This is a genomic window from Komarekiella delphini-convector SJRDD-AB1 (assembly GCF_014831675.1).
In the GTDB taxonomy this organism is placed as follows: Bacteria; Cyanobacteriota; Cyanobacteriia; order Cyanobacteriales; family Nostocaceae; genus Komarekiella.
In genome coordinates this window covers 115,344-159,365 of the sequence record NZ_VJXY01000017.1, presented here as the reverse complement: position 1 = coordinate 159,365, position 44,022 = coordinate 115,344, and the positions used below count along the sequence as shown (strand labels likewise).

Genomic DNA, 44,022 nt, shown 5'->3' with positions numbered 1-44,022 from the left:
CCTCTACATACTTTACGGGCTGATATTGACTACTCTTATTGCACGGCAAAAACAGTTTACGGCATTCTAGGCATCAAAGTTTGGGTGTTTAAGGGAGAAATTATCCCCGGACAGGAAGAAACTCCGCACCCACTCAGCACACGTGAACCTCGTCGCCGTCAAGAACAACGCCGCCGCCAGCAATTTGAAGACCGTCGTCAAAAATTTGGAACGCATCCTGACACTGGAGAAACCGTAACTTCTAAGCCAAAAACAAAAAAGGAAAGGGATATACTGTTTCCAAATCCTTACCAACCGCCAGTAAAGCAAGATTTCATGGATAAGATCGATGCTTACATAATATATACATTCCAGTTGATAAGTAAGGGAATTAAACCGGAAATTGAAATAGTCACAGAAAGCCAAACAAATATTATTCGTATCCCCATGCTGATATATGTAAATAGCATTGATTGGGATTCTAGAGATACACCAGATTTTCAAAGTACATTCCGAATGGGTCAAATTGTGGGATGTTTTGGTAGCTGGGATACAGTCGAAGCATTACAAGCTGATCCATCTGTTATATCTGTTGAAGCTAGCAAACCAGGATTAGACTGGGAAAGTAATTCACAAAACTTTTCTTTAGATAGCAATACTGATTCATCAACTTATTCAACTATTTCTTCTATTAAAGCTGACACAATACATCAAATCCCTGAAAAGGGAGACAAAGCGTTGATTGCCATCATTGACAGTGGTATTGATTTGCTTCATAAAGCATTTCTTGGCTCAACTGAAAATAGCACAAGAATTTTAGCAATTTGGGATCAAACTGATGATACTGGCCCAAGCCCTAATATCCCTGCAATGTTTAGAAAAGGCACTGAGTATAAGCAAGGTCAAATTAATCAGTATATTCGAGATAACATAGTACCTGATCAACTTGGGAGAGATCCTAATGGACATGGAACTCATGTGGCAAGCATTGCTGCCGGAAAACCTGTTGGTGAATTTTGTGGTGGAGTTGCACCCGAAGCAAAAATTATTGTGGTCAAAATAGATCCAAAAGATGCCATAGGAGAACCAATGGCGCATGGAGCTGCGCTTCAATATATCAAGTATGTTGCAGCCCAAGAGAAGCTACCCGTTGTTGTTAACATAAGCCAAGGTATTAATGCCGCGGCTCATGATGGTAAATCGATATTTGAATGTTTGTATGAAAGCTTCTTGCATAATGAAGGAATTTCCATTCCCCAACCTGGACATTTAGTGGTTAAGTCTGCTGGAAATGAGCGTAATACCAAACTACATACAAGAATCAATGTATTACCTAGACAACGCCATTTTTTTCGATGGCAATCAACACCCATTCGCAGAAATGAAGATTTGATTCAGTTTTGGTTTGATTCAAGTATGAATTTAGAATTCTGCTTAAAAACTCCATCAGGTGATTTTAACGAAAGTATTTGTTCAGATAATTTAACAGAAATACCTGAACCTATAAAGTTACCAGAAGGTAACACTTGCCATATTTCATACAAAAGATTGCATCGCACTAATGGAAAAAGTTTGCTCCAAATAATTATTAATAAAGGAGAAGGGCAGTATATTCAACGAGGTTGGTGGCAGCTTGAAGTCTGGAATATTTCCAAAAATGCTAAAAATAATGTTATCCATGCTTGGATTGAAATTGGTGTTCGTGGCACAGTACTTTTTGAAGAAGCAGAGCAAGAAATTACATTAACTATTCCTGGTACAGCAGAAAATGTAATTACTGTAAGTTCAGTAGATATAGATAATAAAAACAGTTTTTTTAATCCATCTCAAGATTCATCTTATGGGCCAACTCTTGACAATAGAGAAAAGCCAGATATAGCTGCTCCTGGAGTTAATATTTTAGGAGCTATGTCTGGTACAAACAACGAATTTGTAAAAAAGAGTGGGACTAGTTATGCAGCTCCTCATGTAACAGGTGCAATAGCTCTTTTGCTATCAGCAATTGCTAAGCAGCACTCAGTCAATACAAATTTGGAAATGCCAAATGTAATGCAAATTCAATCTTTATTGATAAAAACAACACAGTACAGTAGTGGTAATTGGGATAAGTGTGTTGGATATGGTGTTTTAGATGTTCAAAAATTTTTTCAAGAAGGGATTAATGAGATGTTGTGAAGTACTGGATAGTAGTACCTGATATGCTTATTTTGGTATTGCATAGTTGATCGCAGTTTGATTTTGCATTACTCCTTACTATTAGCTATTGCACTAGTTTTAGATAATTAGCTCCAAGTCATAATTGTTTATTTAGGAGGGATTTTGCTAAATGACAAAAAAGGAAAAAACCAATTATTTCGTAGAGACGTTGCATTGCAACGTTTCTACAGTCAACGATAATTGGTCGTTTTACCGAAAATAAATCGGATTTTTGCTATTGCTAAATCGATGCTCTAGTGGTGTTAGAGCGAGTGCTTTTGGGTTAATTAGAGAATGACTTTAGTAATAGCTGCCCGATTTACGATGTTCTAGAGCAGTGACGCCCTCATTTTCTAATACTTCTCCTTTATCTACTACGGCATAAATTAACCACCTGTCACCACATTCGAGTTGATTTGTTACCGTACATTCTAAATAAGCTAATGCCTCATTCAAAATTAGACAACCATTAAGAGCAGTTTGTGTGGAAAGATTAGCAAACGGATTATCTCCTAAAGTACTTTGACGAGAAAAATAGCGCCGGATATTTCTGCCTTCTTTGAGGATATTCAGCACAAATTTATCACCGGGATGACGCATTAAATCTGCATTCTGTTCTTGAGCCACAGCAATCATGATTCCTGGTGGGTTAAAAGTTGCTTGAGATACCCAAGAAGTTAAAACCCCTTTGTGGGTTTCTTCGTCACGAGTTGTTACAACACACAAAGAACCAATGATCCGCCCTACTGCTTGTTCGGTACGATCTACTTGGGTTTCTGTCAAAACTTGGCGGGGAGTACGCAGTTTCTTTGTTTTCTTCAAGTTTTGGGCAAATGAAGCACCTGCTTGTTGACACTGTTGTAGAATCTCAGGAGTAGGGCTAAAGCGGACTCGGATTGTTTCAAACCCTAAACGGTAATTGGCATCTTTGAGCTTGCCTTCTAATACATCAATTGCCTCTCCACTCCAACCGTAGGAACCAAACACACCTGCTAACTTAGTTTTAGCTGCTGATGAGAGGGCTATTCCTAAAGCAGTTTGAATTTGAGTTGGTGCATGACCGCCTAAAGTAGGTGAGCCGATAATAAATCCATCGCAAGCTTCTACAATGCGGGTTATCTCTGTAGAATCTGCTAGTTCACAGTTTATCGATTCTACATTGACTCCATTTTCAATCAAACCTTGAGCGATCGCATTAGCCAAAGTTGCAGTATTTCCATAAGCAGAGGCATAGAGTAAAGCAACACTCAACTCTTGAGATTTTTGCCCTTGACACCATTGACGGTAATCATAAGTAAAACGACTCAGGCTGTAACGCACAACCGGGCCATGAGCCGGAGCATAACATTTTGCTCCAAAAACTGAAAATTTCTCTAAAGCAACTTCGACTTGTTTCGCTTGAGGCGCATGAAGACAATCAAAATAATAGTGACGTTCCGCATCTAATCCCTTCCAATCTTCATCAAACAGGGAATCTTCACAAATATGAGCGCCAAAAAACTTGTCTGTGTAAAGAATTTTGGTAATGGGATCGTAGGTACAAAGTCCATCCGCCCAACGAGGAGTCGGTACAGTAATAAATGACAGATAATGTCCCTGTCCTAAATCCAGAGTATCCTCGGAACGCACTGATTGAATGCGTGATTCCCATTCAGGAAATGCTGTTTTTATGGCATTAGCTGCGGGACGAGAACAAATTAAAGTAGCTTGAGTAGCTTGAGAAAGCAACACTTTTAAGGTTGCTCTGCGGTTGGGGTTGACATGACCGAGAATGATGTAATCTAAGGTATTGAAATCTAGATGTTGTGCGAGTTGCTCAAGGTAAATTTCGGTAAAAGATTCACCGGGAGGGTCAATTAAAGCTTTTTTATCACCTTGGATTAAATAAGAATTTGCTGTAGTTCCGCGTTGACGAGAATACTCAACTTCAAATTTTAGTCGTTCCCAAGTTCGCGATCGCAAGATTAGGGTATCTTTACCAATTTCAACAACTTGCACATCTCTTTTACGGTTGGGCGTTAAAGTAGCAACAGACATAGTAAACCTCTTTGGGGACTGGGGATTGGGGGTTGGGGGTTGGGGTTAGAGGAGAGATAATAGGGAATAATCGGCGTTGCATAAACAAGATATAAAATTTATGTATTGAGATCTAAAACTCCTCATTCTCTCTGCGCCTCTGTCTTGGAAAGTTCTGTTCGCCGGAAACCGGCGCACCCTGCGGGATCTTGCTACAGACTTTCCGCTGCGTGTTAGCGTAGCGGGGCGTAGCCCAATAAATCATCCTGCAAATATGCAACGCCGAATAATCTGTACCCTATTCCCGGCCATTGGTTTGGGCTAATTCTGATTTGACGCGATTTTTATAGCGTTTAGATACTTCTTGTTCAGGATCTATGCCATCAAAGGTGGGGGGTAGCCAAACTCGGAGTATCAGTAGTACTCCCAGAACTAATAAGAAAGCACAAGTTGCTAAAACTTGACTCCAACTTGTTTCTAGAACACCTTTAACGATGACTTCTCGCAAGGCGGAAACGATGGAAACTTCAACAGCTACCCCAATAGATACTCGATGTTCTTGTAGGTAAATAATCAGCAGTCGGAATAACTCAACCAAGATGAGTAAAAACAGAATATCGGCGGTAACAGCATGAAAATCTAGAGGAGGAAGCAGGGAGAGAAACATATCTCTCACCTGAAGCACCATGAAGCTAAATAAACCGATACACAAGGAAATTACAATTACATCTTGAATAAATTCCAAGGTTCGCACGACGCGCCCTCGATTGATTTCGTACATAGTAATTGGGGTATTTTCACCAGTCTTGTACATAGGAAGAAGGGGGAAGGGGAGCAGAGGGGCGGAGGGGCAGGGGGGCAGAGGGAGAATAAATACTGACTCTTGACCCTTGTACAGACGCGATTAATCGCGTCTCTACTCTTGACAGACGCGATTAATCACGTCTCTACTCTTGACAAATGACTCTTTAGTAATGATTGCCAATTTTGCGGTGATGGACAGCAGTAAGTGCGTTTACTTTGGCAATTCGTCCGGTTTGGACTGTGCTGTAAATTACCCAATGATCACCGCAATCCATGCGGCTAGTAATTTCACATTCCATATAAGCTAGAGCTTCAGCTAAGATGGGAGATTCATTAGTAGCAGGGTATGTTTTCACACCAGCAAAACGATCTGCGCCAGGAGCAAAACGCTTGAGGAAATGTTTCATTAATCCTTGATAGTTTCCTTCTTCTAAAACGTTTAAAACAAAGCGATCGCCAACATGCATAAAAGATTCAATTGCCCGCTCTTTAGCTACTGCGATCGCTACTCCTAAAGGATTAAGACTTGCTTGTGTCACCCAAGAAGCGAACATTGCACTTTGAATCTCTCCTTTTTTAGCGGTGATAATATACAATCCTGTGCTGATCCGTCCTAAAGATTTTTCCAGATCTGTATTGATAGATTTGATTTCTTTAATTGTGCGATCGCGGGTCAACCATTGACCCATATCTGTTCCCGCTTCATCACAAAGTTGTTCGGTTGCTTGTGTCGGATTTTCTTTGACTAAGATAGGAGGAAAAGCTTCAATTAATCCTAGTTCTTGAAACTTATTACGTAAGGGATAAAGCGGTTCATCTTCTCCCCCTCCCGACTCTAATAAACCAACTGCTTGCTTATTATGAACAGCAGCTAAGATGGTACTCAAAGCAGCTTGAGCCGTTACTGAAAATTGAGAAGGCATTGCAATGATTAAACCAGAAGCTTGTGCGACTAACTCTCGAATTTCTTGAGGCTCGGTGCTATTTAAATCTACTAATTCTACTGCTACGCCTGTTTTCGCGCATCCATGTGCTGTGGTACGCACTAAATGCTCACTAAATCCGTAATCTTCAACGTAAAATAAGGCTACTAATGTCTCTGTTTTCGCTTGTTCTAAGCTCCAGCTTTGATACCGTCCGAGCCAATCTGAAATATAGTGTTGCAGTAAAGGGCCATGTCCCGTTGCAACAGTTGCGATTTCTAACTTTTCAATTCGCTTTAAAGCAGCCAATACAGACCGTGCATTGGGCCCCATGAGACAATCATAATAATATGCAAAATCTTCTTCTATTGAAGTGAGATTTTCATCGTATGTATGGTCATCACAGTAGTGCATCCCAAACACATCACAGGTGTAGAGAGTGCAAGTTTTGTGGTCATAAGTAAAAATTGTGTCAGGCCAGTGTAAGTTCGGTGCAGAGATAAATTCTAATACGTGTCCGTTACCTAAATCTAAGCGTTCTCCACTTTTTACCTGTATAGATTTAAAGGGCTGGTGAACCATATTTTCTAAAAATTGAATAGCTACCTTAGCACCAACAACGGTAATCGAGGGAGCTAATTGTAAAATATTTTTCACTAAGCCACTGTGATCGGGTTCTGTGTGACTAATAATCAAGTAGTCTATTGTAGTCGGATCAATTAATCCCGCCAGTATCTCAAGGTATAACTGCTCAAACTTGCGGTGAGAAGTGTCAATTAAAGCAATTTTTTCTCCCTTAATTAAGAAAGAATTATAAGTTGTCCCATTCCTTAAACCAAATTCGATATCAAAACGCTCTCTATCCCAATCGAGGCAACGAATAGCAGTAGTTTGGGGAGCAATTTCGACAGTTTCAATCGTCAAACGTCCTGGATTAGGAAGAACTTGAGTAGGCTGTGTGAGTGCAACCATTTGTTTTTTCCAAAAAGATATGATCTAGAGCAAGTGTTGTTCTTCTTATAGTTACCTGAAATACTCGATTAGTAAAATGCCAATTTCTAAGGCTATTCATTAGAAATATTTATTATTCATTCTGATAGAATCACCATTGAAATTACTCAATGTTTATCATTACTTTTATCCTTAAGAAGGAACGCGAGAGAGAATAACTTTCAAGTTAGATTGTTTACCCATGTCGTCTATGTTTCTTCCTCCTCCCATACAGCAGATTAACAGCGCGATCGCCGACCATGCTAATGTTGATTTGTATGTGCTGCGCCTCGACCTCATACATCCGTGGGTTAACGGCAACAAGTGGTTTAAGCTGAAGTACAACCTATTGGAAGCCAAACAAAAAAATTGTCCAACGCTGCTGACTTTCGGAGGTGCTTATTCTAACCACATCTATGCAACTGCGGCGGCTGGGAATCTTTTCGGTTTTCGCACCGTTGGCGTAATTCGTGGGGAGGAAAGGCTACCGCTGAACCCCACACTAAGTTTTGCAGTACAACAGGGTATGCAGCTTGTGTATCTCAACCGCGAGACGTATCGACAGCGGCACACAATAGCGGTATGTGAAGACTTACGGCAATGTTTTGGTGAAGTGTTTATCATCCCCGAAGGTGGCTGCAATTTGAACGGTGTGCGCGGCTGCACAGAGATAATTGACACAGCGGCGTTTGATACTATATGCGTGGCTTGTGGTACTGCTACTACATTGGCTGGGATTACGCTTTCGTTGCATCAAGGACAAAGAGTGATCGCTTTCCCCGTACTCAAAAATGGGTCATTTCTTGCACAAGAAATCGACAGCCTGTTGAGGAATTATCTCGCCTCTGGTTTACCTGCGCCAACGGAGCCAGGAGCTTGGGAAATGGTATGTGATTACCACTTCGGCGGCTATGCAAAGGTGAACGACGAACTGCTAAGGTTTAGCCAACAGTTTAGACAAGCACATGGCATACCCCTTGATTACGTATATACTGCCAAAATGTTTTATGGAGTGATGGATTTGCTACAGCAGGGATTTTTTGCTCAAAGCGATCGCCAAAGGCATCGTCTGCTGCTGGTACACACTGGTGGTTTGCAAGGCAATGTCGGCATGGAAGCGCGGCTATAAGAGGTTTAGAATCTTGTTCAAAAACAAAGTTGAGGTAGTGTAGCAATGCTTTTCAAGTTTTTAGCGCTCACTTAAGTATAGAAGGATTTAAAGAGGCTTCGCTTGGATCCTAGCTTGCACAAATACTTTGTTATTGTAAATTTATAGTGATATTATTGACTATGTGTTTATGTAAATACAACTAGTTTAATAATTACAACTTAGGATTAATTTTTATGATCATTAAAAGTGTTGAAATAGAAGGTTTTTGGGGTAAGTATAAGGCAAGATCAGATTTTTATCAAGATGTAACAATTTTTATTGGGTTCAACGGTACAGGTAAAACGACATTTATTAACTTGATTGTCGCAGTTTTATCAATAGATATTCAACAACTAGAAAACTTACAATTTAATTCAATTAATATAATTTTGATTGATCCTAAAAATAAAAACAGTCGTAGAACTATTAATGTTTTACGAGAACAAAATGAACAATCTTCACTTATAAGTATTTTTAAATACAAAATTGGAAATAAAGTATATCGCATATTTGGTGAAGTCCGTTATCGAAGAGTTGGTTCAGATAAAGAAGTAATGTATCGAATGCCTTCCTCCGTTCGTGAACAATATATGGATTTAAAGCAAGAGCTTTCTAGTTTAGTAGAAATTTCTCAAATATCAGTTTATAGACAGTCTACTAGTGAAACTATGGATATAGATCCTCGGCAAAGGACTACCGCCGTTGATGATCGATTACAACAACTTCTCCATAAGTTTGCCATCTATCAATTAAAGCTAGAAGCACAACTTAATGAAGAGTCAAAGTTGTTTCAAAAGGAAACAATCGCTTCACTACTTTATAACGAAGAATTTGATAAATTTGATGAAAACAACCTAGATAATATTGCAGAAATAGACCTCAACACTGAAGAAAATAAACTTTCTCGAGCGTTTGAAGAACTAGGTATTAAGGGTAAAACAAATCAAATTAAAAATCATATAAATAAATTGAGAGATGCAATACAGGGGCTTAAAGAAGCGCTGAGTGAAGGTAAGAAAGATATAGCTCCAGCGGATGTTTTCGCTTTACCATTGATCAGTAGAACCAATAAAATTATTGACTTACTAAATAGTTCGGAAGAAGCTAAAAAGAAAATTGCCGAGCCTAGACAAAAATTTTTTGATACTCTTCAAGAATTTATGAGAGGTAAGAAATTTCGTTATGATAACAAAACAAGTAGATTTACTTTTTTTTTGGATAAGGATAATTCCATAAATTTAGAATTACTAAGTTTATCTTCAGGAGAAAAACAATTATTAATTCAGTTTATAGAGGTACTCTTACAAGAAAGAAAAAGCACAATTTTCATTGCTGATGAGCCTGAACTTTCACTTCATGTAACTTGGCAAGAAAAGCTTTTAAAAGCTCTTAGAGAGCTAAATAATAATGCTCAACTTATTGTAGCTACTCATTCACCAGATATTGTAGCTGACTTTAGAAACAATGTAATAAATATGGAGGAAGTTGTTAATGTTCATTAGAACATCGTCTGGCATTAAAAATAGTGACTTGTTCACTTATAATAATGAATATATCATATATGTTGAAGGAGAAGATGATGGGCCTTTCTGGAAGCAACTATTTCCTGATTATGTTGATGGATACAAGCCTAAATTTAAACATGTGGGAGGAAAAAAAGAGATAAAAAAGTATTTAGATGAACTATTAATATCTGATGCTAAATTCATAGTAGCCATAGACAGTGACTATAATTTTATTATGGGTAAATCATATAATCATATTAATAATAGAGTATTAGAAACGCAAACACATAGTATAGAGAATTTAATGTTATGTTCTTCAAATATTAGACGTTTAATTCAAAATTTATCAAAAAATACAGATTATGATTCAGTAAAAGTTGAAATTTGGTTGCAACATTTTAATGAAGCAATATATTCTCTTATGGTAGCAGATTATATTATAGAATGTAATCCAATTTGCACAAAAAAATGTATGGGCGATCAATGCCGTCGTTTTCTTAAAAAGAATAATATTCCTGAATTTTCTCAAGATATAATTAATACATATATACAGACATTGGAATTGCCTGAAGATGATTTGTCCAATAATAAAGATAAACTCAGAGATTACAAACCTAGCTTACATGCTAGAGGACATTTCTTTTTTAGTGCGGTTCACTGTTTTGTCATAAATGAAGTAAGGAAAATATCTCAAAAACATCCTACTATTTCATTAGAGGCCTTTTACTCAATGTCCATAGAATCCTGTCATTGGTGCTTTAAAGAAAACTCAATACTTGAAAAACTTCGTGAGAGAGCAATCGCCGCTGCTCAGGAGCTTGTACAACTACTAAGAAGTTCCTAAACATCAATTCTTCTCACACGACTGTCCCGTATTCCCAAATCAAGAATGGGCTTCACAGTATTAGAAATATTTTCCAATAGCACTGCTTCACCCACAATGAGATGGAGAAGTTACGTCCCAAATACAGAATTAAAATGTTGATACATAAACTTTAGTTACTGTATTTTCAAGCTCCTTTTTTTGAACTTTGACAACAGTAAATACAAAAGTCCCGCTACTATCAACGATGCTGAAAATGTTGGTTCTGGAACAGGTTGAGTATTGTGTCCAGGCTGGTAAGCGATGCCATTTCCTTGATTTGGGTTGAGGGATGCTAAAAGCCGTTGAATGTCGGTAGATATATTCTTGCCATTAATATTAGTACCTTTAGAAAGGATGAGTCGGTTAAACGTTTGGGCGTCTGATACTTCCAAGTTTCCTGTTAACCCCACAAAATCTTTACCTATTTTGCCTATGAGGGAGTTAATCAGGTTGTCAACATCAGTTTTGCTTCCTTCTGGAAACGACTCTAAACCACCAATAGTTGTGTTGTCACCATCTACTAGCCAGTTGCCATTACCAACAACTTTATTGCCACTAGTAAAAATCCAATTGCCATTACCAATAACAGTGTTGTTACTACCAAAGTCCCAGTTGCCGTTACCAATGGTTGCGTTATCTTTTCCGAATTGCCAATTACCATTACCTAGGGTGGCGTTATTACTTCCGTCGTCCCAATACCAATTACCGTTACCAAGGGTTGCGTTATCTTTTCCGAATAGCCAATTGCCATTACCTATAGTTGCGTTGTTATTATTAAAGTTCCAGTTGCCATTGCCAATTGTGGCGCTATCACTACCATAGTTGGAGTTGAAATTACCTATAGTTGCGTTGTTATTACCAAAGTTCCTATTACCATTACCAACGGGTGCATTGCTCGCATTAAAGGTTGGCTTAGCAGTATTGGAGGTGTTACCGCTAAAGGGTATGTTGTTACCAAGAACTTCTTTCAACGGATCAAATGGCGATTGTTGAGGCAGACTTCCAGCACCAGCAAACGGGTTACTACCACCGCCAGAAATGGGAGTACTTCCACCAGCAAATGGGTTGCTACCACTGCCAGAAATGGGAGCATTCCCACCAGCAAACGGGTTGCCTCCGCTTGCCAATGCTTTGTTAGTATCTTTGAAAAAGTCTTCACCTAGAACCAGCTTCAAGCGATTAGAGACTAATTGCTGAATCTTACTACCAGCGTCACCTGCAAACGGGTTGATACCGCCACCTGGAATGTTACTGCTATTCGCGCCAGAGGCATTGCCAGTGCCACCTAAAAAATCTAAACTCTCAAAAGGCGATCGCGAAGATAAATTACCACCAGATGAGGTATTACCTCCACCATTTATCGAGTTGATAGTAGACGTTTTCATCAGCAATGATTCTCCTATTTTTAATTCAACAATTTAACAAAACAGAGAAATATCAAAAATGGCAAGTTTGAAATCTAATTTAGAATATTATTTATTTTTTGCTTGTCTTTAATAGAATTTTTTAATAGTTAAATATAATCACTTAATTGCATAAAAGTTTATATTAAAATAATTCACACAAGAGTTTTGATGACAGTAATGAAACTGTCATCAATTCATAGTAAAAACGAACTTAAAAATCCAAATTTTTACTCATGGGTAGCATCATAATCTGACTAAGCAAACGGATTGCTGCCACCTGCAAACGGATTATCGCCACCGCCTGCAATAGGATTGCTGCCACCTGCGAACGGATTATCACCACCACCTGCGAACGGATTATTGCCACCGCCTGCAATAGGATTGCTGCCGCCTGCGAACGGGTTACTGCCGCCTGCAAACGGATTGCTACCGCCAGATGAATTACCACCACTAGCCCAAGGGTTTCTACCACCAGTAAACACGCTGCCTTCAGCACGCGGATTACCAAGGTTAGCAAAGGGATTACCGCCATATGCAGCATTACCACCAGACGGGTTGCTACCAGTACCAAACGGGTTGTTACCACCACCAGACGGGTTGCTGCCAGTACCAAACGGGTTCTCGCCACTACCAAACGGGTTCTCGCCACCACCAACAGCGCTGCCAAAACCCTTGAGTATGGTGTCTGAATCTACGCCTGGAATGTCAAACAAGACACCAAAGGGTGATTGCCGAAGTAGCTCACTAGGATCATTAGTAGAGGAGTTGCCACTACCAGCATTATTAGAATCTGCCATCAGGATTAATCCTCCTATCATTAGGGTATGAATCTTGTTAACGTGACAACATTAGATAGACAGAGTAAGCCTAATTCGTAATTTTTTCACTGTTTTTCTTGTTGCCAGAGCTAGTTAATAGCTCTTACTTGATTAAGGTAGTTTTGTTACCTTATGGAAAGTAGATAGTCAGTTTGTAATCAATGCTACTTTCACTTAACAATTTAGGTAATTTAATCTCTAACTACAATGAAAAATATGTTGATATATTTACCAGTTCTTTAGATCTTTTTATAAGACAAAGCAGAGAAAGTGACTAATTTATCTGTATTAAAAATATTATCTGATTCTGCGTATGATATTGCAATGAAAAATATTTTGATATATTTGTCAATTCTTTAGATCTTTTACAACTAGATTCCCAACTTCTCAAAGAAGTCGGGAATCTAAGTCAGCCTAAAGTTTATGTTTTTCTGCTAACCAAGTGAATAAGACAATACCACATAAATCAGCGGCTAAGTCAACTAAATCAAAGCTGCGATGAGGTGTAAATAGTTGAATTGTCTCATCAATTATACAAAAAAGTATTACAATCAGCGGTGCAAGTGGCAGAGAAATATTTAAGAATTGAATTTTACGTTTGTTTAAGGCAAGATGACTTAAGTAAGCAGCGATTCCTAATAATAAGAAATGCAAGATTGTATCGTAATAGGGAAATTGTGATAATTCTGATGGGATGACTTTTAGGTAGGCTGATATAGAAATTGACATTAAAATCCCAAAGTAAACCCAAAATGCCAAAACCCAACGCTGATTAAATTTCATTTTGATGAATTTAAAAGGTGGTTATGACTACAAATACAACAAAGAGCATTCCGTAATTTGGAATGCTCAATTTTGGTAAAATCTATTAAGACAATGTGAATTTAAATGGAAATTTATAGTTGATATTAAGCATGGAGATTTGCTTGTTCTTGCAACCACGGATCTACAGGTTGTCCATCCTTACGTCGTAATTCAATTTCTACTACCATCACTTCCTTTGAACCAGGAGGGGCAGGTTTTTGATGAAAAATCACATCATAATCTAGTGGATTATGATTCCGTTCTTTCAACCATTCATGTACCTTGGTTGTAGCAAACAATGATTGTCCTTGCCCAAACATTCGGGTAATTTGCATTTGTAGCGTGTAGGGATTTATGCGACTCATTTTCTACCGCCTTTTTAGAGTAGTTTTGATAGTGGGGTTGTATTGACTTGACATAATCTGATGTTAGTTTAAGAGTACGTAAGATGCTACTCCACATCAAAACAGATTTGCAACGGCTTTTTTACATTCATTTTGCAATACCAATACTGCGATCACAGCAAATCATGCTTCACTAAATTATTGTTATGTCTGCCGATAAGTCACTTAGCGTCTACACACCCTTATAGTGGCATTAAAGCAATGACGCCAAACTCCTCTTCTGTTATGAGGGTTCGGTAAACCTCATAATCCATAGTTATTGAGTAGCCGTCAAAGTTAATCTATCTCAAGGAAAAGCCGGAAAACTGGCTGAGTACGGTAAACTGCAATACAAAACCTATTAATTAACCGTTAAAATCAAAACTATAAAGCAAGTAGAGGAGCCACCAAGATGCAAGTTACATACAATTCTGATAAACGCAAATTGCTATCATCTCTGTGTCATGGAGCAATTTTCTTTAGTACAGCATTGTTTTCCATTGGGGTTCCAATTGTAATTAACTTAATGTCTGATGATCCAGTTGTTAAAAGTAATGCGAAAGAATCAATTAATTTTCACTTCAATGTTTGGTTCTGGGCAACTTTAATTGGTATTCCAATTGGTATTCTATCCTGGATTACTTTTGGTATTGGCGGACTTTTGTTCTTCCCCGTTATTGCTTTTGGCTTTGCACTGCACTGGGGACTGACAATTTGGGCATTGCTGCACTGTTTTAGCCAGCCAGATGTACCATTCCGTTATCCGTTTATTTTTCGACTGTTTTAATCACGCCAACTCAAAATTAAGTTCGTTTTTGGAAAAGGGATTTGAACAAATATCCCTTTTTTATTTATTATGATTATGCGATCGCTCAGGGTAATTATCTCTTAAGTAGGAAGGCATAATTAAAGATAAAATCTTAGCTCGTAGTGAGCGATTCATCGCTCAAAATAAGGATTATCAGGACTGATGGTTGTAATTGGTTTTAATTCAGCAATAGGCTTATCTGCTTGGACAATAACAAAGCTTTCACCTGCCTCAACTTGATTAAGATATTTCAAGGGATCTCGTTGGTTCTCATCAACTGTGACTCTCTGCATCTGAGTATTTCAGCGTAGTGGTATGGGGATAGTACATTACCTAACTTAATTGTAGTGCGATCGCACACTTCGGGGTAGTTTGGTTGAAGTGCCATTACACGGCTCGGAAATTGGCGTTGCTGAATGAGAATATGAAATTCCAAAATCAAGTATTCTTACCTCTTACTCTCTGCGACTCTGCGCCTCTGCGTGATACCAATTCATATTTATACTCAACAACGCCCGGAAATTGATGAGCATACCTGTGCTCTGTAGATTTGGTGAAGTAATCCAGATATGGTCTTTCCTTAGTTGCATTTAACAATCGTTTGCTCTATGTGGCTTATAAATTATTAACTGTAGTTCCGCATCCCATAAATGTAGTATATAATACCGTTAGAGTAAATACAATTACATTACCTAAGTAACAGTAAATTAGCATTTCAGTTCAGTATGGACGACTTTAAAATAGCTTTTCTTTCAAAACACTTGTTTGATAGTGATGCAATTCAAGGAGCTGTGTTAGTAACCGACAAAAATACTAAACCACTTGAATTTCGTGTTACTGAACCAATTCGTCCCACAAAATTTCAGAGGACGCTTTATGGAGAGATTCTGTATGATTATATCTTTGTAGAACTAATAGCGATCCCATTACTTGCAGCTTTGAAGGAAAAACCTAGTATTGTTCTAATCCAAGATGAAATTTTTTTGAGCATCAATAGCAAACAAGAAATTCCTGTGTTTCGGCTGCTTAAGGAAAATGAGGCAATGTTTAGTAAACAAATACGTACTGAGCAGATTACCTCTTCTCCAGGTTCAAAGTCTTTAACATTACGCATAACAACCACTAGTAAATTTGAGAGTCAATTAAATACTACAAAACTTAATTTGGAAGAAGTACATGCATCGAGGGACTTGCTAGAACCATTTAATCGGCTTCGTATTGCATGCGAACAAATAAATACTCAATCTCCAGAAGAGCAAGTTAAATAAATGATATTAGAAACTCTTGCTAAACAAACAATAAAATTATTTTCCAAGTTTACTATACCTCCTCAGCAAAAAAGTGAAAACTGGCAGCTACAATCTCCAAGTATTGAAGCTACTCTTTTTGAAATAACACCTCCATCCATATCAGATAATCTATGTTTAAAAATATCATCAACTGTAATCTCAGATAATTTACTACTTACTTTTCCAGAAATTTTTGACCCTTATCCCAATTTATGTTTGAATTTAGCAAATATAATTGATTCTGATTTTTTTGAGCATATCAATATTCCTAAAATATCAATATATGAGGATGCAGTTAAATTATTGCAGTCTTGTGTTTCTCAAAATTTATTTACTCCTCTTGAATCTCCAAGTATACAGGGTAGTACTTTTAATAGACAAATCCAAGCAAGTCAAAGTAAGTCTTTATCAATACCAAAAATCCGTAAGGCATCCTCTCAAGTAAGAGGTTTAAATGAATGGGATTTACTTTATCCATCACTATGCCCTCCTTTAGTTTTTGACTTTGATGAGATTGATTTTTTCCAACCCTTACGTAGCTATCAAGTAGAAGGTATTAATTTCTTACTTCAAAATCTCTCTGCTTTGCTTGCCGACGAAATGGGAACTGGAAAAACGGTTCAAACAGTAAATGCTTTGCGTATTCTTTTTAGACAAGGAAGAATACGTTGTGCTTTGATAATTTGTCCTTTGGCAGTTATTGGTAGTGCTTATTTGAGTGAAGAAACTGGAAAATCAGAAGGGTGGGATGGTCATTTTTACAATTGGGCACAAGAACTTTTAGTTACGGTTCTCAGAGATAATCGCGAACAGCGTAAAATTGATTGGGAAACACCTGCTCACATTTATATTACGACTTATGATACTCTCCGCAATGATTTGAGAGATGACATACTAAAAGGAACTAATTTAAGGAAATTTGATTGCGTCATTATAGATGAAGCTCAAAAAATCAAAAATAGAAGTTCCAAGGTATCACAAGCTATTCGCAAATTGTTACCTAAATACCGTTGGGCTTTAACTGGCACACCGATTGAAAACAGTATTGAGGACATAATCTCAATTTTTGAATTTGTTAAACCAGGGCTTTTCAAAACAAGAGCTGATGATTTAGCACAGCAAGTTAAAAGCACGATAGCACCGTATATGCTTCGCCGTTTAAAGCGAGATGTCTTAAAAGACTTACCTGAAAAGATTCATCAAGAAGACTGGTTAGAACTTAATGATCATCAAAAAGACGAGTATGAAAAAGCATTAAATGCTGGTCGCAGTCAACTTTCAACGTCTATCCAAACTGAAAGTGATTCTCAAGTGAGAAACCATATTTTTGCACTGATTAATAAGCTAAAGCAAATCTGTAACTTTGCTCATGGCAAGTCAACTAGTCCGAAAACTGATCTTTTAATTGAGTACATTGAAACAATAGCTGCAAATGGTGAAAAAGTTTTGATTTTTTCTCAGTATGTACCAGAAGGAATTGACAAGCTGGAGAAACTTTTACAAAAAAAGGGAATTGGCTTTGTTTTATATAAAGGTGGAATGTCTGAACAGCAAAAAAGTCAATCAGTAAGTGATTTTAGAAACAGGTCAGACATTTGTGTATTTATCGGTACATTTAAGGCTGTTGGCTTTGGGTTAACCCTAACTGAAGCATCTTATGTAATACATTTTGATCATTGGTGGAATCCGGCTGTAATGCAGCAGGCAGAAGATAGAGCACACAGAATTGGACAAGCAAATAAATTAACTATTTATAGTTTTTGGATGCGAGACACTATAGAAGAAAATATAAAGAAAAAGCTATATGATAAACGTTCTCTTATTGAAAAAGTAATCGATCCTTTAGCGGAAGAAGTTTTCGATAATATGGTGACTACTGAAGAGTGGCTGGATATGCTCGGAGTCAAAGCAAAACCTAAGTATTCAACAGTAAAAGATGAAAATTTACCTTCTTTATCGCAGTCGAATACTGAATATCAAGAGGCAAGAATCAACTTTATAGAACCTCTAATAGATTTTGCAATCATTACGGCTATTGAGATTGAACGCAAGGCTGTATGCGAAGCTTTTCAAATGACAGCAGAACATCGAGTCAAAAAAGGATCGCGTGTATACTGGCGTAACCGTATTGAACTTCAAAACGGTGATTTTTATGAAATCGTAGTTGCACAGTTGCCTGATATGTCTAATGTTGAAGCAGCACTAATGGCATCAGACATTATTACTAAGTGGGAACCACAAGCTATGTTGATGGTGGGTATAGCAGGAGCAGCACGCCAAAATCAGCACTTAGGTGATTTAATTATTGCCAGGGACATTTACTACTATGAGCGAGGAAAAGAAACACCACAAGGCAGACTGCCAGAACCCATTATGTACAGAGCCGATGCTACATTATGGAGCCGAGTTACTTCCATTTCTGAATGGAATAATTCAATATCAGTAGCTAGACCAGATAAAACTGAAGATCGTCCCAAAATTTATTACGACGCTATCGCTTCTGGCGAAAGAGTAATTGCTGATGCATTAATGCGTGATGAAATAGCTAATAGGCATCGTAAAATTATGGCATTTGAAATGGAAGGTTATGGTGTTAGTGCAGCTGCTTGGCAGAGTTCTAATAAAGTTAAGCACTTAGTTATCAGAGCAATTTGCGATTTTGCAGACTCCAGTAAAAATAGTGAGTGGCATCCCTATGCTGCCTCAGTTGCCGCAGGTTATACTAAACATTTCCTTCTAGACCGACCTCTTGAACCAAGAAATATAAACCGTTAGCTTTTTAATTTTTAGTTTATTTGTAGATTCTTCACTTTGGCTGCCAGGAACATACTATGAGTGACGATAAACCACAAATGTTAGAAGTTTATCTTCAGGAATATGAAAAACTCAAGGATGAGCAAACGCAACGCATTGGCTTCCGCGACAATCTGCTTTATGTCACACTTGGGGTATTTGGTGCAGTTATATCTTTCGCAGTTTCTAATAAAGCTAACTATTATGCACTTCTCGTTATCCCTTGGGTTTGTCTAATCCTTGGTTGGAATTATCTCGTTAATGATGAAAAAATTACTTCTATTGGTAAATATATCCGTCTAACTTTGGTTGAAAAAATCAAGGAACAGACTGGTAATAATGACATTGAGTCTATTTTTGGTTGGGAAATTGCCCATAGAAACGACCAGCGACGCAAACGACGCAAAATAGCGCAGCTAATTATTGACCAAATCACATTTGTATTTTCTGGAATAGTTGGATTAATAGCGTTTTGGGTTTTAGTACCACAACCCCTTGGAATTACTCAAGTCCTTTGTTGGATTGAACTAGGGCTATTAATAGTTTTGGGTGTAGAAATTGTAATTTATGCCGATTTAGTAAAGGGAAGATGATTTTCAATTATTCAACAGTGCTGTAGATAACAACAACGTAAGAGTGTTATCGAGAAGGGAGAAAAGCCAGCCATAAATTTCTCCCTTTCGTTCAACCAGAAGATGGTTAATCTAAACCAGACTTTAACTCACTTCGCGCTTGTTCCAAAGCTTCTGGTAATTTACTTGCGTCGCGTCCGCCGGCTTGGGCTAAGTTTGGGCGTCCACCACCGCCGCCACCGCAGATTTTCGCTACAGCACCGACAAATTTCCCAGCTTGTAAGCCTTTTTTGTTGACTTCTGGACTGAAAGCTGCAACTAAGCTAACTTTCCCAGCTTCGGGAACGGAACCCAATACCACTGCACCGTTACCGAGTTTTTGCAACAAGCGTTCGGCTGCGGTTTTCAAGGATTCCGCGTCAACTTCTTCTAAATGGGCGACGATAATTTTATAATCACCTACAGATTCGGCTGTTTGTAGCAAGCTATCAGATTTAGCGATCGCTAACTGTCCTTTCAAGGTTTCTAGTTGCTTTTCGGTTGTTCTGAGTTCGTTTTGCAGACTTGTAATTCTATCTGGTAGTTCTTCGGGTTTAACTTTAAAGCGATCGCTTAAATCCTTCACTACTTTATCTCGAACGTTGAGATAATCGAGTATCGCTGGCCCCGAAACAGCTTCAATACGCCGTACTCCAGAAGCTACACCAGCTTCCGAAATAATTTTGAAGATGCCAATCTCAGCGGTATTACTAACATGAGTTCCACCGCACAGTTCCATTGATACGCTGGGGAAGTCAATTACACGCACTTCTTCGCCATATTTTTCGCCAAACATGGCGACAGCACCCCTAGCTTTGGCTTCTGCTAAAGGTAATATTTCTACTTTTGCAGCATGTGCTTCAGTTATCCAAGTGTTAACCTGTTCCTCAATTTGTTGAACTTCGTCTGGTGTCAAAGCACGCGGACAGTTGAAGTCAAAGCGCAACCTATCAAAAGATACCAACGAACCTGCTTGCGATATCCCATCATCGACAATTTTTTTCAACGCTGCTTGCAGTAGGTGAGTTGCAGTATGGTTAGCTTGGAGACGACGCCGACAAGCAAAATCAATTTGGGCAGTGACGGTATCGCCTACGCAGAGTGTACCGCGTTCGATACGTCCGAAGTGAACGAAGAAATCAGATTCTTTTTTCACGTCTTCAACACGAATTAAGATCCCATCACCGGAGATATAACCGCGATCGCCGATTTGTCCGCCCGATTCAGCATAAAATGGCGTTTGATCAAGAACAAGTTGTATTTCTGTTCCGGCTTCTGCTTCTTCTTGGAATACACCTTCTACTAATATCGCTTCGACTCTCGCCGTCGCTACTGGTTGGGTATATCCGATAAATTCGGTGGCTTGGATGTGTTCTGCTAGCTTGTCGAGGGAACCTTGCACAGTTAAATCGATGGTTTCATGTGCTGCTTTTGCACGTTCCACCTGCTTTTGCATTTCTACATCAAATCCGGCTTCATCAACTGTGAGATTATTTTCCTCAGCGATTTCTTGAGTGAGTTCGAGGGGGAAGCCGTAGGTATCGTAGAGAGTAAAAGCACTCTCACCGTTAATTTGGGTTTTTCCTTGCTGCTTCACCTCTTGGATGATTTCTTCTAGCAGTTTTTCGCCTCTGTCGAGAGTTTTGAGAAAATTGGATTCTTCCCGTTGCAGTTCAGCTTTAATTGCTGCTTCCCGTTGCCGCACGTTGGGGTAAGCTGATTCGCAAAGAGCGATCGCAGTTTCAGCAACTTGGGTAGTAAACTCCCCAGCAATACCAATTAGTCGCCCATGACGCACTACACGCCGAATTAACCGCCGCAGTACATAACCCCGTCCCACGTTGGAGGCGCGGATTTCATCGGCTATCATGTGGACGACGGCACGAATGTGATCACCAATGACTTTTAAAGAAACTTTGGTTTTCTCGTCGCTACTGTGGTAGTCAATACCAGCAATTTTCCCTGCTGTTTGAATAATTGGGAAAATTAAGTCAGTTTCGTAATTATTGGGGACTTTTTGGAGGATTTGCGCCATTCTCTCCAAACCCATGCCGGTGTCAATGTTCTTGTTTTGCAACGGTGTTAAGTTGCCTGAATTATCCCGGTTATATTGCATGAAGACGAGGTTGTAGAACTCGATAAACCGGGAATCATCTTCTAAATCAATGTTGTCGTCACCGCGTTCCGGGTGAAAGTCGTAATATATCTCTGAACAAGGGCCACAAGGCCCTGTAGGGCCTGATGCCCAAAAGTTATCGTCTGCGCCCATGCGCTTGATTCTAGCTGTTGGTACACCAATTTGATCGCGCCAAATTGCAAAGGCTTCATCATCTTCTTCAAAAACGCTGACGACGAGATTTTGAGGTGAGAAGCCAAAGACTTTTGTGGAAATTTCCCAACCCCAAGCGATCGCTTGTTCTTTAAAATAATCACCAAAGCTGAAGTTACCCAGCATCTCAAAAAACGTCTGATGCCGTTTGGTGCGTCCGACATTCTCGATGTCGTTGGTGCGGATACACTTTTGGGAAGTGGTAGCCCGCTTAAATTCTGGTGTACGCTGTCCTAGGAATATCGGCTTAAATGGTAGCATCCCCGCGATCGTCAGCAGCACGGTAGGATCTTCTGGCACGAGAGAGGCACTTGGGAGAATTTGGTGTTCTCTTTGGGCAAAGAAGTCAAGAAATAGGTTGCGAATTTCGTTACCGCTGAGTTTCTGGGGGTTTGAAGACATGGGTGGACTGAAGTATTAAGTATGAAGTGTGAAGTGTGAAGTATGAAGCAGTTGGTTATTTTCTCGTACTTTATCCTTTAGCTTTTATGCTTCACCCTTTCTATAACTTTATATATTTTCGCATTTTGTTTCATGTTGCTGCTAGGTAACTTTGCCAATTGGTGAGTTATGTACGGTGATTGTGATGTTTAATCCCAATTACCTAACTCTAGCGGGATGAGCGATCGCGTTTTAATCAGTATATTAATCCTTAAGAAATAATTTAGAATACACGTACCAAGGTAACAAATGGCACTAAAACTGAAAGTATCGAATATTACTTGTGAAAAATGTGCAGATACAATTACTGAATCGATTCACGTAATGGAACCTGATGCCAAGGTGAATGTTGATGTCAACGATAAAACTGTCACAGTCGAATCAGCCGCTTCTGAAGAGTCAATTAAACAGGTAATTGTTGCTGCTGGTTACACAGTTGAAGGTTATTAATCTAATTTTTAGCAAAAGTTTAGATCAATAGCGAATTGAACCAAAAAATTCTTTCCTTTTTTTCGCTTTTTAAATGAGCGGACTGACATTCATCCCCTCGTCTGAGGGGAATTTTTCAAATTATGTTTTTTACTTAATAAAAATGATGTGAGTAAGTAAATTAATACAAAAAATTACAACAATAAAAACTTTTTATTTCTAAATATATATATATATACTACATTAGACTTTTTGCAAAAGTCTAAAATCCTCATACATTTTTGTTACTGTCATGTCGTTATACACATATTTTAACTACTATTCAAGTTCTGGGCTGCATAGCAGAATGTAAGTTAAAACTGATGATTTTACAGTGTTTCCAACAATAGCTAAAGTCTTTTAAAGAAGACTGGATTATAGTTTTAGTGCACAAAGCATAGAGTTGAGTTATTAGCGTGTAAACTTCTTTCTGGGCGGGATAGCAACGAAGCGAGAGATTGAAAAATGAATTATTAAGTGCCAATTTTTAGATATTATATTTCTCTCCACAACGAATAAATGCGATTTTGGTAAACAATCTAACTATCTACTAGATCCTATTTAAATCCGCTAAAAATTAACATAATTATAGTCAATAATACAATATCTCGGATTTCGCAATTGAATGGAAAATTTAGTAAATTCTTAAAGTTTATATTCAGGTTAAAGAAAGTTTTTTCTTGCCTGAAATTGTGAGTAGCTAAAAATCTTGATTCTGCAATTATCTCAAATAACTAACACCTGGAAATTACAGTAATACTTTTATGTTGAAGAAGAATATTCAGTATTTATACCGTTTGAAAAAAAATACTGTAAAGATGACATTAGGTATCATCAGTTGCAGTCCTACTGACTATAGTCAAGATAAAGTCTTAAGAGGAGATTAAAAGTGCGATATTATTGCGGATTTAGCATTAATATGGTCAAATACCAGGAATATACCCTAGTCAAAAATTCCAGAATTTTTTTTATTATTAGCAAGAATAGCGGCAAGTTTTACTAGGTTAATCATCTTGAAGTCAAAATAGAATAAAAGCAAACAATGAATATTTCTATTCTGGTCTTTGGAAGTAATAACTTTCTTACTACACTTCCAGATCAGATCTGTTATACAAGCGCTTTTAGTGTAGAAGTTATTACCAATTTAGATCAAGCAATATCGCGCATTCAAATTACCCCGCCTGATGTAATACTTGTGCAGGCTAGCTTGGATGGCAGTATGGAACTGTGTTGTTGGCTTAAAGATCAGACAAAGCTATCTTGGATATACTGTATTCTCTTTGAGGATCGTCCTCAGCAGCTTGCTGATAGAAATATGTATGGTTGGCAGAGAGAGTTAGAAATGACTGCTGCTGCATTAAAACAAGGAGCAGATGCTTATATTTGGCAGCTTCACGAAAATAAAATAGACTCTAAGGCATCGACTACCAACCATCAACTAATACTAGCCCAATTGACAGTTGGCTTGCGGAAAGCACAAAAATACCGCGATTTGATGCGGACAAATGATTTGTTGTCAGCGATCGCCTTGGCTGATTCATTAACAGAAATGAATAATCGCCGTGCTTTGGAATGGGACTTACCCAGGCAAATTAAAAAATCTAGGACTCAGCGAGAATCGATGAGTTTGATTATTTTGGATGTGGATTATTTCAAGAAAGTCAATGATACTTATGGGCATTTAATTGGCGATCGCCTCTTGCAATTGCTGTGTACTCGGCTGCGACACAATTTACGTTTTCAAGACACTGCATTTCGCTATGGTGGCGAAGAATTCGTGATTCTTTTGGCTCACACTACAGGTGAAGAAGCATTAGGTGTAGCACGTCGTCTCAACCGCATAGTTAGCGAGCAGCCATTTGCACTCAATAATAAACTCACTATTAATATTACGATTAGCCTGGGCACAGCCAGTCTGGAAGCAGAGGATGACGATCAAGGAGAAAGTCTACTGTATCGTGCCGATCAATGCCTGTTGCAGGCTAAAGCTGCGGGACGTAACCGGGCGATTGGTTGGGAGTACTCATCCCATGTCTCACATCTAAAAGCTGTTTCTTCTTAATAGCACCATTACTCAGCACTCTCGATCGCACTTTGACAATCTGCTACTGAAGCGCGTTGTTGCATAGCCTTGACTAAGGCTTGGTAACTAGACCAGTTTTCTTGCAGTAAGTTTTTTGCCTGAAGGGCATGAAACCGCTGTTTCTGCTGACAAATAAATTCAGAAAAGCCCAAAACTGTCAATACACCTGCTAGCTTATTTTTGTCATCACCTCCACCTTCAGCATTGTCAAAAACTAGAGTTTCAGCAGCAATACCCGCCATCCAAATAGTGCAGTAGCGATCCAGCATTTGGGCGCTGATTTTTCCCATTTCCAAGTGAGTTGCTAATTCTGCATCATCAAAAGTAACGCCCCCTTGCCCAACTTGCCCTTGCTTCCAAGCTTCCCACGCGCTGAGTGTGTAGTTGGTAACAGGAATATCCAATAGGTAAGCAACAAGAAAATGTCCTGCTTCGTGATGGACAATGCGATCGCGGTGTTCAGGAGAAAAACCTGCAATCCAATCTAAAAAGATCGTACCTCCCTTACCTTGCAAGCCAAAACTATCTAACGTGGCTATACCCAAAATGGTGAAGGTAGCAAGTGCTGGTACTGTAGGCGACAAGTTAAATAACGGCCCCAGTAGGGTAGAAAGGGTTATGAGAAAGATAGATATTGCAACTAAATTTAGGGCAGTTTGGCTCATGCGGAGTTTTCTGAGTGCAGCTTAATCTTTCTTCATTATGAAGCGAAATTAGCTACGAGGGAATGTGATCAAACAATATTGTGGCATTACAGTTGCGATCGTCATGAGCTGGCACTGCCATAACTCGACAAGACATAATCGGCAATCCCAATTGACGCAGAGTGCTCAGTGCAGATTTAGTAGAACAATTTAAAAATTTTTCCTTTGTTCTTTCCAACGGTACAAGACTTATGTCAAACAGTAATGCAAAAATCAAATAATTATAAATGCTGAAACTCCTAGCCACTCAGAAGCATAACCGTAAAGTAACTAGTCTTTGTAGCATTCCAGCATAGTTCTAGAAAGAAACTAACGCGTTTAAAACAAATGGAGATGCCTACATGAAAATAACAACGGAAAACACATTCGGCTCAGGCATGACTGATGAAGATTGGTTTAACTTAGGAAAATCTGATGCCTGGGCAGGAAAACCTAAAGCGCCACCAGAACAAAATTCTCAAGCTGCTAGTATGTACGAACTGGGTTACTGCGAGGGAGAAATTAAATGTCCGCCAACTGAAATTAGTCAGTACCCTACAGCAGAACTCCGACAAAATACAACCGATAGTTGAGGCAGATTGCAAAAATTATTTGCTCTCCTTGCATAAATCCTTGAGAAAACTTCGATAACTCTTGAGAAGACGTTGCTTTAGTTTGTTTAGCATGGCTAAGCAGATCTGAAAGCAGGCTTGAGTTAAATAGAAGGGAAGAGGAAAGCGGTAAACATGGCGCAACCAGAAGAACTATTGAGAAAAGCTAATTTTAAACCTCCTAAAGTAGGAGCGCCTGATAATCGTCAAGGAGGAGCAACGCGTCTAGTAAGAGTACCTGATAAAAAATTGGGATAGGGTTATTGTGTGAGTTTAAAGGTCAAATTTGATAGATTCTAGTCTGTCCAGAACTGAGAGCTTGAATCAAAATCCGCATTCCAAGAGTGGGTGCGGTTGTTAATTCAGACATCAATATTTATCTGTTCTATTTGTCTAGCAGCTTTGTCCCAAAGCTTTGCTGAAGTCTCATCTTTCCAATGAGTTCTAAGATTTTCGGCTTTTTTGTGGCATATTCGCTCTAACATCTCTAGGACTGCGGCTAATGTCAACTTATCAACGAATGCTTCTAAACTATCCATATATTCTTTTGTCATAGCCAACCTCCTTGACTGCTGCTTAGGTCTTGTAACTGCAAATTTAGATTGCGATCGCCCTTAACAATCACAATAATTACAAAACTTGAGAAATTTGTGAGTTCACTTTTCCTGAACCAATAAAACTGACTTCACAGGTCGCTTGATGGTATTTCCCTCCAAATCAACTTTCCCATAAAAGGTCTTACCGTTGTAATAGAGCGAAGACGAACTTCCCCCATCTAGGTTCATCGCTTTTTGAGCACCAAGAGTTTTCATCAAATCTGCCAGTGCTGGTAAGGATATCCCATTAGCAGCAGCGTTTGGTTTTTGAGCCACCATTACTAAAATCAGACTGCCATCACGAGTAATACCTACAGCTGTTCTGGCGTTGGGTTGCTTGCTGCCAAGTGCATCTCTTCCATTAGCATTATCTACAAAGCCCTCTTTTACTAAGGTGAGTTCTGGTAACAGGCGTGGCCCTGCACCTATGGCGTCAACTAACTGACAACCTGCTGGCGCTAACTCATTATGCAGGGCAATATCATAACGGACACTCTGTCCACATAAATAGCGTCGCAATTCTGTGCGATTGAAAATCTGACTCAAGTAAGGTTTTAAGTTGGGATTATTCACCAGGCGCTCGTTTTCTTTGGGGTCGGCCACCACTTGACCAGAAATGACAACATAGGACGTAGATTTTCGGTTAGCTGGGTCAAAAAATCCTGCATTTAAGATCGCGATCGCTTGATGCTTCTGAGCAAATTCCTCTACAGTATTTACCGAGGGTGATAATGCAGGAGTTACCAAAAATCGGCTATTAGCTGGAATCACAAGGATGTGAGCGATACTTTGGGGCAAGGTGCGCTTAAGGTAGCGGATGGTTTTTTGTGGTGAAGGCTTAACAGTTGGTATAACGGAAGATACAGACGGTAAATAGGAACGTAAAACAAGCCACATCCCCAAACTAAATAGTGTCATCAGTAGCCAGATTTTTCTCACTTCTTCCACCCAAAATCCTCTTTGGTTATGTCCACCTCACAAACCCCTTACACAAGCAATGTCCATCACTCAGATAAATGGCAACAGCGGATAGCGCAAGTAGCATATCGCTTCAATCAACAATATCAAAATCAATCCTTTGAACTACCAACAGAAGTGCAGGCGATGCCAATATTCCGGGAATGGATAACTGGTATATTAGCAGGGAAAATTGTTTCTCCTTTCTGGGAAATTGCTCAACCTCAAAAAAACCAACACTGTTTAGATATTGGCTGCGGTGTCAGCTTTTTGATCTACCCTTGGCGGGATTGGCAAGCATTTTTTTATGGGCAAGAAGTCAGTAACGTAGCAAGAGATACTCTCAATTCTCGTGGTTCGCAGTTAAACTCCAAGCTGTACAAAGGTGTTGCGTTGGGCGCAGCACATCACTTAAATTATCCGTTAGATCAGTTTGACTTAGCGATCGCCACAGGATTTAGCTGCTATTTTCCCCTAGAATACTGGAATGCTGTGTTAGTCGAAGTCAAACGAGTATTGAAACCAGGTGGACAATTTGTGTTTGATATCCTCAATCCAGAACAGCCTTTAGCAGAAGATTGGGCAGTTCTAGAAACTTATTTGGGTGCTGAGGTATTTCTAGAGCCGGTGGCTGAGTGGGAAAAAATGATTAAAGCTGTTGGTGCTAAGGTTGTGGCGCAGCAATCAGGAGAATTATTCGATTTGTACAAGGTGCGGTTTTGAGCTTGCGGTCTTTAATCGATTAAAACCTTAAGTAATACATCAGTTGGGCGATTGCATCACCAGGAAGTTCCAGTCGTCGCTGGAAATCAACCAGATTCCGGTAAGGCCCAGCTGATAAACGATTTTGCACTACTGCTTGCGCCAGAGACAAATCTATAAATGGAACTTGTGCTAGCTTCTCAACTGTTGCTGTATTCGGGTTTACTAAATGCGTAGAATTAGTGAGAGATTCGTCATCGTAGTAACTAAAATTTAACAGTACCTTTAATGGCTCTAGTCGCAGTAATGGCATACTCAAAGCCGCAGCAATATCTTCAATACAGTAAAATTTAACACCTGAACGCGAAAGTTCCACAAGCGATCGGGCTTGATGAATTGACAAACCAGGTAAGCGCAACCAATCATCTACAGTTGCTTGATTAGCATCAATACGGATACCCAATACTGCCGCTATCTGAATTTCTTCCCCAGATTGTAGCCGATAGTACGGATCATTGAGCAGCTTAGCACGGAGCTTTTGCAACTTGGGGTTTAAAGGTAGCCAGTTGTTCATGATTGTCGCTTGTATCAAGAAATCTGGTCTAGCAGCTGACGGCGTTTTTGCTCAAATTCGTACTCTGAAATTAGTCCATCCTGACGCAGAGCATCTAACTCACGCAAGGCGTTAGCCACCACTCCTACCTGATTACTCGCTTGCTGTGAGTTCCTGGCTGCTGACTTACCCAGATTAAAATTACGGTCAAAAGCTTCTTCGTCTTGAGCTAAATACCAAACCCCCTCAATAGCACTAGCTACCTTGGGGATTGGCGTCCAAGAAAGCAAAACATACAACAGACCCCAAAGCGGCTGTCCCAAATAAAATTTATGTAACCCTGAAATTGTCAGCGTCCCAGAGAGAGCTAAAATAGCGGCGATGCTTCGGCTTTTGCGCTTAGTTAACATATTCTCAATAAATCTACTACTACCACAGTTCCTAAGACAGCTATAGTAGCAAAGCACTTTAATAAATTAAGCATTACAGAATTCTAAGTTACCAGTAAGCATACAAATCTATCCTAATTATTTAAATTGTAAGGCAGCTTCGATTGATCATAACGGGTATGTTGAACTGCTACCACACAATGCTATGGAGAACTAAACTTAAGAGTGGGTGGGGTAGTTAACTCTAGTTTTACCTTAAAAGTCAAGTCCGCAAATACTTTTACGGCACACTCACTGTTTCAAGTAAATTTGAGTAAGTTTAACATCACATACATTGAGCTTTGATGCTAACTTTGATTTTTTAACGGCTGATATTACTGCAATGTCACAGACTTTCTTACCACCAAAATGGCTTGAACAGCTTTTTGATCCCTACGCTGTGCTAGGAATTTCTGTGACTGCTGATGAACGTCAGATTCTCAAACGCTATCACACTTTAGCAAAGCTGCTACATCCCGATCGCCATACCGCAAGCCATAATCCAGACCAAGAATTAGCAACGGCAATATTTAGCCATTTGATCAATCCAGCTTACGAGCAACTCAAGCACACACAAAAGCGTTTTAGTACCATAGCCACACTGCGTTTAGAAGCAAAATGCTGGAAGCAAAAGCAAACCACATCTTCTCAAAGTCTCCTAGCTCAGGAACTTATGGAAATGTCTGCACTGGAAGCAGAGTTTTTTTATGAAGAGGCGATCGCTTCCTATGCAAAAGCTCAATATAAATCAATCCGCCAATTTTATCAGGTAACTCAGCAGATCAGTATACTCAATTTACTTTACTTAGGATTGCACAAGCATGACCTAGTTTTGCCGCAAGAACCTAACCCAATCATTCTTGAGATGCAAGTCAAGCCAGTTGAATTGGCATTATGTGAAAAAACTAATGTCAAGCCAGTTTTGAAAAACTACGCTCAACGTCATTACCAGCGAGGTATTCAGTATGTCAGACTAGCCAACTGGGCACTTGCTGTGCAAGAACTGCGTGATGCTATTAAATTAGAGCCAAATAACAGCGACTATCATGCTTTATTAGGGTTGGTACATCTCCAACAGAAATTTCCAGGGATGGCGAGGGTTTATATCCGTCAAGCCTTAAAACTTAACCCACAACATTCACTAGCTTTAAAATACGCTCCCAAACTCAAAATCAAACCAGGTGAAAACGCTAATCCTCAATCAATGGCCAAAGCAATGAGTATTGCGGCTTTATTAAGTTGGTTTAGCGAGGGAAAACGCTCTCAAGTCAAGTGTTGAAATTTCGGTAAAAAACCGTACTAAAACCGAAGCTTGTTCATTTTAGTAGTCCCCTAGACTAAAATAAAAGTATAGGCAAAACTGTTAAGCTACTGAGTATTATGCCTCAGTTTAATATTAGTAATATGGGATTCTTCGATTCTGAGATAGTTCAGCAAGAGGCAAAACAGCTGTTTGAAGATTATCAAGCGCTGATCACACTTGGCAACAACTACGGCAAATTTGACCGCGAGGGCAAAAAGCTGTTTATTGAGCAAATGGAAGCCATGATGGATCGGTATCGCGTTTTTATGAAGCGCTTCGAGCTGTCAGAAGATTTTATGGCACAAATGACTGTACAGCAACTCAAAACTCAGCTAGGTCAGTTTGGTGTCACTCCACAACAAATGTTTGACCAAATGAACTTTACCTTACAACGGATGAAATCAGAGTTAGAAGCACAGTCCTAAAGGGGACTAGGGAATAGGGACTAGGGAAATTATTCTCTAATACCTAATACCTAATCACCAATACTGTTAATTCGACTTAGGACGAGGAAACTTGGAAGGTGGCTTGAAATTTTCTGCTGGTACGTTCTTGAGTGCCTTTTGCATAAAATCACGCCAGACGGGAGCAACCATACCACCACCTGTCGCACCACTAGCTAATTGTTTGTTGTCGTCTCTCCCCACCCAGACAGCAGTTGTTAACTGTGGCACAGTCCCAACAAACCAAATATCTTTTTCTGAAGAAGTTGTTCCCGTCTTGCCTGCGGCTGGGCGACCTATGGCGGCACCTTTACCTGTACCATCAGTCATTACTGTTCGCATCACATCGATAATAGCTGCCGATGCCCAAGGATCGAGAACTAACTGAGGTTTGGGCGTGTTATCTAGCAACACGTTGCCACTACTATCGGTGACACGGACAATTACCGTTGGTGGCGACTGCCAGCCATAATTGGCAAAGGTAGCATAAGCACTAGCCATTTCTAGAGGCGTGACGCCAATTGCACCTAGGGGTAAAGAAGTCACGGGTTCCATCGGACTCATAATTCCTAAAGTGCGGCAGGTTTCTATTACTTTATTCATCCCCACACTCTTGCCAATCTTAATCACAGGGATATTGCGTGACACTGATAGAGCTTGGCGAATTGACATAGAGCCACTAAAGCCACCATCATAGTTTTTCGGATAGTACCAACCGTCACCATCTCGATAGCTAACTGGAGCATCTACCACTGTTGTGTCTGGCGCAAATTTACCAGTGGCAAAAGCAGCATAGTAAACAAAAGGTTTGAAAGCAGATCCCGGTTGGCGCTGAGCTTGGGTTGCTCGATTGAATTCACTGGTTTTAGAATCGACGCCACCCACTAATGCTTTAATAAAATGCGTGCGCGGATCAATCGCCACTAAGGCTATTTGATTCTTAGATAAGCCTTGACCTAAGAGTGACTTGTGCCACTTGCTGACAGTTTGCTCCGCCATTTGTTGGAAATCGGCATCAACAGTTGTTTGCACCCGCATTCCGCCTTTAAGCAGTGCATCGCGCCCAAACTTCTTAGCCAACTCCTGCGCCACCGCATTCGTTACATAAGGTAGAGCACTACCTTGAAAAGACTTAATTTTACCAAGTTTGATTTCTTGCTTAAGAGCATTATCGTACTCTTGCTGGTTGATCCAATTCAATTCCAGCATTCGTCCCAGAACTTCTTTTTGTTTCTGTTTTGCCAGCTTCATACTCACAAACGGGCTAAATTCTTCTGGCGCTTGGATCAAACCCGCCATCATTGCTGACTCGCCCAAGTTTAAATATTCTGCTGACTTGTTAAAGTAACTACGCGCCGCTGTTTGTACACCATAATTGTTATGACCCCAATAAACTTGATTGAGGTACATTTCCAAAATTTGGTCTTTGCTGAGAATTTGCTCTAGACGAATTGCCAGCACCCCCTCCGCAATCTTCCGGGTAAAGGCACGCTTGCGAGTCAAAAACAGGTTTTTCACCAACTGCATGGTGACAGTTGAGCCACCTTCTCTGACTCCACCTGCTGCCCAGTTAACTACCACAGCCCGTCCAACGCCGACGGGATTAATACCGTGGTGATCGTAGAAGTGACTATCTTCGCTTGCTAATACTGCCCGTTTTAAATTTGGAGAAATTCTATCCAGGGATGCGACTTCTCGATTGGCTTCCCCGTGAATGCTCGTTAATAGTTTGCCCTTAACGTCATAGATGTAAGTCGTTTCTGACGGAAAGAAGTTACGTAGTTGTCTGACATCTGGCAAATTACGGAAACTAACTGCTAAACCAACTAGTCCTCCGGCTACAATGGAACTTGCCAGCATGGTAATTGATAGGAGAGTACCGCCAGTTACCTGACCTACTCCTTTCAAAAACTCAAAACCAGATGAAGCCCGGCGTTGTGGCTGCTTATCTTCAAAAGTCCTAGACGAAGACACGGCTATTACACTTCCTCACTTGTAAATATAACTGTAATTCATTCGGCGAAGCAAGGCGGTTAATTTTTTGCAATTATAGTAATTTGGCAGATGAGAGAGTGGATAAATTGCTAGTGAATATAACTAACCTAACTTCTAGAGTGCAAAGCATAGCTAATAATGAATCTCCTAGTATGGCGCAAAATTTTGCTTGGCTACGTCGTGGTGTAGTGGAAGTCTTTCCTCAACCAGCTGATGCTGACAGTGAAAGTGAAAGTTTAGAAAAGCGCTTGCTAACTACAAATCAACCCTTAAGGGTCAAATACGGCATTGATCCTACAGGTGCCGACATTCATTTCGGTCATAGCATACCAATGCGGAAACTGCGAGCGTTTCAAGATGCAGGTCATACAGCGGTTCTAATTATTGGCGATTTTACAGCGCGTATTGGTGATCCGACTGGTAAATCTGAGGTGCGCCGTCAGCTTACAGAAGCAGACGTAGCCCAAAATGCTCAGACTTATTTTGACCAATTGCGACCTATCTTGGATTTTGACACACCAGGAAGGTTAGAGGTGCGTTATAACTCCGAATGGCTCTCCCAGCTTGATTTAGGGAAAATTTTAGAGTTACTTTCCACGATGACGGTGGGGCAGATGTTAGCCAAGGAAGGATTTGCAGAACGCTATAGAAAAGAGAATCCAATTTTTATCCATGAGTTCCTGTACCCGTTGATGCAGGGTTTTGATTCTGTCGCGGTTGAGGCAGATGTGGAATTAGGAGGGACTGATCAAAAGTTTAACATTGCTGTAGGTAGAGATTTGCAACGCCATTTTGGTCAAAAGCCTCAGTTTGGGATGCTGTTGCCAATTTTGATTGGTACGGATGGAGAGCAAAAAATGTCTAAGTCTCTAGGTAATTATATTGCCTTGTCGGAACATCCGGCCCAAAAGTATCAGAAGTTACAAGGAGTCCCCGATCATCGGTTGGAGCAGTATTTTGAACTGTTGACAGATTTACCTTTAGATAAACTGCCAGAAAATCCCCGCGATCGCCAAACACTTTTAGCATGGGAAGTTGTTAGGCAGTACGATGGCGAACAAGCAGCTAATGAGGCGAAAGAAGCAGCAAAAAGCGGCGGTAAAGAAGGTGCTGTCCCAGAATTTTCTTTAGCTGGCGTGCCATATCCGGTTAAGTTAGCTTATATTCTCAATGTTAGTGGCTTGTGCAAAAGTACGGGTGAAGGAAAGCGAAAAATTCAAGAGGGTGGGGTGCGTCTAGATGGCGATCGCATTACTGATGTTGATACTAATTTCGCTTCTCCCGCTGAGTTACAAGGCAAAGTCTTACAAGTCGGTAAAAATAAATTTGTGCGTTTAGTGCCTTGAATGGGGAATGGGGAATGGGGAATTAATAGATGAATATAAATGAGCGGGTTATTGTTGCTTTAGATGTAGCAGATGAAGATAGTGCGATCGCTCTTGTGGATCAACTTCCGCAAGTCGGTTTCTGGAAGGTTGGTTTAGAGTTATTTACTAACACTGGGCCGAAAATTCTGGAAATGCTAAAGTCTCGGCAAAAGCGGATTTTCCTGGATTTAAAATTTCACGACATCCCTAACACTATCGCTGGTGCTTGCCGTAGTGCAGCTCGTTACGGGGTGGATTTGCTCACAATTCATGCTACTGCTGGTAAAGATGCCCTGAAAGCGGCAACTGAGGCGGCGCAGGAGGGGGCTACACAAGCAGGTGTGAAATCGCCTAAATTAATTGCGATTACCTTGCTGACGAGCATTTCTGCGAGAGATCTGGCGTTTGATTTGAAGATTCCTCTAGAATTGCCAGAATATGTCCTAGAAATGGCGTTGCTGGCGCAAGAAACAGGGTTAGATGGGGCGGTTTGTTCACCCCAAGAGGTGGTGCAGTTGCGACAAACTTGTGGAGATGATTTTCTCTTAGTTTGTCCAGGGGTACGACCAAATTGGACAGACAAAGCTGATCAAAAGCGATCGCTGACCCCAGTGCAAGCTATTCAAGCAGGTGCAGATTACTTGGTAATTGGGCGTCCTATTACTGCTGCAAGTGATCCTGAGTTAGCCTGGAAGAGGATTTCTCAGGAGTTAAGTGCGATCGCATGAATCCAGGAGTCAGAAATAAAAATTATCGTTTTTGGTTTGTCGCTTGTGGCTTCTGGTTTTTAATATTAAACGGCCTAGATCCAGCCTTATCAAAAAACCTCACCCCTAACTCTGTGTTAGCACAGAAGCAAAACATCAATAGTGGCGTGAGGACTTTATGTTATGAACAAAATTTAGAAATATTAACTACTCATTTATTGCGGGATTTACCTAGTTATGCTAACCGTGCCAGTCAACGCGCCCGCCGCCTTAGTAGAAAAAGTGACGTTTACAGCTATATGCTAGTGGCAGGAAAACCTGAGTTTACTCCTCTGCCCCTGAACTCTGAAGAATACAGTACAGATGCGCCTAAAAGTGCGGGATCAGGAGTTGAGCAAGTTTTCTTTACTACCTTGGAGCGGCAGTACATAAATAAGAAAGCGGTAGAATTGCAGCAATTCCACTGGCTGTTGTTGACTAAAGCTAAAAGTGGTTGGCGTTTAGTGATGATGTTTACTCAAACAGGCGCTTATCCGAAACAACAACCACCATCGCCGCCACGGGATAGTAGTAATGGTGCGATCGCTCAAGGTGTTAAAGCTTGGTTACGCGATTGTCAGGCGGGAAGTGTACGTATGCGTTCTGGGAATCTATGAATTTAATTTTATTAACCGCCTAGCTCATACCATTTCACGAAATTCCCGATACAAATCACTTTTCTAACTCGCCCTGCTTTTCCTGCTTGCTATCTGTATCAATATTACGGAACGTGAAACGGTATCAGTTACAGCCACCGCTACTACTGGAGTCACAGCCACCGCTACTACCGGAGTCACAGCTACTACCTGAGTCATAGCTACTGCTGCTACCTGAGTCATATCCCCTAGTATCACCACCATACCAACTACTGTTGCTGTTACTAGAAGAACTACCAAAGTTGCCCCGACGCCTTTTATGGGAACTGTTTCTAGAAGGTGAGACAGCACCTATGATCAGAGCGATAAAGCCCATCACAATTAGTACAATTAGTAAAGATATGATTAAGCTCAAAACGATTCTTCTCCTGTGGCAATTTTTTCAAGATTAACCAGCCGATGAAAGTCTCAATATAGACTTCAGTTCCATTAGCTGTTTTTCCCGATTTAATCAAATTTAATTTGGTACGCAATGCCTGGATATCATGCCATATGAGCCATATCTTTCAACTGTTTTATCTATCTTTTCTGAATTTCATCAAACTTAGCACGTACTGCTTGGATATCTTGCCACATCAACCATTTAGGCGCACCAACTTCACGCGAGGGGTTACGTAGCAAGTACGAGGGGTGGAAAATTGGCATACACAAACGTCCTTCCCACTCCAGCCATTGACCGCGAATTTTCGTAATCCCCCGCTTGTCATTTGTGATACCTTTAACCGCAGTTGCACCTGTTAACAGAATTATTTTGGGGTCAACTAAGCGAATTTGTTCTAGTAAGTAGGGTTTGCAAGCCGCCATTTCTTCAGTAGTGGGGACTCGGTTTTCTGGTGGGCGGCATTTATTAATATTGGCAATGTATACATCATTCTCAGTAGACAAATTCACAGATGCCAGAATTTTTTCTAGCAATTGTCCTGATTTGCCTACAAATGGTAGACCCGTTTCGTCTTCGTTTTGACCTGGTGCTTCTCCCACAATCATGATTGATGCTTTAAGATTGCCGCGTCCGACAACAGCATGAGTCCGAGTGTCTCCTAATGCACAACGATGACACTGATTACAATGCTGTGCCAACTCGGTCATGCTGGAATAGGTTCCGGGAGGGATAGAAATTTTGGCGTCTGTGGGAATCAGCTCTTGTTGGTTAAAGGTTGAGTCGTCGAAGAGGCTGAGTTGGGTTTCGCTGCTCATGAAAATTAGGATGTTGGCGTCAGCATCAGCTGTTCAATCTGAGTTAAATATGGCTCTGGTTGGAGATTTTTCAGAAATAGACTTTTGCTGAATACTTACTATTTGCACAAGTCCTATTGTATCAGTTAATTTGAGCCAAAATTCAGTCATGATAAAAGCAATGCTATCCTAAGATGCTGGGGGAAACTATGTCACATACCCCACTTTTTGCCGATCGCACCCATGCTGGTGAGGAATTGGCGCGAGTGATCTATGAGGTTTTGGCTCAGCAAACTATTGAATCAGGGGTAAAGCCTGTACCAATTGTCTATGCTTTGCCAAGAGGAGGTTTGCCAGTAGCAGCACCAATAGCTAGCCTTTTGGGTTGTCCGTTGACAATAGTTGTAGCGAAAAAAATTAGCCATCCAGATAATCCAGAGTTAGCAATTGGTGCAGTAACGACTTCAGGGAATGTTCTCTGGACTCAGCAAAAGCTATTTCGCCCCAGAGATAATTTGCGGTGGCGAGAAGTAGCTTTAAATCAAGCGATTAACCAAGCTAAGTTTCTTGAGGCTCAATTAATTTCTGCGTGTCCGCAGGTGAATCCAGAGGGGGCTACACTGATTTTAGTTGATGATGGTATTGCCACAGGGATGACAATCGCGGTAGCGGCAACTGCGATCAAAGCGCTTTCTCCAGCAGCAGTTTGGTTATGCACTCCAGTAGCACCCCAGAAATTACTACCTTGGTTGAGTCAGTGGTGCGATCGCCTAATTGTGTTGGAAACACCGGAACTCTTTTGGAGTGTGAGTAATTTTTATATAGAATTTCCCCAAGTAGACACCTCAGAGGTTATCGTGTATCTCCAGCAACAAAAGAACACGGAGGAGTGATAATTTTAATTTTAAATTTTGCACTTTAAATTGTGAATTATTGATTTCTCCTCTCTTTCTCCCCCTCCTCTTTCCTCTGTGCGACTTAACTATTTGCAGATGTCCCCTGCTGGTATTGCATTGCTTTAGCATAATCGCCCAAAGCGTAGCAAGCGACTCTTAAACTGGCAAGGGCTTGTTCTTCACTGCGGCGATCTTTAATAGTCCTGGCTAACAATAAACGTTCTTCATAATATGAAATCGCTTTGGTATAGTCACCCAAAGCTTCACAAGCAACTCCTAAACTACCTAAAGATTGTTCTTCGCTGCGCTTGTCTCGAATTTCTTTAGCTAATTGCAAACGTTCTTCATAATACTTAATAGCTTTGGCATAATCCCCTAAAGCATAGCAAGCATTACCCAAATTTTTTAGCACTTGAGAAGCACTGCGAACATTTTTTAAGGATCGTGCTAATACTACACACTGCTCATAATAGGCGATCGCTTTTGGGTAATTGTCCAAAGCATACCAAGCATTGCCCAGATTCTTTAAGACCTGTTCTTCACCCCAGTTGTCTTTGAGTTCCCGCACAATTTCTAAACTTTGCTGCTGATACTCAATTGCTTGCGTAAAGTTGCCCAAAGCTTTATACACCAATCCTAAATTATTCAGTGCCGCCACTTGACTGCGCTTGTCTTGCAACTGCTGCGTTATTTCCAAACACTTTTGCAGAAACTCAGTTGCTTTTTTATGGTCATTAAGATGACGATAAGCATTACCCAGATGAGAAAGCGCTTGCATTTGCAACGCAAAGTCTGAAGTTTCCTTACCTAAGGATAGACACTGATGACAGTAGGAGATAGTACTCTTATAGTCCCCTGCGGTGTAAGTTACCAATCCCAAAAAAGAAAGCACCTGTGCCTGTTTTTGTAAATCACCAACTGCTTGAAACATCTCTAGAGATTGCTGTAATGACTTTATCGCCGCTATCAATTCACCAGCCTGTTGCTGTTGAATTCCTTGGTGCATTAGCTTAGATGCTTCTGATAAGTGGTCATCATGTTCTTGTGGAAGTAGTATTTCTGGTTGTGTTGAGTCAAATTCATGGGTAATTGTATTACGCTTCACTGGTTTGAGATATGTTGTAGGTAATTGCAAGGGAACAGTATTTTTCGAGCTATTATTCCATGACTCTCTCGGCATGACCCCTTCCTATTAAGTTTGGTAATAGATTTAGTATTCCCAAAACTACAACTTTGTTTCATTAGTTTTATCTGCATCTTGTTAAATGTGGTAATACAATTTTATGAAATGGCTGAATTAGGGATGCATCACAAGATCAGGTAGAATTAGCTTCAGTTGGGAAACATAGCATCTCCCTTTAACCCTCTTTTGTCACTCCACCTAAACAAGAGTCAAAATTTGCTTCACACTCTTGGTGGGATAATGGAAATGGTTGGAAAAATATCCTTAATAATCTCCGTTTACTTGTGCAACCGTTCATTTCATTTAACCTGATATATCCTTGGTTAACCGTTTTTCCTATTCCACAGTTATGTTTGAAATTTTCTAGACTTCAATCTATTATTTCTAGCCTGACAAGTTCAGTTTTTAATTACTTAAACAATGCTGATTTCTATTTTTCCTCTGCTTAAAGTGACAAAAGAGGGTTAAGGGGGAGATGCGATCGCGTACATCTTATCTTAATGATTTTTGTTGGCTTGCCCAAAGAGGAGATGCGATCGCGCAGAGCGCCCGCCTTCTCTTCGAGACGCTACGCGAACGGCGATGGCGTTCATCTTAAATTAATTAGCCATAATGTGAGTGACGACTTTCTGTAATTAGTCCCCAAGGTTTATTCGCGAAGCTCAGAGGTTCATTCGCAAAGCTCAGAGGTTCATTCGCAAAGCTCAGAAGTTTATTCGCAAAGCTCAGAAGTTTATTCGCGAAGCTCAGAGGTTCATTCGCGAAGCTCAGAGGTTCATTCGCGAAGCTCAGAGGTTTATTCGCGAAGCTTAGAGGTTCATTCGCGAAGCTCAGAGGTTCATTCGCGAAGCTCAGAGGTTTATTCGCGAAGCTTAGAGGTTCATTCGCGTAACGTACTCTCCGAAAGTTGCTCAATTGAAAGTTAATAGTGTCTTACCCTACTTCATACATCTGTTTATGCTTGGCTAAAAGCTCTTGATATTTCTCATTTGTCTTTGCTTGTATCCACTTGGCTTTAAATATTGCTGCTGATTCCGCTTTCACTGGGTCTACATCGTAAGGTAAAATCTCTTTTTTAGAGTTTGATGTTTCGGAATTTTGTTTATATTTTCTGCCGCTTTTATGATTAGCATAACGACGGGAGCGGGTATATCCCATTTGGATAAACTTCCTCGCCATGTCTGCGCCGACAAAATCATCTTTCTCTAAATAATCAAGAAAAAGCTCATAGATTTTCTCGCTCGACTCTTTGGCAATGTCAGGAGTTTTAAACCGCCAGTAGGGAAGAATTTCTGATTTATAAGGTTCTACCAAAAGTACACCCTGCTCGCCTTTACCAACACGATAGAGTTCAGGATGTTGGCGAAAGTCGATATTTGGAAAGTCTAAAGAATAATCAAATGGCATGGGAACTGTTTATGATAAAAGGGACTGAGGACTGGGTACTGGGTACTAGGGATTGGGAAAGAAATCCGCACATTAAGGGCAGGGTTTTAACCTGACTTTAAAATTGGAGAAATCTGCTCATAAGAGGCGGGATTTTAACCAAATCTTCCCAGTCCCTAGTCCCTAATCCCCATTGCCCCTTATCCCCAGACGGGGCCCCGAGTTCCCCAATCCCTAATAAAGTTTAACTTCTATCTCAGTACAGAAATTTGGTTCTATCATGCTATCTAGCCCCAATTCTTTTAACAGAGTCCTAGCTCCGGGTAATTTGCGTAAGGTGCATCACATTGCCCTCAACGTTAAAGATATGCAAGCTTCCCGGTACTTTTACGGCACTATTCTGGGTTTGCATGAACTGACTGGCGACGAAGTACCCGCAACTCTGCTTGAATTGGTAGCAGCAGGAAAAGTAGCCAATTTTGTCACGCCGGATCGTATAATTCTAGACTTATTTTGGACACCGGATCTGACACCACCAAATTTAGATCCAGAACAGAGTTTTACCAGAGCATACCATCTTGCTTTTGACATAGAACCGCAGTTATTTGAGCAAGCAGTGGCAGTAATCAGAGAAAATCAAATAGCGATCGCCCATGGCCCAGTTACCCGTCCTACTGGTAGGGGTGTATACTTCTACGACCCCGATGGCTTTATGATTGAAATTCGTTGCGATCCAGAAGTTACTTAAGTTAGAGGTAATAACAAAAGTGTCTAATTCGAGTCAGAAATTAATACAAATATTTAAAGTCATTGAACAGACAATTACAAAGCCGCCAATTCCACACGAACCATATAAGCAATCGTTAAAAGCTTGGGCGATGTATTGCTTACGAGATAAAGGTTTTAAAGTAGTTTATGCCCAAAATGCTGATTTTGCTATTGAAACTAAAGGCGAAGAAAAGCTATATTTTAAAGTTTCAAATAATGCTGATGATTTAGACAATACTATTAACTGGATAGTTTGGGATAGTACAACCAAAAGCGCCAGCTTAATTCGCCAAACATCTTAAGTAGAGACGTTACATTGCAATGTCTATAAATGTTCTGTCTGTCACATTATTTTTTTGAATTGGTATAAGTTACAGAAAAAATAATTAACCATAGATGAACACAGATACCCATAGGGACACGGCATTGCCGTGTCCCTACCCATGTACTTGCTTTTGAGCCATCTTGTGCAATGAAAAACATTAAACTCAGCAAACTTTGGGACTCACTTCATTCTAGTTACTGGTTTGTACCAACTTTAATGGCGATCGCAGCAGTAGTACTAGCAGCGACAATGCTAACTGTTGACCGTACGGGAAACATGGGGCCGCTACAGAAGTGGGGCTGGATTTATACTGGTGGCCCCGATGGTGCGCGGACTCTGCTTTCTGCTGTTGCAGGGTCAATGGTGACTGTAGCTACCACGGCTTTTTCAATTGCGATCGTTGCCCTTCAGCTTGCTTCCTCCCAGTTTGGGCCGCGGCTGATGCGGAATTTCTTGCAGGACACGGGAAATCAAATAGTTTTAGGCACGTTCGTTGCTACGTTCATCTACTCTTTGCTTGTACTGCGGACAATTCGTGATGAGGATTACGACGAATTTATTCCGCAAATCTCAGTTACAGTTGGTATTGTGTTAGCAATTACCAGCATTGCCGTACTTATCTACTTTATTCATCACGCCTCAAGTTCAATGCAGGCTTCGCGTATTATTAGTAAGGTTGGCAAAGATTTAGATAGTGCTGTAGACCGCCTCTTCCCTCATAAAGTTGGGCGTGCCATTTCCGAATCCCAACAGCAACCAGTTAAGGAAATACTAACTAATTTTGACGAAGAAGCCTTTCCTGTATTATCAAAAAGCACTGGTTACATTCAGGCAATTGATGTGGAAAAATTGATGGAAATCGCCACATCAAGAAACTTACTTATACGTGTTCAGCTGCGCCCTGGTAAGTACGTTGTACAAGGTAGTGAATTGGTGATGGTTTTATCCAAAGAAAGTAATGATACCAAAAGTAATTTGGCATCTCTACGTAAACAAATCAATGATGTATTTATTCTGGGTGAACAACGTACAGAACAACAGGACTTAGAATTTTGTATCAATCAACTCGTTGAAGTTGCTGTGCGTGCCATTTCCCCTGGCATCAATGATCCATTTACAGCGATTCGATGTATTGACCAACTCAGCGCTGGAATTTGCCGTTTAGCTGAAAGAGAATTTCCCTCACCTTACCGCTACGACAATCAAAACCAACTGCGGGTGATTGCGGAGTCAGTTACTTTTTCAGGGGTAATTGATGATGCTTTTAATCAGATTCGACAGTATAGCCAGCCTGATGTTGCTGTACAAATTCGGTTATTGGAGGCAATAACACGTATTGCAGCCTACACCCATAACGACAAAGACCGGGATATACTTAAGTGTCATGCTGAAATGATTAGCCGTCACTGTTTAGAACAAGTTGACGAACAACGCGATCGCAACAGCATTGAGCAAAGTTACCAAGCGGCTTTAAAAGCTTTAGCGATCGCCAAATAGCAATTAAGTAGGTAGGTATAATTAAACATGAAATAAAATTCTAGTTCGTAAGTGAGATTCATTGCTCAAAACAAAAATAATCAGGACTAAAGTCCTTACTACAAACTTTAATTTATTTACGCCTAGCTACTTAGCGCCATCTTTTAATAAGAAAAAAGTATAAGGATGGAAATACTTTGGAATCATCAGCCAATTATTATTATTCAGCGATGGTTTGGTGATAGTTGGAGTTGGTTCTTTGAGGCTGTCACACAACTGGGTTCGGGTACAACTGTTGCGTTAATTTTCGCTTTAGCATTTTGGATTAATGGACGGCGGTTTGCTTACAGCTTGTTAGGTGCTGTTGTTGTACTACAAATAATCAACGTACTAATTTGGTCAATCTTTTATGTGCCGCGTCCCCAACATCCAGATATTTTTGTTTATAAACAGCTGGATATATCTTCGTTTCCCAGCGGACATACCGGAACTGCAATTGTTCTTTGGGGAAATTTAACCACTTTTGGTTATATGCCAGCAGCCGTTACAGTATGTATTGTTTTGCTAGTTATGTTGTCTCGCTTATACTTGGGCGTACATTATTTAGCGGACTTGCTTGGCGGTACGGTAACTGGGTTAATTATGCTAGTAGTCTATCAGCGGTTATTGCCTCTACTGGTGCATTTCTTCTCAGGACGGACATTTAAATTTTTGCTAATTCTCTGTCTTTCCATACCACTTGTCGTGTTTCCCTTTGCCGATTCTTTTCCTGAAGGTTGGGAAGTTTTTGGCGCTGCTGTAGGTGCAGCCATTGGAGTTCCTTTGGAATATTGGTATATCCGGTATCACCCTATAAATATTTCCAGGCGCAAACAAATGTTGAAAATAGCAATTGGTTTGGGAGTATTGATGGCTTTGATTGCTGTTTCTCGCCTCATCAGCAGCAGTGAATTTCCGCGTGACCTGATAACTTTTGCTTTAGTAGGACTATGGATAACGTTTCTAGCACCAGGGTTATTTACACGCATGGGGCTATCTATAAATTTAGGCGATCGCTTGCAATAAAACAGTATGTCTCTCTACTGTAGATAAATTGAGGACAATGTTTATA

43 protein-coding genes and 2 pseudogenes are annotated in these 44,022 nt (G+C 40.2%); 26 read left to right on the top strand and 19 right to left on the bottom strand.

Annotated elements, in window-relative coordinates; genetic code table 11:
• Together FNW02_RS38745 and FNW02_RS17235 are read left to right on the top strand one after the other, a co-directional pair.
• Positions 1-195 (top strand): annotated as a pseudogene (locus FNW02_RS38745) (30S ribosomal protein S3); the annotation flags it as partial.
• 120 nt (positions 196-315) lie between these two features.
• Positions 316-2,154 (top strand): S8 family serine peptidase, encoded by a 1,839-nt coding sequence (locus FNW02_RS17235; RefSeq protein ID WP_348535413.1) that lies wholly within the window; start codon positions 316-318, stop codon positions 2,152-2,154.
• A gap of 321 nt (positions 2,155-2,475) precedes the next feature.
• Here the strand turns inward: FNW02_RS17235 and FNW02_RS17230 are convergent, their stop codons facing one another.
• The 3 genes from FNW02_RS17230 to FNW02_RS17220 all read right to left on the bottom strand — a co-directional run bounded on the left by FNW02_RS17230 (position 2,476) and on the right by FNW02_RS17220 (position 6,890).
• Complete coding sequence (locus tag FNW02_RS17230) at positions 2,476-4,212, bottom strand: diflavin flavoprotein (RefSeq protein WP_191758730.1); 1,737 nt, start codon at positions 4,210-4,212, stop codon at positions 2,476-2,478.
• Positions 4,213-4,489: 277 nt separating this feature from the next.
• Complete coding sequence (locus tag FNW02_RS17225) at positions 4,490-5,005, bottom strand: phosphate-starvation-inducible PsiE family protein (protein WP_191758729.1); 516 nt, start codon at positions 5,003-5,005, stop codon at positions 4,490-4,492.
• Between the two features lie 154 nt (positions 5,006-5,159).
• A complete protein-coding gene (locus FNW02_RS17220) occupies positions 5,160-6,890 on the bottom strand; it encodes a diflavin flavoprotein (protein WP_191758728.1) in 1,731 nt (576 codons plus the stop codon).
• Positions 6,891-7,110: 220 nt separating this feature from the next.
• Here FNW02_RS17220 and FNW02_RS17215 point away from each other — a divergent pair, with 220 nt between their 5' ends.
• From FNW02_RS17215 to FNW02_RS17205, 3 genes are all read left to right on the top strand, one after another.
• Complete coding sequence (locus tag FNW02_RS17215; protein WP_191758727.1) at positions 7,111-8,037, top strand: 1-aminocyclopropane-1-carboxylate deaminase/D-cysteine desulfhydrase; 927 nt, start codon at positions 7,111-7,113, stop codon at positions 8,035-8,037.
• Positions 8,038-8,252: 215 nt separating this feature from the next.
• Positions 8,253-9,560, top strand: coding sequence for an AAA family ATPase (locus FNW02_RS17210; RefSeq protein WP_191758726.1), 1,308 nt, complete (start codon positions 8,253-8,255; stop codon positions 9,558-9,560).
• Complete coding sequence (locus FNW02_RS17205) at positions 9,550-10,407, top strand: DUF4435 domain-containing protein (protein ID WP_191758725.1); 858 nt, start codon at positions 9,550-9,552, stop codon at positions 10,405-10,407. The genes FNW02_RS17210 and FNW02_RS17205 overlap by 11 nt, the downstream gene beginning before the upstream one ends.
• A gap of 155 nt (positions 10,408-10,562) precedes the next feature.
• Here the strand turns inward: FNW02_RS17205 and FNW02_RS17200 are convergent, their stop codons facing one another.
• From FNW02_RS17200 to FNW02_RS17185, 4 genes are all read right to left on the bottom strand, one after another.
• On the bottom strand, positions 10,563-11,813 hold the full coding sequence (locus FNW02_RS17200; RefSeq protein ID WP_191758724.1) for a hypothetical protein: 1,251 nt from the start codon (positions 11,811-11,813) through the stop codon (positions 10,563-10,565).
• Positions 11,814-12,088: 275 nt separating this feature from the next.
• Entirely contained in the window at positions 12,089-12,631 is a 543-nt protein-coding gene (locus tag FNW02_RS17195) for a hypothetical protein (protein ID WP_191758723.1), read from the bottom strand.
• A 435-nt stretch (positions 12,632-13,066) separates the two neighbouring features.
• Positions 13,067-13,435, bottom strand: a complete 369-nt coding sequence (locus tag FNW02_RS17190) for a VanZ family protein (RefSeq protein ID WP_191758722.1) — start codon at positions 13,433-13,435, stop codon at positions 13,067-13,069.
• A gap of 125 nt (positions 13,436-13,560) precedes the next feature.
• Positions 13,561-13,821, bottom strand: a complete 261-nt coding sequence (locus FNW02_RS17185) for a hypothetical protein (protein ID WP_191758721.1) — start codon at positions 13,819-13,821, stop codon at positions 13,561-13,563.
• 430 nt (positions 13,822-14,251) lie between these two features.
• On the opposite strand from FNW02_RS17185, the gene FNW02_RS17180 reads away from it, so the two are divergent.
• A complete protein-coding gene (locus FNW02_RS17180; protein WP_191758720.1) occupies positions 14,252-14,626 on the top strand; it encodes a DUF4870 domain-containing protein in 375 nt (124 codons plus the stop codon).
• 152 nt (positions 14,627-14,778) lie between these two features.
• On the opposite strand, the gene FNW02_RS17175 is transcribed toward FNW02_RS17180, so the two are convergent.
• On the bottom strand, positions 14,779-14,940 hold the full coding sequence (locus FNW02_RS17175) for a type II toxin-antitoxin system Phd/YefM family antitoxin (protein WP_191758719.1): 162 nt from the start codon (positions 14,938-14,940) through the stop codon (positions 14,779-14,781).
• 432 nt (positions 14,941-15,372) lie between these two features.
• Here FNW02_RS17175 and FNW02_RS17170 point away from each other — a divergent pair, with 432 nt between their 5' ends.
• Genes FNW02_RS17170 through FNW02_RS17160 form a run of 3 tightly spaced genes read left to right on the top strand, consistent with a single transcriptional unit; the run spans position 15,373 to position 19,322 of the window.
• Positions 15,373-15,915, top strand: coding sequence for a hypothetical protein (locus FNW02_RS17170; RefSeq protein ID WP_191758718.1), 543 nt, complete (start codon positions 15,373-15,375; stop codon positions 15,913-15,915).
• Positions 15,916-18,711, top strand: coding sequence for an SNF2-related protein (locus FNW02_RS17165; RefSeq protein ID WP_191758717.1), 2,796 nt, complete (start codon positions 15,916-15,918; stop codon positions 18,709-18,711).
• 56 nt (positions 18,712-18,767) lie between these two features.
• Positions 18,768-19,322 carry a hypothetical protein gene (locus tag FNW02_RS17160; protein WP_191758716.1) on the top strand — a complete coding sequence of 185 codons (555 nt, stop codon included), beginning with the start codon at positions 18,768-18,770 and terminating at the stop codon, positions 19,320-19,322.
• A 106-nt stretch (positions 19,323-19,428) separates the two neighbouring features.
• On the opposite strand, the gene alaS is transcribed toward FNW02_RS17160, so the two are convergent.
• On the bottom strand, positions 19,429-22,071 hold the full coding sequence (alaS, locus tag FNW02_RS17155) for an alanine--tRNA ligase (protein WP_191758715.1): 2,643 nt from the start codon (positions 22,069-22,071) through the stop codon (positions 19,429-19,431).
• Between the two features lie 288 nt (positions 22,072-22,359).
• Between alaS and FNW02_RS17150 the strand changes: the two genes are divergently transcribed.
• Both FNW02_RS17150 and FNW02_RS17145 read left to right on the top strand, forming a co-directional pair.
• Positions 22,360-22,560 (top strand): heavy-metal-associated domain-containing protein, encoded by a 201-nt coding sequence (locus FNW02_RS17150; RefSeq protein ID WP_191758714.1) that lies wholly within the window; start codon positions 22,360-22,362, stop codon positions 22,558-22,560.
• 1,060 nt (positions 22,561-23,620) lie between these two features.
• On the top strand, positions 23,621-24,640 hold the full coding sequence (locus tag FNW02_RS17145; protein WP_191758713.1) for a GGDEF domain-containing protein: 1,020 nt from the start codon (positions 23,621-23,623) through the stop codon (positions 24,638-24,640).
• An 8-nt stretch (positions 24,641-24,648) separates the two neighbouring features.
• Here the strand turns inward: FNW02_RS17145 and FNW02_RS17140 are convergent, their stop codons facing one another.
• Positions 24,649-25,326 carry a M41 family metallopeptidase gene (locus tag FNW02_RS17140; protein ID WP_191758712.1) on the bottom strand — a complete coding sequence of 226 codons (678 nt, stop codon included), beginning with the start codon at positions 25,324-25,326 and terminating at the stop codon, positions 24,649-24,651.
• A 380-nt stretch (positions 25,327-25,706) separates the two neighbouring features.
• On the opposite strand from FNW02_RS17140, the gene FNW02_RS17135 reads away from it, so the two are divergent.
• On the top strand, positions 25,707-25,937 hold the full coding sequence (locus FNW02_RS17135) for a hypothetical protein (protein ID WP_191758711.1): 231 nt from the start codon (positions 25,707-25,709) through the stop codon (positions 25,935-25,937).
• 153 nt (positions 25,938-26,090) lie between these two features.
• Positions 26,091-26,213, top strand: a complete 123-nt coding sequence (locus tag FNW02_RS39595) for a hypothetical protein (protein ID WP_263627790.1) — start codon at positions 26,091-26,093, stop codon at positions 26,211-26,213.
• Between the two features lie 104 nt (positions 26,214-26,317).
• Here FNW02_RS39595 and FNW02_RS17130 read toward each other — a convergent pair whose 3' ends face one another.
• Together FNW02_RS17130 and FNW02_RS17125 are read right to left on the bottom strand one after the other, a co-directional pair.
• Positions 26,318-26,509, bottom strand: a complete 192-nt coding sequence (locus tag FNW02_RS17130; protein ID WP_191758710.1) for a hypothetical protein — start codon at positions 26,507-26,509, stop codon at positions 26,318-26,320.
• A gap of 102 nt (positions 26,510-26,611) precedes the next feature.
• Complete coding sequence (locus tag FNW02_RS17125) at positions 26,612-27,499, bottom strand: phosphodiester glycosidase family protein (RefSeq protein ID WP_348535409.1); 888 nt, start codon at positions 27,497-27,499, stop codon at positions 26,612-26,614.
• 18 nt (positions 27,500-27,517) lie between these two features.
• On the opposite strand from FNW02_RS17125, the gene FNW02_RS17120 reads away from it, so the two are divergent.
• Positions 27,518-28,231: a class I SAM-dependent methyltransferase gene (locus tag FNW02_RS17120; protein ID WP_191758709.1), complete on the top strand. Its 714-nt coding sequence runs from the start codon at positions 27,518-27,520 to the stop codon at positions 28,229-28,231.
• Between the two features lie 19 nt (positions 28,232-28,250).
• On the opposite strand, the gene FNW02_RS17115 is transcribed toward FNW02_RS17120, so the two are convergent.
• On the bottom strand, positions 28,251-28,784 hold the full coding sequence (locus tag FNW02_RS17115) for a helix-hairpin-helix domain-containing protein (protein WP_191758708.1): 534 nt from the start codon (positions 28,782-28,784) through the stop codon (positions 28,251-28,253).
• A gap of 14 nt (positions 28,785-28,798) precedes the next feature.
• Entirely contained in the window at positions 28,799-29,173 is a 375-nt protein-coding gene (locus FNW02_RS17110; protein ID WP_191758707.1) for an NINE protein, read from the bottom strand.
• A 361-nt stretch (positions 29,174-29,534) separates the two neighbouring features.
• Between FNW02_RS17110 and FNW02_RS17105 the strand changes: the two genes are divergently transcribed.
• Together FNW02_RS17105 and FNW02_RS17100 are read left to right on the top strand one after the other, a co-directional pair.
• Positions 29,535-30,470 carry a J domain-containing protein gene (locus FNW02_RS17105; protein WP_191758706.1) on the top strand — a complete coding sequence of 312 codons (936 nt, stop codon included), beginning with the start codon at positions 29,535-29,537 and terminating at the stop codon, positions 30,468-30,470.
• Between the two features lie 125 nt (positions 30,471-30,595).
• Positions 30,596-30,919, top strand: a complete 324-nt coding sequence (locus FNW02_RS17100; RefSeq protein WP_191758743.1) for a DUF1825 family protein — start codon at positions 30,596-30,598, stop codon at positions 30,917-30,919.
• A 66-nt stretch (positions 30,920-30,985) separates the two neighbouring features.
• On the opposite strand, the gene FNW02_RS17095 is transcribed toward FNW02_RS17100, so the two are convergent.
• On the bottom strand, positions 30,986-32,911 hold the full coding sequence (locus FNW02_RS17095; RefSeq protein ID WP_191758705.1) for a PBP1A family penicillin-binding protein: 1,926 nt from the start codon (positions 32,909-32,911) through the stop codon (positions 30,986-30,988).
• Between the two features lie 173 nt (positions 32,912-33,084).
• Here FNW02_RS17095 and tyrS point away from each other — a divergent pair, with 173 nt between their 5' ends.
• Genes tyrS through FNW02_RS17080 form a run of 3 tightly spaced genes read left to right on the top strand, consistent with a single transcriptional unit; the run spans position 33,085 to position 35,662 of the window.
• Positions 33,085-34,278 (top strand): tyrosine--tRNA ligase, encoded by a 1,194-nt coding sequence (gene tyrS, locus FNW02_RS17090; protein ID WP_191758742.1) that lies wholly within the window; start codon positions 33,085-33,087, stop codon positions 34,276-34,278.
• Between the two features lie 29 nt (positions 34,279-34,307).
• A complete protein-coding gene (gene pyrF, locus FNW02_RS17085) occupies positions 34,308-35,027 on the top strand; it encodes an orotidine-5'-phosphate decarboxylase (protein ID WP_191758704.1) in 720 nt (239 codons plus the stop codon).
• Positions 35,024-35,662 (top strand): hypothetical protein, encoded by a 639-nt coding sequence (locus tag FNW02_RS17080; RefSeq protein WP_191758703.1) that lies wholly within the window; start codon positions 35,024-35,026, stop codon positions 35,660-35,662. Before pyrF ends, FNW02_RS17080 begins: the two co-directional genes overlap by 4 nt.
• A gap of 63 nt (positions 35,663-35,725) precedes the next feature.
• Here FNW02_RS17080 and FNW02_RS17075 read toward each other — a convergent pair whose 3' ends face one another.
• Both FNW02_RS17075 and FNW02_RS17070 read right to left on the bottom strand, forming a co-directional pair.
• A complete protein-coding gene (locus FNW02_RS17075; protein WP_191758702.1) occupies positions 35,726-35,992 on the bottom strand; it encodes a hypothetical protein in 267 nt (88 codons plus the stop codon).
• A gap of 228 nt (positions 35,993-36,220) precedes the next feature.
• Positions 36,221-36,898, bottom strand: coding sequence for a uracil-DNA glycosylase (locus FNW02_RS17070; RefSeq protein ID WP_191758701.1), 678 nt, complete (start codon positions 36,896-36,898; stop codon positions 36,221-36,223).
• A gap of 188 nt (positions 36,899-37,086) precedes the next feature.
• On the opposite strand from FNW02_RS17070, the gene FNW02_RS17065 reads away from it, so the two are divergent.
• Positions 37,087-37,770, top strand: a complete 684-nt coding sequence (locus tag FNW02_RS17065; protein ID WP_191758700.1) for a phosphoribosyltransferase — start codon at positions 37,087-37,089, stop codon at positions 37,768-37,770.
• A gap of 85 nt (positions 37,771-37,855) precedes the next feature.
• On the opposite strand, the gene FNW02_RS17060 is transcribed toward FNW02_RS17065, so the two are convergent.
• Complete coding sequence (locus tag FNW02_RS17060; protein WP_191758699.1) at positions 37,856-38,953, bottom strand: tetratricopeptide repeat protein; 1,098 nt, start codon at positions 38,951-38,953, stop codon at positions 37,856-37,858.
• Positions 38,954-39,150: 197 nt separating this feature from the next.
• On the opposite strand from FNW02_RS17060, the pseudogene FNW02_RS38740 reads away from it, so the two are divergent.
• Together FNW02_RS38740 and FNW02_RS39590 are read left to right on the top strand one after the other, a co-directional pair.
• Positions 39,151-39,405 (top strand): annotated as a pseudogene (locus tag FNW02_RS38740) (IS701 family transposase); the annotation flags it as partial.
• Positions 39,406-39,431: 26 nt separating this feature from the next.
• A complete protein-coding gene (locus tag FNW02_RS39590; protein ID WP_263627789.1) occupies positions 39,432-39,554 on the top strand; it encodes a hypothetical protein in 123 nt (40 codons plus the stop codon).
• Positions 39,555-39,889: 335 nt separating this feature from the next.
• Here the strand turns inward: FNW02_RS39590 and FNW02_RS17055 are convergent, their stop codons facing one another.
• Positions 39,890-40,363 (bottom strand): DUF4385 domain-containing protein, encoded by a 474-nt coding sequence (locus FNW02_RS17055; RefSeq protein WP_191758698.1) that lies wholly within the window; start codon positions 40,361-40,363, stop codon positions 39,890-39,892.
• A gap of 259 nt (positions 40,364-40,622) precedes the next feature.
• Here FNW02_RS17055 and FNW02_RS17050 point away from each other — a divergent pair, with 259 nt between their 5' ends.
• The 4 genes from FNW02_RS17050 to FNW02_RS17035 all read left to right on the top strand — a co-directional run bounded on the left by FNW02_RS17050 (position 40,623) and on the right by FNW02_RS17035 (position 43,976).
• Complete coding sequence (locus FNW02_RS17050) at positions 40,623-41,090, top strand: VOC family protein (RefSeq protein WP_191758697.1); 468 nt, start codon at positions 40,623-40,625, stop codon at positions 41,088-41,090.
• Positions 41,091-41,133: 43 nt separating this feature from the next.
• Positions 41,134-41,412 (top strand): hypothetical protein, encoded by a 279-nt coding sequence (locus FNW02_RS17045; RefSeq protein ID WP_191758741.1) that lies wholly within the window; start codon positions 41,134-41,136, stop codon positions 41,410-41,412.
• Positions 41,413-41,582: 170 nt separating this feature from the next.
• The gene (locus FNW02_RS17040) at positions 41,583-42,932 is read left to right on the top strand and encodes a DUF2254 domain-containing protein (RefSeq protein WP_191758696.1); all 1,350 of its coding nucleotides are present in this window, start codon (positions 41,583-41,585) and stop codon (positions 42,930-42,932) included.
• 165 nt (positions 42,933-43,097) lie between these two features.
• Positions 43,098-43,976, top strand: coding sequence for a phosphatase PAP2 family protein (locus FNW02_RS17035; RefSeq protein ID WP_191758695.1), 879 nt, complete (start codon positions 43,098-43,100; stop codon positions 43,974-43,976).
• Positions 43,977-44,022: the final 46 nt, after the last annotated feature.

Bases quoted from the DNA above. Each gene is read 5' to 3' on its own strand.
- FNW02_RS17235 (WP_348535413.1), top strand. From the start codon at position 316: ATGGATAAGATCGATGCTTACATAATATATACATTCCAGTTGATAAGT.
- FNW02_RS17230 (WP_191758730.1), bottom strand. From the start codon at position 4,212: ATGTCTGTTGCTACTTTAACGCCCAACCGTAAAAGAGATGTGCAAGTT.
- FNW02_RS17225 (WP_191758729.1), bottom strand. From the start codon at position 5,005: ATGTACAAGACTGGTGAAAATACCCCAATTACTATGTACGAAATCAAT.
- FNW02_RS17220 (WP_191758728.1), bottom strand. From the start codon at position 6,890: ATGGTTGCACTCACACAGCCTACTCAAGTTCTTCCTAATCCAGGACGT.
- FNW02_RS17215 (WP_191758727.1), top strand. From the start codon at position 7,111: ATGTCGTCTATGTTTCTTCCTCCTCCCATACAGCAGATTAACAGCGCG.
- FNW02_RS17210 (WP_191758726.1), top strand. From the start codon at position 8,253: ATGATCATTAAAAGTGTTGAAATAGAAGGTTTTTGGGGTAAGTATAAG.
- FNW02_RS17205 (WP_191758725.1), top strand. From the start codon at position 9,550: ATGTTCATTAGAACATCGTCTGGCATTAAAAATAGTGACTTGTTCACT.
- FNW02_RS17200 (WP_191758724.1), bottom strand. From the start codon at position 11,813: ATGAAAACGTCTACTATCAACTCGATAAATGGTGGAGGTAATACCTCA.
- FNW02_RS17195 (WP_191758723.1), bottom strand. From the start codon at position 12,631: ATGGCAGATTCTAATAATGCTGGTAGTGGCAACTCCTCTACTAATGAT.
- FNW02_RS17190 (WP_191758722.1), bottom strand. From the start codon at position 13,435: ATGAAATTTAATCAGCGTTGGGTTTTGGCATTTTGGGTTTACTTTGGG.
- FNW02_RS17185 (WP_191758721.1), bottom strand. From the start codon at position 13,821: ATGAGTCGCATAAATCCCTACACGCTACAAATGCAAATTACCCGAATG.
- FNW02_RS17180 (WP_191758720.1), top strand. From the start codon at position 14,252: ATGCAAGTTACATACAATTCTGATAAACGCAAATTGCTATCATCTCTG.
- FNW02_RS17175 (WP_191758719.1), bottom strand. From the start codon at position 14,940: ATGCAGAGAGTCACAGTTGATGAGAACCAACGAGATCCCTTGAAATAT.
- FNW02_RS17170 (WP_191758718.1), top strand. From the start codon at position 15,373: ATGGACGACTTTAAAATAGCTTTTCTTTCAAAACACTTGTTTGATAGT.
- FNW02_RS17165 (WP_191758717.1), top strand. From the start codon at position 15,916: ATGATATTAGAAACTCTTGCTAAACAAACAATAAAATTATTTTCCAAG.
- FNW02_RS17160 (WP_191758716.1), top strand. From the start codon at position 18,768: ATGAGTGACGATAAACCACAAATGTTAGAAGTTTATCTTCAGGAATAT.
- alaS (WP_191758715.1), bottom strand. From the start codon at position 22,071: ATGTCTTCAAACCCCCAGAAACTCAGCGGTAACGAAATTCGCAACCTA.
- FNW02_RS17150 (WP_191758714.1), top strand. From the start codon at position 22,360: ATGGCACTAAAACTGAAAGTATCGAATATTACTTGTGAAAAATGTGCA.
- FNW02_RS17145 (WP_191758713.1), top strand. From the start codon at position 23,621: ATGAATATTTCTATTCTGGTCTTTGGAAGTAATAACTTTCTTACTACA.
- FNW02_RS17140 (WP_191758712.1), bottom strand. From the start codon at position 25,326: ATGAGCCAAACTGCCCTAAATTTAGTTGCAATATCTATCTTTCTCATA.
- FNW02_RS17135 (WP_191758711.1), top strand. From the start codon at position 25,707: ATGAAAATAACAACGGAAAACACATTCGGCTCAGGCATGACTGATGAA.
- FNW02_RS39595 (WP_263627790.1), top strand. From the start codon at position 26,091: ATGGCGCAACCAGAAGAACTATTGAGAAAAGCTAATTTTAAACCTCCT.
- FNW02_RS17130 (WP_191758710.1), bottom strand. From the start codon at position 26,509: ATGACAAAAGAATATATGGATAGTTTAGAAGCATTCGTTGATAAGTTG.
- FNW02_RS17120 (WP_191758709.1), top strand. From the start codon at position 27,518: ATGTCCACCTCACAAACCCCTTACACAAGCAATGTCCATCACTCAGAT.
- FNW02_RS17115 (WP_191758708.1), bottom strand. From the start codon at position 28,784: ATGAACAACTGGCTACCTTTAAACCCCAAGTTGCAAAAGCTCCGTGCT.
- FNW02_RS17110 (WP_191758707.1), bottom strand. From the start codon at position 29,173: ATGTTAACTAAGCGCAAAAGCCGAAGCATCGCCGCTATTTTAGCTCTC.
- FNW02_RS17105 (WP_191758706.1), top strand. From the start codon at position 29,535: ATGTCACAGACTTTCTTACCACCAAAATGGCTTGAACAGCTTTTTGAT.
- FNW02_RS17100 (WP_191758743.1), top strand. From the start codon at position 30,596: ATGGGATTCTTCGATTCTGAGATAGTTCAGCAAGAGGCAAAACAGCTG.
- tyrS (WP_191758742.1), top strand. From the start codon at position 33,085: ATGGCGCAAAATTTTGCTTGGCTACGTCGTGGTGTAGTGGAAGTCTTT.
- pyrF (WP_191758704.1), top strand. From the start codon at position 34,308: ATGAATATAAATGAGCGGGTTATTGTTGCTTTAGATGTAGCAGATGAA.
- FNW02_RS17080 (WP_191758703.1), top strand. From the start codon at position 35,024: ATGAATCCAGGAGTCAGAAATAAAAATTATCGTTTTTGGTTTGTCGCT.
- FNW02_RS17070 (WP_191758701.1), bottom strand. From the start codon at position 36,898: ATGAGCAGCGAAACCCAACTCAGCCTCTTCGACGACTCAACCTTTAAC.
- FNW02_RS17065 (WP_191758700.1), top strand. From the start codon at position 37,087: ATGTCACATACCCCACTTTTTGCCGATCGCACCCATGCTGGTGAGGAA.
- FNW02_RS17060 (WP_191758699.1), bottom strand. From the start codon at position 38,953: ATGCCGAGAGAGTCATGGAATAATAGCTCGAAAAATACTGTTCCCTTG.
- FNW02_RS39590 (WP_263627789.1), top strand. From the start codon at position 39,432: ATGCGATCGCGTACATCTTATCTTAATGATTTTTGTTGGCTTGCCCAA.
- FNW02_RS17055 (WP_191758698.1), bottom strand. From the start codon at position 40,363: ATGCCATTTGATTATTCTTTAGACTTTCCAAATATCGACTTTCGCCAA.
- FNW02_RS17050 (WP_191758697.1), top strand. From the start codon at position 40,623: ATGCTATCTAGCCCCAATTCTTTTAACAGAGTCCTAGCTCCGGGTAAT.
- FNW02_RS17040 (WP_191758696.1), top strand. From the start codon at position 41,583: ATGAAAAACATTAAACTCAGCAAACTTTGGGACTCACTTCATTCTAGT.
- FNW02_RS17035 (WP_191758695.1), top strand. From the start codon at position 43,098: ATGGAAATACTTTGGAATCATCAGCCAATTATTATTATTCAGCGATGG.